The sequence below is a fragment of the Cupriavidus sp. 09_S30 genome (assembly GCF_056930435.1).
The window spans coordinates 1,193,378-1,251,048 of record NZ_JBXOWI010000002.1 but is presented as its reverse complement, the minus strand read 5'-3'; the positions used below and the strand labels follow the sequence as shown (position 1 = coordinate 1,251,048).

At 67.0% G+C, this 57,671-nt stretch carries 43 protein-coding genes and 1 pseudogene (2 of these 44 running past the window's edge); 30 read left to right on the top strand and 14 right to left on the bottom strand.

The features are described 5' to 3' along the window. Both AC1Z3O_RS25745 and AC1Z3O_RS25740 read left to right on the top strand, forming a co-directional pair. Positions 1-348, top strand: partial view of an endoglucanase gene (locus AC1Z3O_RS25745; protein WP_483518789.1) — the end only. The gene continues 930 nt to the left of window position 1, outside the view; 348 of the gene's 1,278 nt are visible here — the last part of the coding sequence; its start codon lies off the left edge, out of view; it ends in the stop codon at positions 346-348. Then, a complete protein-coding gene (locus tag AC1Z3O_RS25740; protein ID WP_483518787.1) occupies positions 324-4,670 on the top strand; it encodes a cellulose biosynthesis protein BcsC in 4,347 nt (1,448 codons plus the stop codon). The genes AC1Z3O_RS25745 and AC1Z3O_RS25740 overlap by 25 nt, the downstream gene beginning before the upstream one ends. Before the next feature lie 58 nt (positions 4,671-4,728). On the opposite strand, the gene AC1Z3O_RS25735 is transcribed toward AC1Z3O_RS25740, so the two are convergent. Next, positions 4,729-6,294, bottom strand: a complete 1,566-nt coding sequence (locus tag AC1Z3O_RS25735; RefSeq protein WP_483518785.1) for an ATP-binding protein — start codon at positions 6,292-6,294, stop codon at positions 4,729-4,731. A gap of 227 nt (positions 6,295-6,521) precedes the next feature. Here AC1Z3O_RS25735 and AC1Z3O_RS25730 point away from each other — a divergent pair, with 227 nt between their 5' ends. After that, a complete protein-coding gene (locus AC1Z3O_RS25730) occupies positions 6,522-7,127 on the top strand; it encodes a response regulator transcription factor (protein ID WP_483518783.1) in 606 nt (201 codons plus the stop codon). A gap of 85 nt (positions 7,128-7,212) precedes the next feature. Here the strand turns inward: AC1Z3O_RS25730 and AC1Z3O_RS25725 are convergent. Beyond that, a pseudogene (locus tag AC1Z3O_RS25725) lies at positions 7,213-10,387 on the bottom strand (efflux RND transporter permease subunit). Between the two features lie 62 nt (positions 10,388-10,449). Continuing rightward, complete coding sequence (locus tag AC1Z3O_RS25720) at positions 10,450-11,682, bottom strand: efflux RND transporter periplasmic adaptor subunit (RefSeq protein WP_483518781.1); 1,233 nt, start codon at positions 11,680-11,682, stop codon at positions 10,450-10,452. A 178-nt stretch (positions 11,683-11,860) separates the two neighbouring features. On the opposite strand from AC1Z3O_RS25720, the gene AC1Z3O_RS25715 reads away from it, so the two are divergent. The 4 genes from AC1Z3O_RS25715 (at position 11,861) to AC1Z3O_RS25700 (ending at position 16,497) form a co-directional block, all read left to right on the top strand. Then, positions 11,861-13,369, top strand: a complete 1,509-nt coding sequence (locus AC1Z3O_RS25715; RefSeq protein ID WP_483521996.1) for an efflux transporter outer membrane subunit — start codon at positions 11,861-11,863, stop codon at positions 13,367-13,369. An 8-nt stretch (positions 13,370-13,377) separates the two neighbouring features. Then, the gene (locus tag AC1Z3O_RS25710; protein WP_483518779.1) at positions 13,378-14,034 is read left to right on the top strand and encodes a DUF746 domain-containing protein; all 657 of its coding nucleotides are present in this window, start codon (positions 13,378-13,380) and stop codon (positions 14,032-14,034) included. Between the two features lie 158 nt (positions 14,035-14,192). Beyond that, positions 14,193-15,773, top strand: coding sequence for a fatty acid--CoA ligase (locus tag AC1Z3O_RS25705; RefSeq protein WP_483518777.1), 1,581 nt, complete (start codon positions 14,193-14,195; stop codon positions 15,771-15,773). A gap of 304 nt (positions 15,774-16,077) precedes the next feature. Next, positions 16,078-16,497 (top strand): hypothetical protein, encoded by a 420-nt coding sequence (locus AC1Z3O_RS25700; RefSeq protein WP_483518775.1) that lies wholly within the window; start codon positions 16,078-16,080, stop codon positions 16,495-16,497. A 59-nt stretch (positions 16,498-16,556) separates the two neighbouring features. Here AC1Z3O_RS25700 and AC1Z3O_RS25695 read toward each other — a convergent pair whose 3' ends face one another. The 3 genes from AC1Z3O_RS25695 to cls form a co-directional block, all read right to left on the bottom strand. Beyond that, positions 16,557-16,862 (bottom strand): hypothetical protein, encoded by a 306-nt coding sequence (locus AC1Z3O_RS25695; RefSeq protein ID WP_483518773.1) that lies wholly within the window; start codon positions 16,860-16,862, stop codon positions 16,557-16,559. A gap of 379 nt (positions 16,863-17,241) precedes the next feature. Continuing rightward, the gene (locus AC1Z3O_RS25690; protein ID WP_483518771.1) at positions 17,242-17,910 is read right to left on the bottom strand and encodes a TetR/AcrR family transcriptional regulator; all 669 of its coding nucleotides are present in this window, start codon (positions 17,908-17,910) and stop codon (positions 17,242-17,244) included. 146 nt (positions 17,911-18,056) lie between these two features. After that, the gene (gene cls / locus AC1Z3O_RS25685; protein ID WP_483518769.1) at positions 18,057-19,490 is read right to left on the bottom strand and encodes a cardiolipin synthase; all 1,434 of its coding nucleotides are present in this window, start codon (positions 19,488-19,490) and stop codon (positions 18,057-18,059) included. 240 nt (positions 19,491-19,730) lie between these two features. Between cls and AC1Z3O_RS25680 the strand changes: the two genes are divergently transcribed. Together AC1Z3O_RS25680 and AC1Z3O_RS25675 are read left to right on the top strand one after the other, a co-directional pair. Further along, positions 19,731-20,477, top strand: a complete 747-nt coding sequence (locus AC1Z3O_RS25680; protein ID WP_483521994.1) for a DUF169 domain-containing protein — start codon at positions 19,731-19,733, stop codon at positions 20,475-20,477. 346 nt (positions 20,478-20,823) lie between these two features. After that, a complete protein-coding gene (locus AC1Z3O_RS25675; protein WP_483518767.1) occupies positions 20,824-21,564 on the top strand; it encodes a response regulator transcription factor in 741 nt (246 codons plus the stop codon). Here AC1Z3O_RS25675 and AC1Z3O_RS25670 read toward each other — a convergent pair. Beyond that, entirely contained in the window at positions 21,561-23,384 is a 1,824-nt protein-coding gene (locus AC1Z3O_RS25670; RefSeq protein ID WP_483518765.1) for an EAL domain-containing protein, read from the bottom strand. The genes AC1Z3O_RS25675 and AC1Z3O_RS25670 overlap by 4 nt on opposite strands. Positions 23,385-23,645: 261 nt before the next feature. Between AC1Z3O_RS25670 and AC1Z3O_RS25665 the strand changes: the two genes are divergently transcribed. The 5 genes from AC1Z3O_RS25665 to AC1Z3O_RS25645 all read left to right on the top strand — a co-directional run bounded on the left by AC1Z3O_RS25665 (position 23,646) and on the right by AC1Z3O_RS25645 (position 29,430). Beyond that, the gene (locus AC1Z3O_RS25665; protein WP_483518763.1) at positions 23,646-25,250 is read left to right on the top strand and encodes a methyl-accepting chemotaxis protein; all 1,605 of its coding nucleotides are present in this window, start codon (positions 23,646-23,648) and stop codon (positions 25,248-25,250) included. A gap of 271 nt (positions 25,251-25,521) precedes the next feature. Then, complete coding sequence (locus AC1Z3O_RS25660) at positions 25,522-25,857, top strand: hypothetical protein (protein WP_483518761.1); 336 nt, start codon at positions 25,522-25,524, stop codon at positions 25,855-25,857. Positions 25,858-26,121: 264 nt separating this feature from the next. Beyond that, entirely contained in the window at positions 26,122-26,715 is a 594-nt protein-coding gene (locus AC1Z3O_RS25655) for an HAD domain-containing protein (RefSeq protein ID WP_483518759.1), read from the top strand. Between the two features lie 282 nt (positions 26,716-26,997). Beyond that, positions 26,998-28,563 (top strand): class I adenylate-forming enzyme family protein, encoded by a 1,566-nt coding sequence (locus tag AC1Z3O_RS25650; protein ID WP_483518757.1) that lies wholly within the window; start codon positions 26,998-27,000, stop codon positions 28,561-28,563. 24 nt (positions 28,564-28,587) lie between these two features. Next, positions 28,588-29,430, top strand: a complete 843-nt coding sequence (locus AC1Z3O_RS25645) for an IclR family transcriptional regulator (RefSeq protein ID WP_483518756.1) — start codon at positions 28,588-28,590, stop codon at positions 29,428-29,430. A 181-nt stretch (positions 29,431-29,611) separates the two neighbouring features. Here AC1Z3O_RS25645 and AC1Z3O_RS25640 read toward each other — a convergent pair whose 3' ends face one another. The 4 genes from AC1Z3O_RS25640 to AC1Z3O_RS25625 all read right to left on the bottom strand — a co-directional run bounded on the left by AC1Z3O_RS25640 (position 29,612) and on the right by AC1Z3O_RS25625 (position 35,061). Beyond that, positions 29,612-30,685, bottom strand: coding sequence for an Ldh family oxidoreductase (locus tag AC1Z3O_RS25640; RefSeq protein WP_483518755.1), 1,074 nt, complete (start codon positions 30,683-30,685; stop codon positions 29,612-29,614). A gap of 38 nt (positions 30,686-30,723) precedes the next feature. After that, entirely contained in the window at positions 30,724-31,722 is a 999-nt protein-coding gene (locus tag AC1Z3O_RS25635) for a Bug family tripartite tricarboxylate transporter substrate binding protein (RefSeq protein WP_483518753.1), read from the bottom strand. Positions 31,723-31,777: 55 nt separating this feature from the next. Next, positions 31,778-33,208, bottom strand: a complete 1,431-nt coding sequence (locus tag AC1Z3O_RS25630) for an FAD-binding oxidoreductase (protein WP_483518751.1) — start codon at positions 33,206-33,208, stop codon at positions 31,778-31,780. Positions 33,209-33,360: 152 nt separating this feature from the next. Continuing rightward, on the bottom strand, positions 33,361-35,061 hold the full coding sequence (locus AC1Z3O_RS25625) for a thiamine pyrophosphate-binding protein (RefSeq protein ID WP_483518749.1): 1,701 nt from the start codon (positions 35,059-35,061) through the stop codon (positions 33,361-33,363). Positions 35,062-35,326: 265 nt separating this feature from the next. Between AC1Z3O_RS25625 and AC1Z3O_RS25620 the strand changes: the two genes are divergently transcribed. The 7 genes from AC1Z3O_RS25620 to AC1Z3O_RS25590 all read left to right on the top strand — a co-directional run bounded on the left by AC1Z3O_RS25620 (position 35,327) and on the right by AC1Z3O_RS25590 (position 42,114). Further along, positions 35,327-36,316, top strand: a complete 990-nt coding sequence (locus AC1Z3O_RS25620) for a Bug family tripartite tricarboxylate transporter substrate binding protein (protein ID WP_483518748.1) — start codon at positions 35,327-35,329, stop codon at positions 36,314-36,316. Positions 36,317-36,476: 160 nt separating this feature from the next. Next, positions 36,477-37,568: a malate/lactate/ureidoglycolate dehydrogenase gene (locus AC1Z3O_RS25615; RefSeq protein ID WP_483518746.1), complete on the top strand. Its 1,092-nt coding sequence runs from the start codon at positions 36,477-36,479 to the stop codon at positions 37,566-37,568. A gap of 28 nt (positions 37,569-37,596) precedes the next feature. Continuing rightward, positions 37,597-37,971, top strand: coding sequence for a 5-carboxymethyl-2-hydroxymuconate Delta-isomerase (locus AC1Z3O_RS25610; protein WP_483518744.1), 375 nt, complete (start codon positions 37,597-37,599; stop codon positions 37,969-37,971). 74 nt (positions 37,972-38,045) lie between these two features. Beyond that, entirely contained in the window at positions 38,046-39,569 is a 1,524-nt protein-coding gene (locus tag AC1Z3O_RS25605) for a UxaA family hydrolase (RefSeq protein WP_483518742.1), read from the top strand. A 58-nt stretch (positions 39,570-39,627) separates the two neighbouring features. After that, positions 39,628-40,407 carry a 2-dehydro-3-deoxyglucarate aldolase gene (garL, locus tag AC1Z3O_RS25600; protein ID WP_483518741.1) on the top strand — a complete coding sequence of 260 codons (780 nt, stop codon included), beginning with the start codon at positions 39,628-39,630 and terminating at the stop codon, positions 40,405-40,407. 18 nt (positions 40,408-40,425) lie between these two features. After that, positions 40,426-41,373, top strand: a complete 948-nt coding sequence (locus tag AC1Z3O_RS25595) for a LysR family transcriptional regulator (protein WP_483518739.1) — start codon at positions 40,426-40,428, stop codon at positions 41,371-41,373. Positions 41,374-41,697: 324 nt separating this feature from the next. Beyond that, positions 41,698-42,114, top strand: coding sequence for a hypothetical protein (locus AC1Z3O_RS25590; protein ID WP_483518737.1), 417 nt, complete (start codon positions 41,698-41,700; stop codon positions 42,112-42,114). A gap of 29 nt (positions 42,115-42,143) precedes the next feature. On the opposite strand, the gene AC1Z3O_RS25585 is transcribed toward AC1Z3O_RS25590, so the two are convergent. Next, complete coding sequence (locus tag AC1Z3O_RS25585; RefSeq protein WP_483518735.1) at positions 42,144-43,001, bottom strand: IclR family transcriptional regulator; 858 nt, start codon at positions 42,999-43,001, stop codon at positions 42,144-42,146. 131 nt (positions 43,002-43,132) lie between these two features. Continuing rightward, positions 43,133-43,933 carry an enoyl-CoA hydratase/isomerase family protein gene (locus AC1Z3O_RS25580; RefSeq protein WP_483518733.1) on the bottom strand — a complete coding sequence of 267 codons (801 nt, stop codon included), beginning with the start codon at positions 43,931-43,933 and terminating at the stop codon, positions 43,133-43,135. Positions 43,934-44,380: 447 nt separating this feature from the next. On the opposite strand from AC1Z3O_RS25580, the gene AC1Z3O_RS25575 reads away from it, so the two are divergent. From AC1Z3O_RS25575 to AC1Z3O_RS25545, 7 genes are all read left to right on the top strand, one after another. Next, positions 44,381-45,448, top strand: a complete 1,068-nt coding sequence (locus AC1Z3O_RS25575) for an ABC transporter substrate-binding protein (protein ID WP_483518731.1) — start codon at positions 44,381-44,383, stop codon at positions 45,446-45,448. A 13-nt stretch (positions 45,449-45,461) separates the two neighbouring features. Next, positions 45,462-46,523, top strand: coding sequence for an ABC transporter ATP-binding protein (locus AC1Z3O_RS25570; RefSeq protein ID WP_483518729.1), 1,062 nt, complete (start codon positions 45,462-45,464; stop codon positions 46,521-46,523). A gap of 8 nt (positions 46,524-46,531) precedes the next feature. After that, positions 46,532-48,295 carry an ABC transporter permease subunit gene (locus AC1Z3O_RS25565; RefSeq protein WP_483518727.1) on the top strand — a complete coding sequence of 588 codons (1,764 nt, stop codon included), beginning with the start codon at positions 46,532-46,534 and terminating at the stop codon, positions 48,293-48,295. Then, positions 48,292-49,815 (top strand): class I adenylate-forming enzyme family protein, encoded by a 1,524-nt coding sequence (locus AC1Z3O_RS25560; protein ID WP_483518725.1) that lies wholly within the window; start codon positions 48,292-48,294, stop codon positions 49,813-49,815. The genes AC1Z3O_RS25565 and AC1Z3O_RS25560 overlap by 4 nt, the downstream gene beginning before the upstream one ends. A gap of 47 nt (positions 49,816-49,862) precedes the next feature. Continuing rightward, positions 49,863-51,488, top strand: coding sequence for an L-glutamate gamma-semialdehyde dehydrogenase (gene pruA, locus AC1Z3O_RS25555; protein ID WP_483518723.1), 1,626 nt, complete (start codon positions 49,863-49,865; stop codon positions 51,486-51,488). A gap of 77 nt (positions 51,489-51,565) precedes the next feature. Next, a complete protein-coding gene (locus AC1Z3O_RS25550; RefSeq protein WP_483518721.1) occupies positions 51,566-52,537 on the top strand; it encodes a Bug family tripartite tricarboxylate transporter substrate binding protein in 972 nt (323 codons plus the stop codon). A gap of 56 nt (positions 52,538-52,593) precedes the next feature. Then, positions 52,594-53,505 carry a hypothetical protein gene (locus tag AC1Z3O_RS25545; protein WP_483518719.1) on the top strand — a complete coding sequence of 304 codons (912 nt, stop codon included), beginning with the start codon at positions 52,594-52,596 and terminating at the stop codon, positions 53,503-53,505. Positions 53,506-53,856: 351 nt separating this feature from the next. On the opposite strand, the gene AC1Z3O_RS25540 is transcribed toward AC1Z3O_RS25545, so the two are convergent. Further along, the gene (locus AC1Z3O_RS25540) at positions 53,857-54,144 is read right to left on the bottom strand and encodes a hypothetical protein (RefSeq protein WP_483518718.1); all 288 of its coding nucleotides are present in this window, start codon (positions 54,142-54,144) and stop codon (positions 53,857-53,859) included. A 114-nt stretch (positions 54,145-54,258) separates the two neighbouring features. Between AC1Z3O_RS25540 and ligD the strand changes: the two genes are divergently transcribed. Both ligD and ku read left to right on the top strand, forming a co-directional pair. Then, complete coding sequence (gene ligD, locus AC1Z3O_RS25535) at positions 54,259-56,772, top strand: DNA ligase D (protein ID WP_483518716.1); 2,514 nt, start codon at positions 54,259-54,261, stop codon at positions 56,770-56,772. 67 nt (positions 56,773-56,839) lie between these two features. Beyond that, positions 56,840-57,671: the 5' portion of a non-homologous end joining protein Ku gene (gene ku / locus AC1Z3O_RS25530; protein WP_483518714.1), read on the top strand. It continues 83 nt past the right edge of the window; only the first 832 of its 915 coding nucleotides appear in the window; its start codon is at positions 56,840-56,842; its stop codon lies off the right edge, out of view.

Here is a 57,671-nt window from a genome sequence, read left to right as displayed (position 1 = left end):
ATTCAGCAGGCGCTGGCGCCGCACGCCCAGCGCATGGCTGCGCGCACCGTGCCCCCCGAGCGCATGCACGCCGACAGCGGCGCGCTCGAAGGCGAAGGCCCGCCCGGCTTCTCGGCCGCGCTGCTGCCCTTCCTGGGCGCAGCCGGCTCGCCCGGGCTCGCGGCGCAGCGCGCCCGAGCCCAGGCACTGAACGACCCGGCGGCCCAGCAGCGCTCGCCGGCAAGCTATTACGACACCGTACTCGGACTGTTCGGCCTCGGCTACGACGAAGGCCGCTACCGGTTCGCACCCTCGGGACAACTAGAACTGCAGTGGGAAAAAGCATGTCGAAGCGCAGCAGCGAAATGAGGCGTCAGAAGACCCGCCGGCACGATGGCGCGGCTATGGCAGGCGGCGCCCAGGCGCGGCCGGCCGCACGCTCGCTGCTGCTCGGCCTGATGGCCATGTGGGCGGTCGGTGCCGCCGCGCAAGAAGATCCGGTCAAGCTGCTGACCGACCAGGGCAAGTTCTGGCAGGCGCGCGGCCGCAGCGACCGCGCCATCGAAGCCTGGCAGAAGATCCTGCGCCTCGACCCGAACCAGCCCGACGCCCTCTACGGCATGGGCGTGGCGGAACTCGAAGCCGGCCGCGCCGACAGCGCGCGCGGCTATCTCGAGCGGCTGCGCAAGGCCAAGCCGGACTCTCCGCTGGTCGGCCGCCTGGACCAGGCCATCCGCGGCGGCGGCAGCGCGGGCACGCGCCAGCAAGTGGAGCAGGCGCGCCAGCTCGCCCGTGCCGGCCAGTCCGAGGAAGCCGTCAAGCGCTACCAGAAGGCTGCCGGGGATGGGGTCCCGCAAGGCGACCTGGCGCTGGAGTACTACCAGACGCTGGGCGGCACCGCCCAAGGCTGGGAGCAGGCTCGCAAGGGCCTGGAGCAACTGGTGCGCGACAACCCCGGCGACGTGCGCGCCCAGCTCGCGCTGGCGCAGCACCTGACCTACCGCGAGAACACGCGCCGCGATGGCATCCGCCAGCTCGAAGCCCTTTCCAAGCGCGCCGACGTCGGCAGCCAGGCCAGCGAGAGCTGGCGCCGCGCGCTTACCTGGCTCGGCGGCCGCCCGGCCGATGCGCCGCTGTTCCAGGCCTGGCTGGCCACCCACCCGGACGATGCCGCCGTGCGCGCCAAGCTCGACGCTATCGCGCGCGAGCAAAAGCAGCAGCAGGCCGCCCGTGCCGAAGGCCCTGTGGCCGATCCGGTGCGCAAGCAGGTGCAGGAAGGATTCCGCGCGCTGGATGCCGGCAATCTCGAAAGCGCCGACGCCAGCTTCCGCAATGCACTGGCCCAGCGCCCCGGCGATGCCGACGCGCTGGGTGGCATGGGCGTGCTGCGCCTGAAACAGGAGAAGTTCGCGGAAGCCTCCGACTTCTTCGAGCAGGCCGAGCGCCATGGTGCCGGCGCACGCTACCGTGGCGCGCGCAACAGCGCGAACTACTGGATGCTGATGGAGCAGGCGACCGCCGCGCGCGAAGCCGGCAACCGCGCGGAAGCGCGCAAGCTGCTCGAGCGCGCCACCAAGCTCGACGCCAACCAGCCGGCGGCCCAGGTGGCCCTGGCCGACGTGCTCGCCACCGACGGCCAATATGCCGCGGCCGAGGCGGGCTACCGCCGCGTGCTGCGCCAGCAGCCCGACAATCCGGATGCCACGCGCGGCCTGGTCGACGTGCTGGCAGCGCAGAACAAGAGCAAAGAAGCGCTGGCCGTGGTGGAACGGCTCACCCCGCAGCAACAGGACAAGGTGGGCTCGCTCGGCAAGCTGCGCGCCGAGCAGGCCCGCATCCAGGCCCGCGAGGCGCTCGCCCGCGGCGACACCGCGGCGGCGCGCCGCGCCATGGAAGACGCCATGGCGGCCGATCCGACCGATCCGTGGGTGCGGCTGGAGGTGGCGCGCGCCTATGTCGCCATGGGCCAGCCCGAGCAGGCGAGTGGCGTCATGGATGGCCTGCTGATGTCCAACCCCGACCAGCCCGATGTGCTGTTCGCCAGTGCGCTGCTGGCCGCCGAGACCGGACGCTGGCAGAGCGGCCTCGACGCGCTGGAACGCATCCCGCCGCAGAACCGCACGCGCGACATGGGCAACCTGCAGCGCCGCCTGTGGGTGCATGCCGAGGCCGACCGTGCCAGTGGCCTGGCCGCCTCCGGCCAGCAGGCGGCTGCCCTCAACGTACTGCAGCAGGCCGAGCGCTATGCCCAGCGCGATGCCGACCAGCTCGGCGCGCTGGCGCTGGCCTACGCCGATGCCGGCGACGAGACCCACGCGCTGTCGTTGATGCGCTCGGTGATCGGCCGCACGGCTAAGCCCGACGTCGGCGTGCAGCTTCAGTACGCCGCCATCCTGCTCAAGACCAAGCAGGACGTGGAACTCGCCGGGCTGCTGCGCCAGCTCGCCAACTCTCCGATGAACGCGGCGCAGCGGCGCGACTATGACTCGCTGCGCACGGCCTACATCGTGCGCCAGGCAGACCAGCTCACCGAGGCCAATGACCTGGTCGCCGCCTATGACACGCTGGCCCCGGCACTGTCGAGCCGCCCGGGCGATCCCGCCGTGCGCGCCAGCCTGGCGCGCATGTACTCCAAGGCCGGCGAGGACCAGAAGGCGCTGACGCTGTATGAAGGCCTGATCGAGAAGGACCCGCGTAACCTCGACCTGCTGCTTGCCGCCGTCGGCACGGCCGGCGCGGCCAAGGAGTTCAGCCGCGGCGAAGCCATCCTGCAGATGGCGCTGGCGCAAGCCCCCAAGTCGCCACGCGTGCTGACCGAAGCCGGCCGCTTCTACCGCGCCGAAGGCAAGCCGACCAAGGCGATGGACTACTTCCGCGCCGCGGTGGCTGCGGAAAACACCGCCGCCGCGCAAGCCAGCGCCACGACGCCCGGCCTGCCGGCCCGCCCCGGCTCCGGCTTCGACCGCGTGCCTGGCAACCCCTTTGTCGGCCTGCCCGGGCAGCGCACCACTTCGCAGCTGCCGGCCCCAGGCTCGAGCGCGCCCTATCCGCACATGCCCGCGCCGGTGGCCGCGGCCGCACAGCCGATGATGCTGCCCGCGTCGCTGCCGGCCGCGCCCCTCGCCCAACAGCCCTACGCGCAGCCCTATATCCCGGTGCCGCAGCAGCAGGCGGTGCAGCAGGCGGCGCCGGCACCGGCGGACTACTACCCGGCGCCAGGCGCCGCCGGCGCCCGTCCCGCCCCGGCCAGCCGGACCGCCAGCACGCGCGCGCCGGCTGCCGTGCCAATCGCCACCGGATACGCGGTACCAGCGGCGCCGGCCGCCGCCGCGCCGCTGCCCGCCTATGCCTCGCCGGCCCAGGCCTACGCGGCCGCCGCGGCCGCGCCCCAGCCGGTTACCGTGCCGGCGCGCCAGCCGGTCGGCGCCCAGTCGCGCCTGCCCTGGATGGCCGAGAGCGACTACGTGCCGGATACCAATACACCGCGCACCGCCCAGCAGGAACTGCAGGATCTCGAACAGCAACGCAGCCCGCTGCTGGCCGGCGGACCGATGCTGCGCGGACGCGGCGGCGACTCCGGCATGAGCCAGCTGATCGAGACGCAGGTGGTCGCGGAAGCCAAGATGGCTGCCGGCAACGGCAAGCTGGTCGCGCGCGTCACGCCGGTCTCGCTCGACGCCGGCTCGGTCGGCACCGACTACAACTCGGCCTTTCGCTTCGGCGCCGGCCCGCTGGTGGCCCTTTCCGGCGCCCCGGCCGGCTCGCAGAGCGCGTTCGGCGCGGCCGTGGGCGTCGCCTATGAGTCGGAGCGTGTCAATATCGACGTCGGCTCGACCCCGCTGGGCTTCCAGTACGCGGACATCAACGCCGGCGCCAAGGTGAGCCTGCCGGTCTCGCAGCGCACCTCGCTGTCCCTGTCCGCATCGCGGCGCCCCGTCACCGACAGCGTGCTGTCCTACGCCGGGGCGCAGGATGCGCGCGCGGGGCTGCGCTGGGGCGGCGTGATGAACAGCAGCGGCCGTGCCGACCTGGGCTGGGACGACGGTACGCTCGGCATCTACGGCTACGGCGGCTACGGCCTGCTGACCGGCCACAATGTGGAGCGCAACACCCGCTGGGAAGGTGGTGGCGGCTTCTACATCCGGCTGATCGACACGCCCGAGAAGCGCTGGATGGGCGGGATCAACTTCACCTCGATGGGCTACGACCAGAACCTGCGCTTTTTCACCTTCGGCCAGGGCGGCTACTTCAGTCCGCAGCGCTATTTCGCCGTCACCTTGCCGATGTCGCTGTCCGGCCGCAGCGGCAAGATCGCCTACCACGTCCGTGGCGCGCTCGGCGTCCAGTCGTTCACCGAAAACGACTCCAACTTCTTCCCGACCAACGCCGCGGCGCAATCCGCGGCAAACGCCGCGGTGGCCAGCGCGCACGCGGCCAACCTGACCAGCGCCACCAGCGCGGTGTATCCGGGCCAGTCCAAGACGGGCCTGGCCTACAACCTGGTGGGGTCGGTGGAGTACCAGGCCAGCCAGCAAATGGTCGTCGGCGGCCTGCTCGGCCTCGACAATGCGCGCGACTACCGGCAGTGGTACGCCGGCCTGTACCTGCGCTATGCGCTGCAGCGCCAGACGGGTCCGCTGCAGTTCCCGCCCACGCCGCCGCAATCCGCGGTCGCTCCGCTGCCTTTCTAGGCCCGGGCGTCAGCTTGCTCGGCTCGCAGTTCGGGCTGGCCGGCACCCTCGCCGGCGACTATTCTGCCGCGGGCGCCGGATGTTCCGCCCGCGGCAGCACCACCGTGAAGCGCGAGCCGCGCCCCTCCTTGCTGTCCACCGCGACCCTGCCCTGGTGCAGGTCGACCACCAGCTTGACCAGGTAGAGCCCGACGCCGGCCCCGACCGTGCCGGCCACGTTGGCGCCGCGCACATAGCGCTCGAACAGGTGGCCGACGTCGCTCTCGGGAATGCCGATGCCGCGGTCATCCACCGACACGGTGAAACCATCGGGCCCGCTGTCGATGCGCACGCGCACCGGCGACTGCGCGGGCGAGTACTTGATGGCATTGCCCACGAGATTGCTGAAGGCCTGGAACAGCAGGCGAGGATCGCCACGCACGTACTGTGGCGCGGCAGCGTCGAACCCCTCTTCGATGCGCGCGGCAGGCGAGCTGTCGCGATGCATCTCGCAGACCTCGTGCAACAGCTGCGGCAGGGAGAAGTCCTCGCTCTGCGGCACCGCCATCGCCACGCTATCCATCAACTGCGACGAATCGAGCAGCCTGTCGATCAAGCTGGTCATGCGCTGCACGGCGCTCCGTATCTTGCCGCAGCGCTCGGCCAGCATCTCGGCGGTCGGCGGCTCGCGCATGCGCATCAGCCGCTGCGCGTGGCCGTCGATCACATTGAGCGGCGTGCGGAATTCGTGCGAGGCCATCGAGACAAAGTTGCGCTGCAACTCCGCCATGCGGCGCTCGTTGGCCAGCGTTTCCTCCAGCCTGGCCGTCTGCGCCGCCAGCACGCCCTTGCTGCGCTCGAGTTCCTGCGTGTTGTCGCGGAAGCGGACCACCGCGCGCGCAATGTCGCCGATCTCGTCCTGGCGCTGGGCGCCGGGGATGTCCACGTCCGGATCATTGTCGGAGATCCGGTGCATGCGCTCCACCAGGCGGGCAATCGGCGTCGACACGGCGCTGACGAGGTAGGCGACCGCCGCCACCGCCAGGCACAGCGAGATCAGGATGGCACCGGCGATCAGCCGGCGCGCCTCGGCATAGGCCTGTGCCTCGCGTTCGGTCGCTTCCGCCGCGCCCGTCACGTTGCGCTCGGTCAGCACCGACAGGGTGCTGTTGGCGGCATCGAAGGCGCGACGCGAATCGCCGTGGTACAGCTGGATGGCGCCCGCGGCATCGCCTTTGTGCACCAGCTCGCTGACACGCAGCGCCATCTGCCGGTAGTTGGCCCACTCCTGCGTGAACTGCTGGAACAACGCCGTTTCCGTCTGATCGTGCTCGACGCTGCCGTAGCGGGCCTCGCCGCGCCCGACCACTTCGTCCAGCCGGGCAATCTCCTGTTCCGCGGCGCGCAGGTCCGCGTGCGTGGCGGCGATCAGCAGGTCGCCTTCGCTGCCGCGAAAATCCGAGATGTAGTTGTTCAGATCCCCTAGAATACGGTTGCTTTGCAGCCAATGCCCGCTGATTTGGGCGGATACGCTATGAAAGCTGGCCAGCCGGTCGATGCTGAACACGCCGACGCCTGCCACCAGCAGCAGGAAAAGCACGAACACCAGCGACAGCCGGACCCGGATCGGCCGCAGCAGCGGCATGCCGGCACGCCAACCGGCGCCGGCGTGCCGGCGAGCAGCGCGCCGCGGTGGGGTGACTGGCGCCCCGTCGGGTGCCGGACTGAGATGCTTCATAGGATACGCATGATGAAATCTGCCTGTCTGGGCCAAGGTGGCGTGCCAGCCGCGTCGCTTATGTTGCTTACGTCGCTTACGTCGCTTACGTCGCTTACGTCCGCTAGGCCGCACCGCCATCCGGGGAGCCAGCGTTGAGCGCCGCCCGCCGCAAGATCCTCTGCATCGAGGACGATCCCGAGACCGCCGGGCTGATTGCCGAGGAGCTGGTGGACCGCGGCTTCGCCGTCGATATCGCCCACGACGGCCAGCAGGGCCTTGCCGCCATCCTGCGCGACGCCCCGGACCTTGTGCTCTGCGATGTGAGTATGCCAGTGATGACCGGCTTCGAGTTGCTGGAACGGGTGACGGCGCTGGCGCCCCGCTTCGCCGACATGCCCTTTATCTTCCTGACGGCGCTGGCCCAGCGCGAAGCGGAGCTGAAGGGGCGCCGGCTGGGCGCCGACGACTACGTCACCAAGCCGGTCGATTTCGACATCCTGGCCAGCATCGTCGAGACCCGCCTCGCGCGCGTGGCGCGTACCCGCGCCACCCTGCCGGCCGTGCACCTGAGCGAGCGCGAGATCGAAACCCTGGTGTGGTCGGCACGCGGCAAGACCTCGGGCGAGATCGCCACCATCCTCGGCCTGTCCAAGCGCACCGTGGACTTCCACATCGACAACGCGCGCGAGAAGCTGGGCGTCGCCACGCGCATCGAAGCCGTCGTCAAGGCGGCCTCGGCGGGGATCATCAAGCCCTGAGTCCGGCACCCCGCCGACGACGGCCCCGGCGAGGCGGCACCCCTGCCGGGGCGCAGCGCCACCGCCGCTACCGCCGCCACGGCTGTTACACGCCGGCCTCCGCCGTCGGCCCACCATGACTGTCCCCACCGCGCGCGTCCTTGCCCAGGAAGACCATGCGCAGCGCCGGCACGATCACCAGCAGCATGATCGGCCCGACCAGCATGCCGCCCACCACCACCGTGGCCAGCGGCCGCTGCACCTGGCTGCCGATGCCGGTGGAGATCGCCGCCGGGAACAAGCCGATACAGGCCGACAGCGCGGTCATCAGCATCGGCCGCATCCGGTGCTGGGCGGCGTGGAACATAGCCTCGCCCGACTGCAGGCCCTGCCCCCGCAGATCGTTGTAGTAGGTGATCATCAGGATACCGTCCATCACCGACACCCCGAACAGCGAAACGAAGCCGATCGCCGCCGAGATGCTGAAGTCCAGCCCCGTCAGGAACAACGCAGCCACGCCACCGGCGATGGCGAAGGGAATGCCGGCCAGCGCCATCAGGCTGTCGCGCAGGGAATTGAACAGACCGTACAGCAGCACCAGGATCATCACGATGCTGATCGGCACGATCACCGCCAGCCGCTGCTTGGCCTGCTCCAGCTCCTCGAACTCGCCGGCCCAGTCGATGCGGTAGCCCTCGGGCAGCTTGACGTTGCGGGCGATGCGGGCCTGCGCCTCCTCCACCGTGCCGCCCAGGTCGCGCCCGCGCACGCTGAACTTGACCGGGATGAAGCGCTGGTTGCGTTCATGGAAGATGTAGGACGCGCCGGTGTCGAGCGTGATGTCCGCCAGTTCGCGCAGCGGGATGTAGGCATTGCCCCCGCTCGAGGTCTGGTAGGCCACCTTCAGGTTGCGGATGGCGTCGATATTGTTGCGGTACTCCGGCGCGAGCCGCACCGTCAGCGCGAACTGGCGGTCGCCTTCCAGGATCGTGCTGGCCTGGGTGCCGCCGAGCGCAGCCTGCACCACGGTATTGACGTCACCTGTGTTGAGGCCATAGCGCGCCGCCGCCTCTCGGTTGATGCGGATGTTCAGGTTGGGCTGGCCCAGTACACGGAACACGCCCAGGTCCGTCACGCCCTTGACCTGCGACATCTCATGCTCGACCTGGTCGGCCAGCCGCTCCAGGGTATCGAGGTCGCGCCCGACGATCTTGACTGAGTTGGCGCCCTTGACGCCGGACAGGCCTTCCTCGACGTTGTCCTGGATGTACTGCGAGAAGTTCAGCGAGATGCCGGCGAACTCATCATTGAATTCCTTCTGCACCTGCGCCACCAGCTTGTCCTTGGTCATGCCCGCGGGCCACTGGTCGAAGGGCTTCAAGGGCACGAAGAACTCGGCGTTGAAGAAGCCTGCGGCATCGCTGCCGTCATCCGGGCGGCCGTGCTGCGACACCACCGTCGCCACCTCAGGATGACGCAGCAGGATCTGGCGCATGCGGGCGACCGGTGGCACGCCGGCTTCCAGCGAGGCGGTCGGCGGCATCGTCGCGCGGATCCACAGGTTGCCTTCCTCCAGCGCCGGCAGGAACTCGGTGCCCAGGCGCGTCATCAGCAGGCCGGTCGCCACCAGCACGCCGGCGCCCACGATCACCGCGAAGCGCTTGTTCGACAGCGACCACTTCAGCGTGGGCGCGTAGATGCGATGCAATGACCGCACCAGCCAGGTCTCCTTCTCCTCGATATGCTTGGGCAACAGGTAGCTGCACAGCACCGGAGTGATCGTGAAGGTGGCGATCAGCGCGCCGAGCAAGGCGTAGCCGTAGGTACGCGCCATCGGTCCGAAGATCTGGCCTTCCACGCCCTGCATGGTGAACAGCGGGACGAAGGCCGCCACCGTGATGGCGGCCGAGAAGAAGACCGCCTTGTCCACCTGCAGCGCGCTGACGAAGATCATGCGCAAGCGCTCCGGCACCCGCATGCCGAGGATGCGCGCCTCTCGGCTGGCCAGCAGCCTGGCCTGCTCCGCCATCGGCATCTGCAGGTTGCGGAACACGTTTTCGACCAGGATCACCGATGAATCGACAATGATGCCGAAGTCCACCGCCCCCACCGAGAGCAGGTTGGCCGACTCCCCGACCAGCACCAGGATGATGATGCTGAAGAACAGCGCGAATGGAATGTTCACGCTGACGATGATCGCGCTGCGCAGGTCGCCGAGGAAGACCCACTGGATGAAGAACACCAGCAGGCAGCCGAACAGCAGGCTGTGCAGCACGGTGTGTGTGGTGACCTCGACCAGGGTGGAACGGTCATAGTACGGTGCGATCTTGACGCCGGCAGGCAGCGTGCCGTCGCTGTTGATCTTCTCGATCTCCGCTTTCACGCGTGCCACCACCTCGTTGGTCTGCAAGGTGCGGTTCATCACCACGATGGCGGTCACCACATCGTCTTCATTGTCCCGGCCCGACCGGCCCAGCCGGGGCGTGTAGCCGATCTTGACCTTGGCCACGTCCTTGACCTGCACCGGCACGCCATTGCTCTGCGTGAGGACGATCTGCTCGATGTCCTTGGTGTCCTGGACCAGGCCTACCCCGCGGATGTTGACCGACTGCTGCCCGAAGTTGATGGTGCGGCCGCCCACGTTGATGTTGGCGTTGCCCAGCGCGGTAACGATCTGCGGCAGCGTGACGTTATAGGCCTCGAGCTTGTGCAGGTCGGCCTCGACGTCGTACTCCTTGGTGGTGCCGCCCCAGACTGACCACCTGAGCCACGCCGGGCACGGTCTTCAGGCGGCGTTGCAGCACCCAGTCCTGGATCGTGCGCAGATTGGTCAGGCCGAAATGCGGCGGACCCTTGAGCTGGTAGCGGTAGATCTCGCCGACCAGGCTGGAGGCCTGGATCTGCGGCTGCACGTTGTTGGGCAGGCTGACGTTCTGCTGCAGCGCCAGCGCGGCCTGCGTGTAGGCGAAGTAGTAGTCGAGGCCGTAGCGGAAAGTCACGCGCACGAACGACAGCCCGTAGAAGGACGTCGAACGGATGCTCTCGACGCCGGGCGTGGCCGCAAGCCCGACCTCCATCGGCACGGTGTAGTAGCGCTCCATCTCCTCGGCGGACAGGCCGGGCGCCTGCGCCGTGATCTCCAGGATCACCGGCGCGGGATTGGGATAGGCCTCGATGTTCAGCTTCGAGAAGGCGAACAGGCCGGCGCCGGCGAACACCAGCAGGAACAGCATGATCAGCGGTCGGCGCGTCAGCGACAGCTTGAGAATGGCACTCAGCACGGTTTTACCTCGTGTTCAGCCCGGTGCTCGGGTGGCGTGGGGAGAGCGGGCGCATCATCGGTTCAGGTGCCGGACATGGCGGCGGCGTTGCTGATGAACAGCGCGCCCTCGGTCGCGGCCAGCTCGCCGGGCTTGACGCCGTCGACGATCTGGACCACGTCATCCTGGATCAGCCCGATCTTCACGACGCGGCGCGTGAAACGCTTGCGGTCGGAGGTGACCCAGGCGGTCATGGTGCCGTCGCCCTCGCGCACCACGCCGTCCACCGCCAGCGCTGCCGAGCGGATCGGGTCGCCGGTGCGGATCTCGAACGAGGTGAACATGCCGGGGCGCAGCTCGTGGTGCGGGTCCTCGATCTCGGAGCGCACCAGTACGCGGTGCGTGCCCGCATCGACCGTGGCACCGATCGAGCTGACTTTGCCCTTGAAGACGCGCCCCGGGAAGGCCATCACCTTGACCGTGACCGCCTGACCCTCGCGCAGCAGCGGGCTGTCCGCCTCGGTCACGAAGGCCTGCATCCACATCGTCGAGAGATCGGACACCGTAAACGGCGCCGTGCCGCTCCCTGGCTGCACCAGCAGGCCGGGCTGCGCGCTGCGCGCGGTGACTCGTCCATCCATGGGACTGGTCACGGTGAGCACCGGATCGATGTGGCGATCCTTGATGATGCGGTCCATGTCGGCCGCGCTCCTGCCGAAGATCGCGACCGCATCGCGGGCAGCCTTGTAGGCGGCCTCCGCGGCCTGCTGGTCGGAGGTGGCCTGGTCGAGGTCTTTCTGCGCGATGCCCTGGATCTCGAACAGTCCGCGCGCGCGCTCCAGCGCGCGCATGGTGAGGTTGCGCGTGCCGGCGGCGGAAATCAGCGTGGATTCGGCCTGCACAAGGTCGGGGCTGTCGATCTCGAACAGCGGCTGGCCCTTGCGCACGTCGTCGCCGATCTTGGCGAATGTCCGCCGGATCTTGCCCTGGTAGGAAGAGAACACCTGGACCGAGCGGTTCTCGTTGAAATTGATGTTGCCGATGGCCTCGCGGCGATTGGCGAAGTCACGTTCCTCGACGGGTGCCACCTTGACGTGGACCATCTGTCCCTGGTTGAGCGTGACATCCTGCGCCCCGCGCACCTTCGCCGCGGGAGCCGAGGCCCCACCGCCTGCCGGCGAACCGTACCCACTGCCTGCCGGCGGACCGTAAAGTGCGGTCGGCTGCGTGCGCCCGGACAGGCCAAAAACCAGCCCTCCCACCACGATCGCGGCGACCGACGCCCCAATGGCGGCGGATTTGACATCGATAGGCACGGCAGACCCCCAATATGCGCAATTTTGCCGGCATGATGCGTCCAGCCCCGCGGAGCGGTCTACTGTGATCAATCACAGTACGCGCCAAATGCGATCCCTCCTAGAATCGCCGCAACCCCGAAGCCGAACGCCCGCAGGCAGATCGATGTCTCTTCCCACCCGCTCGCCGGACCGCCGTATGTACTCTCGGCGCCGCACCGCCCTAGCAGCGGCGGCGGCCGGGTGCGCCCTTCTGTCGGCTTGCGCCTTCGGCCCCGATTTCAAGCAGCCGGCAGCACCTGTCACCAACGGCTATTCGCCCGCGCCGCTGCCGGCGCAGACCACCTCGGCGGCCACCGAGGGCGGCGAGGCGCAGCGCTTTATCGCCGGCATGGATATTCCGGGCCAGTGGTGGCACTTGTTCCAGTCGCCCAAGCTGGACCACCTGATCGAAGACGCCTTCAAGGCCAGCCCCACGGTGGCTGCCGCGCAGGCGGCACTGAAACAGGCGCATGAGAACGTCAAGGCGCAGCAGGGCGCCTTCTTCCCGACGCTGCAGGCCTCGTACTCGCCCAGCCGGCAACGCAATGCCGTGAACACCATTTCGCCGACCCTGACTTCGGGCGACGAATACTTCACCCTGCACACCGCGCAGCTGGCCATCAGCTATACGCCCGATGTGTTCGGCCTGAACCGGCGTCAGGTCGAATCGCTGCGCGCCAGCGAACAGGCACAGCAATTCCAGGTCGAGGCTACCTACCTGACGCTCGCTTCCAGCATCGTCGTGGCCGCCATCGCGGAAGCCGGGCTGCGCGCCCAGATCGATGCCCAGCAGCGCATCGTCGAGATCAATACCCACCTGCTCGCCAACCTGACGCGCCAGCAGGCACTGGGCTCCGTCAGCGGGCTCGACGTCGCCGCGGCGCAGACCCAGCTGGCCCAGGCCGAACAGGCCCTGCCCACGCTGCGCAAGCAGCTCGCGCTGCAGCGAGACCAGTTGACGGCGCTGGCCGGCAAGCTGCCCGCGGACGGTCCGGCCGACACCTTCACCTTCGCCGACTTCCAGTTGCCGCAGGAGCTGCCGGTGTCGCTGCCCTCGCAGCTGGTGCGCCAGCGCCCCGACGTGCGCGCCGCCGAAGCCAATCTGCATGCGGCCACCGCGCAGGTGGGCGTGGCGATCGCCAACATGCTGCCCCAGCTCACCATCACCGGCAACCTGGGCGGCACGGCAACTGTCTTCAGCCAGATGTTCAACGACGGCAACATCTTCTGGAGCCTGGCAGGCAGTGCCACCCAGACGCTGTTCGCGGGCGGCACCTTGCTCGCACGCAAGCGCGCGGCCGACGCGGCAATGACGCAGGCCGAAGCGCAGTACCGCGCCACCGTGATCACGGCCTTCCAGAACGTCGCCGACACGCTGCACGCGCTCGACGCCGATGCACTGATCCTGCAGGCCGCGCTGAAGTCCGAACAGGCGGCAACCAAGACGCTGGACATCACCGGCAAACAACTGCAGCTCGGCCAGGTCAACGTGCTGACGCTGCTCAATGCGGAGCAGGCCTACCAGACCACCGTGCAGGCCACCGTGCAGGCACGCGCCGGCCGCTACGCCGACACCGCCGCCCTCTTCCTCGCGCTGGGCGGCGGCTGGTGGAACAACCCCACATCCATCGCGGCCGGCGACACCGGCCCCAACCCGAAACCGTGAGCCAGAGCATGCGTCAGCAGTCCGCCCTCCACGCCCCCGCTAGCGCCAGTCCGCAGCGCCGGGCCACCAGCCTGATGCACGTCTGCACGGGCAACCGCGGCGGCGGCGATGCCGAACTGGCGGCCTACCTGCAAGAGGCCTGGCGCGCCCTGCACGCCGATGCGGCCGTCGCGCCCGACTGCCCCCACTGCGGCACCGACGGCGCGCACGCCTGCGCGGCGACGGCCGATGAGCTGCCTCACTTCCGCTGCCGCCAGTGCCGGCGGCGCTTCAACCGCCTGAGCGCCACGCCGCTGGCCCGCCTGCGCCACACCGATCGCTTCGTCCCGATCTTTGCGCTGCTTGCGCGCAGCATGTCGCTGGCCGAGGCCGCCCGGCAGCTCGACGTCAAGGCGGAGACGGTGGCGCACTGGTCGACCCAGATCCGCCAGTGGCTGCTGATGCTGGACCCGAGCGGGAAATGGGAACGCCGCGTCCAGTTGGGCGTGCACTACGCGGTGGTGCCTGCAGGCACGCCCCGCCGCATGGAGCCGCGCCCCGCGGGATGCCGCTGCATGCTGGCCGGCGCGGGCGGCGAGGCGCGGCCTGTGCCCGAGAATGGCGACCTGGGCATCGAGGGGCCGCTGCTGCTGCGCGTGTGCCCGCAGTGCGACAGCGCCCGCTAGCCTGCCGGCGGGCCACGGCACAAGCCGCACGATGTGCCCGATATGCGACTTTCAGGCATAAGCAAACTCCGATTTGTTCTTTCCCTTGCGGCTGACGCAACCGTATAGTTCCCCGCTTTGCCAGGCAGCAAGGCCTGCCACACGCTGGGAGCAACGACTTGAAGCACAGCCAGACCCTGGGCGACACGCTCGCCTGGCCCGCGCGCTATCTGCCGAACAAGACCGCGCTGGTACACGGACACGGCGCGCAGCGCCGCGCCTGGACCTTTGCCGAACTCGACGCCGAGGTCAACCGCCACGCCCACGGGCTGTTGTCGCTCGGCATCGGCAAGGGCGACGTGGTGGCGGCCTTCCTGTACAACACCCCATCCTTCGTCTTCAGCCTGCTCGCGTCGGCGCGCATCGGGGCGATCTTCAACCCCGTCAATTACCGCCTGGCCGCCCAGGAACTTGCCTTCATCCTGACCGACGGCGGCGCCCGCGCCTTGCTCTTCGAGGAAGAAGGCGCGGCCGTGGTGGAAAAGGCGGCCACGCTGACACCCGGCACCGCCCACTGGATCTACGCCGATGCGGGCCCCGCGCCGGCCTTCGCCACCGCGCGCCTGGACGCCGTCGCCTCCGGCCGGCCGGATACGCCGCCGCCCATCGCAGTGGATGAAGACGACGACTGCATCCTGATGTACACCAGCGGCACCACCGGCCGCCCCAAGGGTGTGCTGCACACCCACCGCAGCAAGCTGGCCCATAACGCGCTGATGCACCAGGCCATGCGCCTGTCCCGCGAAGACGTCGGCCTGTCAGTGGCCCCGCTGAACCACACCGCCGAGCTGCACACCAGCTTCCTGCCGCGGCTGCAGGTGGGCGCGACACAGGTGCTGCAACGCCGATTCGATGCGGGCGAAGCGTTGCGCCTGGTCGAAAGCGAACGCGTTACGCACTTCTTCGCTGCCCCCACGATGGTCGGCATGATGCTCAATCACCCCGAACTGCCGGCGCGCGACCTCTCGTCGCTGCGGCTGGTGGAATACGGCGGCGCGTCCATGGCCCCCCATCTGGTGCGCGAATGGGACCGCCACATCGGCGCGCAGCTGATCCAGGTCTACGGCACCACCGAGATGGGGCCGTGCATGTCCGTGCTCTATCCGCATGAACAACTGAGCCACCCTGGCTCCGCCGGCACGCCCGCACTCAACCACGACCTGGTCGTGGCGCGGCTGCGCGAAGATGGCGAACCCACCGACCCCGCCACGCCGTGCGCGCCGGGCGAAGTGGGCGAGATCCTGGTGCGCGGGCCGTGCATGATGCGCGGCTACCTGAACCGCCCGGACGCCAACGCACGGGCACTGGCCCACGGCTGGTACCACACCGGCGACCTGGGCGAGCTCGACGCCAACGGCTACCTCTGGGTCCGTGACCGCATCGACCACATGATCAATTCCGGCGCCGAGAACGTCTATCCGCGCGAGGTCGAAGACGCGCTGATCGAACATGAAGCCGTGCTCGAAGTGGCCGTCCGCGGCGAGTCGGACGATGTCTGGGGGCAGGTCGTCAGCGCCTACGTGGTATCGCGCGCGGGCAAGCACGTCGATGCCGAGGTGCTGGACCGCTTCCTGGTGCATGGCGACCGGCTGGCCGCCTACAAGCGTCCGCGCCGCTATCACTTCGTCGAGGCGCTGCCCAAGACCACCAGCGGCAAGATCCAGAAGCACCTGCTGCAAGCCGCAACGCGGCAGGCCTGAACACCCGAGGGCCGCGGCATGGCCGAGCGGCAGCCGCGGCCGCGACGCTGGCGCGCTGCCGTTGCATTGCAGTCGCGTATCCGATAGCCGACTTACCCCCGCCTCGCGGTCTCTGCGCGCCGCCCGGAGAGGGCTTTCCCCTCCGCCAATCAGGACAAACAGCATGCGGGAAACTCGCTAGGGCCAGCCGCTGGCCCGGCGCAGGGCGCCTGCCTATACTGGCAGGCGCGCCCCGGCATTGGCTGGAAGTGTCCTAGGCGTTCCACGGAAAAACCCTAGCAAGTTTGAGGAAAGGAGAGAGAGCATGCCCAGCGAACAGTTCCTCGCCATCCAGGAGAACCGCCGTTCAGGCCTGCGCGCGCTGCGTGCGGCCTTGCTCCAGGTGCACAAGGAAGTGATCGGGTATGACCGAGGCCAGTACGAACGCTTGTACGGGCCCATCCCCTCGGGCCAGTTCGTCCAGATCGTGACTGAGGAGACCTACTTCCGCTGGCTCGACCCGCTGTCCCGCCTGATCATCGAGATCGACGAAGAGCTCGACGGCAAGGAACACCACGACGAAACCTGCCGCGCCGTTGCCGCGGCCACCGAGAAGCTGTTCAGCCAGAAGGGAGACCCCGCCTTCTGCAAGCGCTACCAGGAAGCCCTGCAGGATGAGTCCGGCGTGATCGTCGCGCACGGGCAGTTGATGAACGTGATCGGCCAGCTCAGGCAACTGGCCTGAGCCGGCATGCCGCGCCGGCGCGGCCACCGTGCGCGGTCATTGCCCCGGATCCATGCCGGCTAGTGGCCATGCATGCCGCCATGGTTGGCGTGCCCGCCATGCCAGCCTGGCCGTCCTCCGTAGTAATAGTGGTGGTAGCCGCCGCCATAGTAGCCACCGTAATAGACACCGAAGTAAGGCCAACCCGGACCGTAGTAGTACGGCCATGCCGACGGGTAATAGCCGTATGGCACGCTGCCGTAGTAATAGGGCCCGCCGTCGTAGGCATAGGCGGCCGGGTATCCATAGCCGTCATAGGCGGGATAGGCAACGCAGCCGCCTAGCAGCAACACCAGGGCAGAAGCCAAGAGCCGTGCGCGGATCATCTCGGACACTCCAGGATAATGGTTAGACACCGCCTGGCGCACAAGCATTCCGCATTCCCCTGCTTTCCTGCCTATCGGTGAGGCACAGCGGGCGAGGCACAGCGGGCGAGGCACAGCGCCGCAGCGACACGCGAGACCGGCCCTCGGCTCCCCTCCTCCCGGCCAATGATTCGGAAAATTCCTGACTTACGTTCAGCCATTGCCCGGGCGTCGCGCGGCGCTTAACAAATAAAGTTATGCCGCACCCTATGCCCGATAGGGTGTCCCCGATCTGAGGCCGTTGCCCTCCCACCTGGGAGGCCCCGCGCCTCTTTAATGTGCCGCGATGCTTCTAGCATCGCGGCTCTTTTTTTCCCAATTGCGCGGACAGCCCCAGCGCCTACAGGCCCTGCTCCACCATGTCGAGCAGGCGCTGGCCAAGCGCCTCGGCCTGCCCCTTGCCGAGCCGGCGCAGCGGGCCGTCGATCGCCAGTAAAGCCATCCCATGCACGGCGGACCACGCCAGGTATTCGGCGCCCGCGCGGCGTTCGGCAGGAAGCACGCCGGCTTCCACCAAGCGGTCGAGAGCGGCTGCCAGCAACTGGAAGGGATTGAGCCCGCTGGCGCCGGCCATCGCCGGATCAGGGGCGCTATCGCCCGGTGCCATCGCCGCGCCGCCGGCTTCGTCCGGCGGACTGAAGGCGGTGCGGAACAGGCCGGTCTGCGCCCGCGCGAACTTCAGGTAGCCGGTGCCGACTGCCCGCAGGCTGCCCCGCGCGAACTCAGCGGCATCCGTGCCACGCCGCAAACGCGCCAGTTCCGCTTCCATCGCCACCGCCAGCGCCGACAGCGCGGCCGCGCGCACGGCACCCAGCAAGGCTTGGCGGCTGGCGAAATGCCGGTAGGCCGCGTTCGGCACCACGCCCGCACGCCGCGTGGCCTCGCGCAACACCACGGCGCCCGGGCCGCCGGCGCGTGCCAGCTCGATCCCTGCCTCGAGCAAGGCGCGCCGCAGATCGCCGTGGCGATAGGTCGTGCGGCGCGGGGGAAGCGTGGCCGCCTGCGTCATGCCCTCTCCATGTGGATGCTGTCCATTTTCCTGCCAACTCGTAGTAGACAGTGTACACAATTGGCAGTGGAACGCGGCCCGCCTGCGCGAGAGACGTCCGACGGGCGCAGTGGCGTCGGCAGCCTTGCCGCGCAACGATGGGGAAATCAGAGGATGGGGGCGAACAAGGAGGCCACATGCATGGCCACGCGCTGCAGCGCCGGGCTCTCCAGGTACTCTTCCTCGCCGATGCGCGTGGCCTGGGCGAAGTCCGCTTCCAGCATCGACTCGACGTCGGCGGCAAAGCGGCGGTCGGCAGTCATCAGCATCAGCTCGAAATTGAGCCGGAAGGAACGGTTGTCGAGGTTGGCGCTGCCGACGGCGGCAGCCACATCGTCGACCAGGATCACCTTCTGGTGCAGGAAGCCCGGCTGGTAGCGGTAGATCTTCACGCCGGCGCGAATGGCCTGGTACGCGTAGAGCTTGGAGGCGGCATACACGACCAGGTGGTCGGGGCGCGAGGGAATCAGGATGCGCACATCCACGCCGCGCAGCACCGCCAGGCGCAGCACGGCGAAGACCGCCTCGTCGGGTACGAAATACGGCGTGGTGATCCACAGTCGGCGCCGCGCCGACTGGATGGCCTCGACAAAGAAGAGCGAGCAGGTTTCCTGCGGATCGGCCGGCCCCGAGGGAACCAGCTGGCAGATCATCGAGCCGGCCGGTTCGGGCGGCGGCATCAACAAGCGCGGCACCTCGCGCGCGGCCCAGTACCAGTCCTCGGCGAAGGCCATCTGCAGGTCGAGCACCACGGCGCCGCGCACCGCGATATGGGTGTCGCGCCAGGGTGCCAGCGGCGGGTGCTTGCCCATGTATTCGTCGCCAACGTTCAAGCCCCCGGTGAACGCGTGCTCGCCGTCGACCACGACCAGCTTGCGGTGATTGCGGAAATTGATCTGGAAGCGGTTGACGAACCCCCGTCGCGTGGCGAATGCGCGCGCGCGCACGCCGGCCTCGGACAGCGCGCGTACGTAGTGCCTGGGCAGCGCATGGCAGCCGATGCTGTCGTAGAGGAAGTAGACCCGGACGCCGGCCGCGGCGCGCTCGCGCAGCAGTTGCAGCAATCGCTGGCCGAGATCGTCATCGTGCACGATGAAGAACTGCACCATGACCACCTCCCGCGCCTGCGCGATGGCTGCGAAGATGGCATCGAAGGTGGCCTGCCCGTTGATCAGCAGACGTACGTCATTGTTGGCCAGGCAGGGTACGCCGGTCAGGCTCGGCAGCGCGTGCATGCCGGCCAGGGGCGGCACCGGCACGACGCTGGCGCGCCGCGCCTCGCGCTCGTCCGACTTCATGTCATCGGTCAGCTCGCGAATCCGGTCGGCATTGAAACGCCGGGCACTGACATAGCCGGCGAAGCGGCTGCGCCCGAGTATCAGGTAGGGCACCAGCGCCACGTAGGGCATCATGACCAGGGAACCGGCCCAGGCGATGGCGCCGGGCGCCGTGCGGACCGTCATCACGGCATGCAGCGCGGCAAGCATGCCAACGGCGTGGAAGCACAGAACGACGATTGCAATCGTGCTGGGACTGAGCATTAGCGGCGTCTCGCGGCGCGCAAGGACGAGTGACGATGCCGCTATTCTGGCATAGCCTGCGCCCAACGCCGCCGCGCGGCCGGCGAAAGCGAACGGCGGCCCGGGTGTATCGTTGCCCCGGCGGCCGCGCGACGCGGGCTTGGCCCACCGCGCTAAGCCGCAAGACAACGACAAAGGAACCCGCCAATGCCAAGCAATAACGAGGAGACACGCCCCATCGCATCCGAGGACGGCGCCGCCATGGCCGAGGCCTTGTACCGCCTGTTGAGGCTGCGCACCACGCCTGTCTGCATGCAACTGTTCGAGGACGTGGCGGACATGGAAGCCATCCCGCGGATCCGCCGCCCTTCCGCCGTGCACACGACCGATCAGATCGTCGGACAGGCGGCCCGGCTCGGCTTCACTGTGGGCATCACGGCCGACGATCTGGTGGGGCAGCAATGCGGCGCCGTCATCGGGCTGATGCCGCAGGACGAGACGTGGCTGGCCGGCGAAGCCATGGCCGGCGTATGGTTCGCCACGCAGCAGGACTCCGCCGCACACCAGCGCGCCATGCACTGCGTACCCTTCGGCCGCTATCGCGCCATGGCCGTGTCACCGCTGGCATCGGGACGCCTGCCGGCTCCCGACATCTGCCTGGTCTACGCCAACCCTGCGCAGATGATCCTGCTGATCAACGGCCTGCAGTGGTCCGGCTACAGGAAGCTGGAATGGGGCGCCGTGGGGGAATCCGCCTGCGCCGACTCTTGGGGACGTGCGCTGGCAACCGGCGAGCCCAGCCTGGCGCTGCCTTGCTTCCCGGAACGGCGCTACGGCGGCGTGCCCGACGACGAACTGCTGATCGCACTCAAACCCGAGCAATTGGCCAAGGCCATCGACGGGCTCCGGCATCTGGCCGGCAACGGCCTGCGCTACCCCATCCCGCCCTATGGCGTGCAAGCGGATGTGCGGGCCGGCATGGCGGTCAGCTACGGCAAGAAGACCTAGTCCGAGGGCCCGCAGGGCCCGCTGCCGGGCGGATGCCTGTTTTTTGGGCACGCCGATGGAAATGCGCATCCAGTGGCGCATAGGCCGACGCAGGCGAAGGTTATCCACACAAATTGTGGATAAAACCTGTAACACGCGACCCAAATGTATTAAAACAAAGGCAACATTTGCCGCAACTGCCGCGGCTGACCGGAATCGGTGGTCTCCGACAAGCATTTCGGACCATTCCGATGCCCGTGGCGCACGCCCGCGCCTAAGCTAGATGGCTGTTCCGGGGCCGCGCGCCGCGCCCCGGCATTCCATCCATTGGCGATCCCGATCGCAGCCTCCTGCTCCGAATCCTTCCATGTCAGCTTCCCTGCCCATCGCCCTGCTGACGGGGAACGCGCTGCAAGCCGGCCCCCTGTCCAATATCCTGTCCGCCTCCGGCTTTGCGTGCCAGACGTTCCGCCACAGCGCCGACCTGCAGCGCGGTCTCGGCCATGCCTCCTTTTCGCTTCTGCTGATCGCGTTTGCGGCACCGGAGGCGCACGTCATCGACGTGATCCGCACCGTGCGCCGCGCCCATTCGCGCAATGTGCCCATTCTCGTGCTGTCCGAGACCGACGACGAGGATCACGTGGTCGAGGCGCTCCATGCGGGCGCCGATGACTTCGTCGCCACACCGCTGCGCGTGCGCGAACTGCAGGCTCGCGTGCTGGCCTTGAGCCGCCGCAAGCACCCCCGCGTGCGCCAGCCCGACGACCTTCACGCGGGCGCGTACACACTGCACTGCCACACGCAGCGGGCCACGCTGCACAACGGCCAATGCATCACGCTCACGCCTAAGGAATTCGAACTGGCCATGCTGATGTTCGACAATACCGGCCAGATCGTCTCGAACGCGCGCATCGAGAAGGCTGTCTGGGGCCAGGACTTGCCGCCGCTGTCGCGCGCCTTGTCCGGACTGGTGGCACGCCTGCGCCGGACGCTCCAGCTATACAAGGCCAACGGCGTCGTGGTGTCGGCCATCTACGGCCGGGGCTACCGTCTCGACGTGCTCCCGGGCGGAGCCGGCGATGCCCCCTGCCCGCCCGCGGTGGACTAGGACTGCGGCAACCGCGCCGTCATCGGCTGCGCGCCCGGCGCGCCCAGGTCGATCACCACGAAGCCGTTGGGCGAGCGCTTGGCCTCGCGCTTGGCGGTCGCGGCGGCGCTGCCGATCAGACTGCTGCCCTGGCGACGCAGGCTGGCCATGCCCGCCGTCCCCACACGCACCGCGCCGACGGCCATCGATACGGTCGGGAAGAAAGCCGGCCGCCCATGGCGGTCTTCCGCATGGATGCCGCCAGCCGCCTGGGCCGGCGGCGGATACATGGCGCGCGCGATGGCGTTGAAATGGTCGATGGCTGCACGCACCCGCCCGGCCCAGTCGGCGCTCTGGTACAGCACCAGGAAATCATCGCCCCCTACGTGGCCAAGGAAATCGCGCGCCGGATCACAGGCCTGCGCCAGGATTGCCGCGGCCCCCTTGAGCATTTCGTCCCCCTTCCAGTAGCCGTACTGGTCGTTGTAGGGCTTGAAGTGGTTCAGGTCCACGTAGCAGGCATGGAACTCGTTGCCGGCGGCGATCAGCCGGTCGATGTGCTGGTTCAGCGGGATATTGCCGGGCAGCAGCGTGAGCGGATTGGCGTGGCGCGCGGCCTGCATGCGGATATCGGTGATCGCGCGCACCAGGTCGTCGCCGGTGCCGAGCCCCAGGTAGCGGCCCTGCTCGGTCACGATGAAGCCGTCGGCCAGGGCGCGCTGGCTGGCGCGCGCCAGCGCCTGGGCCATCTCTTCGATGCTGGCATGCCGATCGAAGCAGATCGGCTCACGGTTGGCCTGCACCACGCAAGCCTTGCGTCCATAGAGTTCGCGATGGAACGGCGCCGCGTAGCGATCGATGAATTGCTGCCGGTTGATGATGGCGATGGGCTTGCTCGCTTCGTCCACCACCGCCACGGCCTGCAACAGCGGATGCGCGTGAAAGCAGCTCAGGACCTCGTCGTTGACCGTGCGCGGGCTCACCGTCGGCGCACCCTGCATCAGGGATCCGGCGCTCAGGCCCGACCAGCCCGAGCTGACCATCTGCGGAAATACCGCGATCTGGCGCGAGGCCAGCGCGCGCAGCGCATGCGGCGACACCTCGGCCGCGGGGCGCGCCTGCGGCCGCCCGAGATAATAGCCCTGGGCGCTGGGTACGCCGAGATCGCGGATTACGCTGAACTCGTCCTCTTCTTCCACGCCCTCAGCGATCACATGGCCGCCGAAGGCGCCCACCATGCGCAGCACGGCGCGCAGGATCTCGAGGCGCCGGGAGCAGGTGGCGATGCCGCGCACCAGTGATTTGTCGATCTTGACGTAGTGCGGCGAGAGCTGGGCCAGCAGGTCCAGGTTGGCGTGGCCGGTGCCGAAATCGTCGAGCGCGTACTGCATGCCCATGCCGCGCAGCACCTCCATGGCCTCTGCAAAGGCAACGACATCGCCGATCGGGGTCTGCTCCGTGACCTCGATCACGACGCGGTCCGCCGCCGCGCGCTGCCCCAGCAGCGCGGCCATGGCACGCCCGCGCTCGGCCAGCAGGTGGCGCAGCGACAAGGGGCTGAAATTGAGGAACAGCCGCCCCGGCAAGCCCTGTTCCTGCCATGCCGCCAGCGCGGCGCGCGCCGCGTGCAGTTCCAGTGCGATGGTGCCGACGCTGTCGCGCGCCAGTCCAAACAAGGCTTCGGGACTCTCATGCGCCGCCCCCGCCGGACCGCGGACCAGCGCCTCATAGCCGAGCAGTTCCCCTTCGCGCAACTGCACGATGGGTTGGAAAACGGCGTGCACGGACGGCAGGCCAGGCAGCGCGGACCGCAAGGCCGGCGCGGAATCGGCGGTAGGCATGATGTGTAGCGAACAAGCTGACGGTCTGCGGCGCAGACGCCGCAGGCATTTCATGACACAAACATGACAAAGACGTGACAAAAGAAGATCTCATGAATGATTAGTGAATGTCATGCTTACGTCACAAAGTTGCGGCACCATCGCCGCCAGCAAACCCATGCTGCCGTCGACCGCGCGGGACAGGCGCCCGAAAAGATGCCGGCGCGGCGCATGGCCAGGGTCAGCAGCAAGTCGGGCCTCGGCCCGCGGGGAGCTTCTTTCGTGATTCAAGCCATCAAACTAAGCCTGGCGCGCCGGCCGCATCTCGCCGCCCCCGCCTGGCTGGCGCGCATGCCGCTGGCCGCGCGCCTGTGCGCAGCCTTCGCGCTGGTCTATCTGTTCGGCGCTGCGGTCGGGCTGAGCGGCATCCTCAACCTGGTGTCGATCAAGCAGATGACCGACACCCTGTACCAGCGCGACATGACCGGCGCCATCGCTGCGGCCCACGCACAGACTGCGCTAGAGCAGATCGGCCGCGCCCAGCTAGCGCTGACCATGGCCACGAGCAGCAGCGAGCGCGACGACGCCGCAACCGAAATCGATGCCGCCCTGCGCCGGCTGGACACCGCCTTCGACAAGGTGAAACACGCCGCGCCGGACCGCATCGAGGCGCTGCAGAGCGAGCGCGCGGCCGCCGGCAAGCTGATCGCCGACTACGTGGCCCTGGTCAAGCGACAGCCGCTCGACACGCTGCAGTTCGACAGCGCCGTTTCGGTCGACGGCCATTTCGTCGGCGAGGCGCTGCAGAAGCTCAGCGGGCACATGGAGACCCTGCGCCAGCAGCAGGAACACCAGGCGGCCGAGACCGTCGACCATGTGGCAGGCAAGCAGGTCGCCGCCCAGACGGTGACGGCCGTGTTGCTGGTGGTCAGCCTGCTGGCAGCCATCGGCCTGGCCTGGCTCGCCGCGCGCAGCCTGACCGCCGAACTGGGCGGCGAGCCGCGCGCGGCGGCCCAGGTGGCCAACCGGATCGCCTCCGGCGATCTCACGGCGACGATCCCCCTGCGCGCCGGCGACCAGGGCAGCCTGCTGTACTTCCTCGGCGGCATGCGCGACCAGTTGGCCGGCGTGCTCGAGCGCATCCATGGCTCCGCGCAGGAAATCACCGCCGCCAGCCAGGGCGTGGCCGGCGACAACCAGCAGTTGTCCGCGCGCACCGGCGAGCAGGTGCAGGCCCTGGCCGATGCCGCGGCCAGCGTCAGCCGCCTGACCACGCTGGTACAGCAGGCCCACCAGCAGGCGCTGGAATCGAGTGAGATGGCACGGCGCGCGCGTGCCGCCACCGACGCCGGCATGGCCGTGGTGCGCGAGATGAGCGGCGCCATGGATGCTGTGCACGCCCACTCCCGCAGCATCTCGGAGATCGTCACGGTGATCGAGGGCATTGCCTTCCAGACCAACATCCTCGCGCTCAACGCCGCTGTCGAGGCGGCCCGCGCGGGTGAAGCCGGGCGCGGCTTCGCCGTGGTGGCGCAGGAGGTGCGCGCCCTGGCCCAGCGCAGCGCCACCTCGGCGCGCGAGATTGGCGCCCTGATCGGCGACGCCAGCCGCCAGATCGAGACCGGCGCGCGCCTGAGCGGCGATGTGGTGCAGGCCATGACGGGCATCGAGAGCGCGGTCGGCCACAGCCATCAGCTTGCCGACGGCCTGCGGGCGCTCGCCGAGGAGCAGGACCGCGGCATCCGCACGGTCGGTGCAGCGGTCGACCAGCTCGAACAGACGACGCAGCAGAATGCCGCCCTGGTCGACGCCCTGTCGGCCCAGGGAGCACGGCTCGACGAGCAGGCGGCCGGCCTGGCCGCCGACGTAGCCCGCTTCCGCTTCTAGCGTCGGGATCCCGCCGCATCGGCGGGGCGGCGCCGCCCGGCCGCCAGCGGCCCTGCCAAGGCCTCGCCTTCCCGCCTCCCGTTCAACCGCCGCTTGCCGGCGTCTTCTGCGGACGCACGGGTCACCCCCGTGCTCCGTGCCGGCCTATGTCCGACGGGCCGGACATGTCATTTGCGATGCACATGGATGGTCATCAAGCGCGGCGGGCACTACCCTATACGGGAAGGAGAACGCGCCACCCGTCTATGTTCACGACATGCGAGGAGAGGACATGCGAAATACCTGGCTGATCGCGATGGCATCCCTGGTGCTCGCCGCCTGCTCGCAGTTCCAGAGCACCCCGCCAGCGCCCACACCTCCACCTGCGGCCAAGCGGCCCGCGCTCCGCGCCGGCATGACCAAGCAGCAGGTGATCAACATCAAGGGCAAGCCCGACAGCCGGATCTCCGTCGCCGGTCTGGAGTGCTTCCAGTACACCTCGCCGTCGTCTGCGCCGCTGGGCACCGGGGCGCTCAGCGTGTATTTCGACTCGGCCGGCAGGGTGATCACCTTCGACGGCCGCCCTTGCAGCGAAGCGGAACTGCGCGGCTTTGCGGGCCTCGATTGAGCCCCTCACGGACGCAGGCGCCCGCCGTGGCGGCGCCGCTCAGGCTGCCATGCGCCAAGCGATGGATGGTGGCGATTGCCCGGGCGCGGCCAGTTGTGTCTGCCGGAAACAATTGATAGAAAGGCGCGATCTGTTTTTACGACTTCCGTCTAAAAGTTACACATATGTTGCAAATTATGACCCCGGGAGCACTCGGCATTCCGACTTGTGCAGCGTACGCTTGAGACACCTCAACCCGCAGCGTAAACGCACAGGAAACCAACCATGTCAGAACGCCTCATCCTGCTCGACATCCCAGGTGTCCTTTATTCGGCTAGCTCTGCTGCCCGCCTCGGCGGTACGCCGGACAGCGGTACGCTGAAGGATGTCCGCTTCTTCGACCCGCTCGCGCTGGGATTCATCCGCCGCCTGTTCGGCCTGGCCGGCGCGCGCGTGGTGGTTTCCGACGTCTGGCGCCGCGGTGTCCCCGCTGCGATCCTGCAGCAACTCGACCTCCAGATCGAAGGCATGATGCCGCCGGTGGCCGGCGGCCTCGGTGCCGAGATCGCGGCCTACTTCGCCAAACGCCCGGCGCCACAGTCCTACGTGATCCTGACCGCTTCGCCCGAGACGCTGCGCGCCGAACAGCTGCCTCACATGGTCCAGGTCGACCCCGAACAGGGACTGACGCCGGCCGGTTTCCGCAGCGCGCTCGACCTGCTCGGCGTCGGCTGCCCTTCGGGCATGTGCCTGGACGTGCAGCCCCAGCCGGAACTGGCGGCGCGGCTGCGCCAGTTGCAGCGCCTGGCCCGCATGGCGCCCCAGCGCTTCGGCATCGCCCAGGACACGGCCACCGCCACCGACCTGATCCCCTCTTGATCACCTCCTGATCGCTGCCCGGCAGCCCCTGCACGGCCCGCGCCCGGAACTTCCGGCGCGGGCCGTTTTGCTTGGCCGACCGCGCCGCCTGCCATGCCCCTGGCGAGTTTGCAGCGCTTCGCCGGTGCGGCGTGCGTGAGCGCCGCCGCCATCTTGGGATGATGTTCTGCAGTGCAGAATCATGATTCCGCATTGCAGTTGACGCACTGCAAAAGGGATGGGACCATACCGCGATCGAAAAAAGCCGGTGTCCACGCCGGATGCCCTACCGGAGACCGTCCCATGAGCAGCACCCAGCAGCCGTCCGCGGATGCCATCTCGTCCCCCAGCCAGTCCCGCCTTCAGCCTGCCCTCTCCCGCCTGCACCAGACCATCGACCCGTGGGTGGCCGAAGTGCCCGAGCGCGTGGCGCTGATGGATGCCGACCGGTCGATCCGCTATGGCGAATTGCCCGCGGCGCTGGCCGAGACCGCGCGCCGGCTGGCCGCGCTTGGCGTGCGTGGTGGCGACCGCGTGGTGCTGGTCACGGAAAACAGCGTCGGCTGCGCGGTGATCCTGCTCGCGCTCAGTGCGCTGGATGCCTGGGCCGTGCCGGTCAATGCACGCCTGTCGTCGCGCGAGATCGACAACATCGTCGAGCATGCCGGCGCGCGTGTGACGCTCTACCTCGACAATGCCTTCCCAGAAGCCCGCGAACACGGCCTGGCACGCGGCGCCGAGCGCGCCGAATGGCCGCATATCGGCCGCCTGCTGGTGGGTGCCACCAGCCAGGCCGCCGAGGCCGAACCCGTGTCCGCCGCGCCGGCCGAGCAGGTGGCGGCGCTGATCTACACCACGGGCACCACCGGTGCCTCGAAGGCGGTGATGCTGACGCACGCCAACCTGATGTTCATCGGCCGCTCGAACCGCCTGCAGGCGCGCGTGCAGCCGGGCGACCGCGTCTTCGGCGTGCTGCCGATCTCCCACGTCTATGGCCTGTCGGTGCTGCTGGTCGGCCCGCTGTCCAACGGCGCCACGGTCTACTACGAGGCGCGCTTCCGCCCGGACAAGCTGGCCCAGGCGCTGGTGGAGGAAGAACTCAGCGTGCTGCACGGCGTGCCAGCCATGTACGCCAAGCTGATCGAATGGGGCCGCGCGCAGGCCACGCCGTTGCAGGCACCCGCGCTGCGCATCGCCCAGTCCGGCGGCGCACCGCTGACGCCGGCGCTCAAGGCTGCCTTCGAGCAGAGCTTCGGCATGCCGCTGCACAATGGCTACGGCATGACCGAGACCTCGCCCACGATATGCCAGACGCGCGTGGATGCGCCACGCAGCGACTGTTCGGTCGGCCCCGCCGCGCCCGGCGTGGAGATCCGCCTGGGCGAGCCGCTACCCGACGGCAGCGGTGAACTGCAGGTGCGCGGCCCTAATGTGATGAAGGGCTACTATCGCCGCCCTGACCTGACCGCGCAGGCAATCGACGCCGACGGCTGGCTGCACACCGGCGACCTGGCCCGCATCGACGCCGACGGCGCTGTTTCCATCGTGGGCCGCGCGAAGGAAATCATCATCCACTCGGGCTTCAACGTGTACCCTGAGGAGGTGGAGCAGTCGATCAATGCCTATCCGGCCGTGCTGCAATCGGCCGTGGTGGGCCGCGCCGTCGAGGGCAACGAGGAAGTGGTGGCCTTCGTCGAGGTGCGTGCCGGCGTGGACTTCGAGACCCAGGCCCTGCGCAGCTTCCTGCGCGACCGCCTGTCGCCGTACAAGGTCCCGGCCGAGGTCCAAGTGATTGCCCAGCTGCCCGCCGCACCTTCGGGCAAGATCCTGAAGGCCAGGCTGCGCGAACTGCTGGCCGCGGCCGGCTGACCCCGGCAACCTGCGGAGAACATCATGCGCGATCAACAAGCTGGGCAAGCAGCGGCAGACAGCGAGGCGGAGGACGCCGCACCGGCCGCGCCCGAGAAAGAAGACCGCCATTTCGTCACGGCGCTGGCACGCGGGCTGGACGTGCTCGCCTGCTTCCGTTCCTTCGACACCGTGCTGGGCAATGCCGAGATCGCGCAGCGCTGCCGGCTCCCCAAGTCGACGGTGTCCCGCCTCACCCATACGCTGACCGAACTCGGCTACCTGCAACCGCTGTACGAGCCCGCGCGCTACCGCCTGGGCAGCTCGGCGCTGGCGCTGGCGCCCGCCGCGCAGCAAGGTGCCGAGGTGCTGGCCGTGGTCCGCCCGCACATGCAGCAACTGGCCGACCTGTCGCAGGGCGTGACCTCCCTGATCGTGCGCGACCGCGCGCACATGATGATCTTCGAAAACTGCCAGTCGGAGTCCTACCTGACGCTGCGCGTGGCGGTGGGCACCCGCATTTCGGGCCTGACCACGGCGGCCGGGCGTGCCTACCTGGGCGCGCTCGCCGGCAGCGACCAGCGCCGTGCCCTGGCCGCCTTCCGCGGCCGCGATGGCTTGGACGCGGCACGCGCCGACGCCATCCTCGCCACCAGCAGCGACGAGGTGAAACGGCTGGGCTGCACCACCTCCTTCGGCGAATGGCTGCCGGACGTCAACTCAATCGCCGCGGCCTTCCGCCCCGGCCCCGCGCTGCCGCCGATGACCCTCAGCTGCAGCGGCCCCACCGCCATCGTGCCGGTGGCGCATCTGCTCGACACCGTGCGTCCGCAACTGCTGGCCAGCATCCGCAAGATCGAAACGGCGCTGGGGGTGGTGGCAGGCTGAGGCAATGCCCAGGCCACGCGGTGCGCTGGGCAATCGGAACGGCCTCCATATCGCCGATCGAGATCGCCAATTCGCTTTCCAGCAAGGCTTGAACCTGCGGGGAGAACCTGATCGGGTCGAATTGTGAGGCCAGCTTGCGCGTCGCATCGGCGGCCGGCCGTGGCGGACGCGCCGCGAAATCCTACCCCGCCACCGGCGCCGGCATCGCCACGCCGTACTTCTCCAGCCACGGCAAGAGCTGCGGCGCGATGGCCGGATTGAGCGCCACGCCCTCGCGCAGTTGCCGTGCCTTGCGCGCGAGCGCGCCCTGACCTGGCAGGCGCACGGCATCGACGCCGGGGCGCGGCGGGTTGCCGGCGCAGGCTTCGGCGATCCAGCCCATCTGGTGCGCAAAGGCCTCCCCACCGGCGAAGGCCTCGGGATCGAGCACCTGAAGGAAGACCGTATTGCCCCAGCGCTTGCCCGGGTCGTCGCGGCCGTGGCCGGACAAGCCCGCGGTCAGCGCCTCCACCATCAGCGACAAGGCGAAGCCCTTGTGGCCGGCATCGAGCCCGCCCAGCGGCAGGATCGAGCCTGCGTGCGGCGGGAACAGGACGGCCGGATCGTCGCTGGGGTTGCCGTGCTCGTCGATCAGCCAGGGATGTGGCAGCCGCCGCCCTTCGCGATACAGGCGCCCGGTCAGCCCGTTGGTGGTGATGGAGGTGGACACGTCGATCAGCACCGGACCTTGCGGCGTGGGAAAGCCGACCGCAAGCGGGCTTGGCGAGAAGACCGGCCGCGTGCCGCCGAATGGCGCTACAGTCGCGGCCGCCGGCGCGGACGAGAACAGCAGCATCACGTAGCCGGCACGCGTGGCCCGTTCCAGGTAGGCGGCCAGGCACGCGATATGGTGGCTGCGCCGGATCGTCACTGTGCCCGTGCCGTAGTCGCGTGCGCGCGCCATGGCATCGTCGAGCGCGCGCAGCGTCAGCCAGGGACCGGGCAGGCGCTTGCCGTCCCAGGTAGCCACCGCAGCGCGCTCGCTGAGTACGGCGTAGTCGCCCTGCACCGCCATGCTGCCGCTCTCGATCTCGGCAAGGTAGGTCGGCAGCAGCTGCAGGCCGTGGGTGTCGTGGCCCATCAGGTCGGCCTCGACCAGGATGCCGGCCACCGCATCCGCGCGCTCGTCGGGCATGCCGGCGCGCCGCAGCAGCTTGCCGGCCATGGCGATCAGCGCGGCGCTGTCATGGCGCGGGCTCTGCGTTTCATCCTTCATGTCGCTCTCCTTGGCGGGCAGTACACCACACCGCTCGCTCAATCGGCCTCGGCCGCTACACCAGCCGACTTGATCACCTTTTCCCAGCGCTCCTTCTCCGCCAGCGCGAACGCCTGGAACTCGGCCGCCGGCTTGGGATCGGGCTCGGCGCCCGCATTGACGAGCAGCTCGCGCAGTTCCGGCTTGCGCATGACCGCCATGACCGTGTCGCTCAGGCGCGTGACGACCTCGCGCGGCGTGGCCGCCGGCGCGAACAGGCCGAACCACGAACCGGTGACGAAACCGCGCAGCCCCGCCTCCTCCATGGTCGGCACATTGGGCAGCGCATGCATGCGCTTGGCGCCCGTCACCGCCAGCGCCCTGAGCTTGCCGGCCTTGACGAAGGGCAGCGCAGTGGGCGCATTGTCGAACATCAGTTGCACCTGGCCGGCCATCAGGTCCGTATCGGCCAGCGCGCTGCCCTTGTAGGGGACGTGGATCATCGAGGTGCCGGTCATGACCTTGTACAGCTCGCCCGACAGGTGGATGGAGGTGCCCGTGCCCGACGAGGCGAAGGTGACCTTGCCGTTGGCCTGCTTCACGTAGCGCGTCAGTTCGGCCACATTGGAAGCCGGCAGTTGCGGATTCACCACCAGGATGTTCGGTACCGAGGCCACCAGCGCGACGGCGCTGAAATCCTTGACGGTATCGTAGGGCATCTTGCGGTAGAAGCTGGCATTGATGGCATTGGTGCCCACCGTGCCCATCAGCAGCGTATAGCCGTCAGGCGCCGACTTGGCGACGTAGTCCGCACCGATATTGCCGGAGGCGCCCGGACGGTTTTCCACCACCACCGGCTGGCCCAGCGCCTTCTGCAGTTCCTTGCCGATCACGCGCGCGACGATATCGGTGTTACCGCCCGGCGAAAAAGGCACGACCAGCTTGATCGGCCGTGCGGGATAGGTGTCGGCGTGCGCCGGCAGCCAGGGCGCGGCGAACAGCGCGGCAATGCCAAACAGGGCGAACAGGGCCTGGCGGCGGGGTCGGGCGGATTGCATGGGTGTCTCCTCCTTGGAATAGCGCCGGCGATAGGGCCGGCGCAGCGGCATGCCGCTACGAGGCGGTCGGGCGGTCCGGCAGCAGCCGGCCGGGATTCATCAGGCCGAGCGGATCGAGCGCGGCCTTGATCTTGTGCATCAGCGCCATTTCCACCGGCGCCTTGTAGTGGACGTTCTTGTCGATCTTGAGCTGGCCGATGCCGTGCTCGGCCGAGATCGAGCCGTTCGCCGCATGGACGGCGTCGTAGACCAGGGCCGCCACCGAGGCCGCGCAGGCGCGCGCGAACTCGGCCGGTGCCACCCCCGGCGGTGCGCTGACGTTGTAGTGCAGGTTGCCGTCGCCGAGGTGGCCGAAGGCCAGCACGCGCGCACCCGGATGGGCGGCCACGATGGCGGCACCGGTGCGCGCGATGAACGCCCCGGTGGCGGAAATGGGCACCGAGATATCGTGCTTCAGGTTGTCGCCCTCGATCGACTGCGCCTCGGGCAGGTGATGGCGCAGCCGCCACAGTGCTTCCGACTGGGCGATCGACGTCGCCACCGCCGCATCGCTCACCACGCCGGCTTCGAGCGCTGCTTCCATCAGTTCGCCGAACGCCTCGGCAGCGCGGCCCTCGCTGTGGGGATCGCTGCTTTCGAGCAGCACGTACCAGGGGCTCGGCTCCGCCAGTGGCGGCCGGCAGGCGGGGAAATGCCGCGTCACCAGCGCCATGCAGTCGCCGCTCATCAGCTCGAAGGCGGTCAGCGTGGCCGACAGCCGCTGCTGCGCCAGGGCCAGCAGCCGCAGCGCGGCCTCGGGGTCGGCCACAGCCGCGAGCGCCGTCATGCGCGCCGCCGGCAACGGATGCAGCTTGAGTGTGGCAGCGGTGATCACGCCCAGCGTGCCTTCCGCACCGATGAAGAGCTGCTTCAGGTCATAGCCTGTGTTGTCCTTGCGCAAGCCGCGCAGCCCGTCCCAGATCTCGCCGTCCGGCAGCACCACTTCCAGCCCCAGGCACAGCTCGCGTGCATTGCCATAACGCAGCACCTGCACGCCGCCGGCGTTGCTGGCCAGGTTGCCGCCGATGGTGCAGCTGCCCTCGGCACCGAGCGACAGCGGGAAGAGCCGCCCGGCATCGCGGGCGGCCTGCTGGACGTTGGCCAGGATGCAGCCGGCCTCGGCGGTCAGCGTGTTGTTGAGCGGGTCGAGCGCACGGATGCGGTTGAGGCGCGCCGTGGACAGTACCAGCGCCTCGCCACCCCGCGAGGGAATGGCGCCGCCGACCATGCCGGTATTGCCGCCCTGCGGCACCACTGGCACCCGCCGCGCCGCGCACCAGCGCACCACGCGCGCCACGTCTTCGGTGCTGTCCGGTTGCGCCACCGCCAGCGCGGCGCCCTGCCAGCGCTTGCGCCAGTCGGAAAGAAAAGGCGCGACGTCTTCCGGCGCGCTCAGCAGGCGGCCGGCGAAACTGGCGCGCAGCTCCGCCAGCAGGGCTTGGCTCATCGTTGTCTCCTTGCTTGCTTCGAGATGGCCTGGTGGCCGGGCTTTCTTCCGGCGCGTCGAGGTGCGCGCCTTTTTCTTACACGCTTCTTGCACGCTTGTCGGCGCGTGCGGCCGGTCCGTCTATTGCCTTATCGGCGGCCAGCCTGCCCGGCTCAACCCGCGATGCGCATCGCCGGCGTGATCTGGCGCGGATCGGTGACCAGCTCCAGCACTGCCGGCCGTCCCGCGGCCAGGGCACGCGCGAAGGCCGGGGCGAAGTCCTCGGTGCGATCGATGCGCTCGGCCCAGGCGCCGCAGGACTGCGCCATCTGCACGAAGTCGGGCGTGGCGATGCCGGTGCCGCTGACACGGCCCGGATAGCGCTTCTCCTGGTGCATGCGGATGGTGCCGTACATGCCGTTGTTGACCACGACCACGATGACGTTGGCGCCGGCCTGCGCAGCGGTGGCCAGTTCCTGCGGATACATCAGGAAGCAGCCGTCGCCCGCGAAGCAGACCACGGTGCGGTCCGGCGCGCGCAGCTTGGCGGCGATGGCTGCCGGCAGGCCGTAGCCCATCGCGCCGCAGGTCGGGGCCAGCTCGGTGCGGGGCCGGCGGTAGGCATAGAAACGGTGCAGCCATACCGTGTAGTTGCCGGCGCCGTTGCTGAGGATGGCGTCATCCGGCAGCACGCGGCCCAGGTGGGCGACCGCCGCACCCAGGTCGACACCGCTGAGTTCCGGGTGCGGCGCCGGCCGCGCGGCAAAGGCAAGATGGTCGGCGCGCGCCGCGGCGGTCCACTCGGCCCAGGGCGCGGCGACCGGCGCCTGCAGGCCGGCCAGCATCGCTGCGCCCGCCTCGATGCCGCTCTGGATGGCAATCTCCGGCTGGTAGACGCGGCCCAGTTCGGCGCTGTCGGCATGCACGTGGATCAGGCGCTGGCGCGGCCGCGGCGCGTCCAGCAGGGTGTAGCCATCGGTGGAGATATCGCCGAGCCGGGTACCGAAGGCCAGGATCACGTCGGCATCGCGCACGCGCTCGGCCAGGCGGGGGTTCACGCCCAGGCTCAGGTGCCCGGCGTAGTGCGCGTCGCGGTTGTCGAACACATCCTGGCGGCGGAAGGCGCAGGCCACCGGCAGGTTCCATGCGTGCACGAAACGGGAGAAGGCCGCCGCCGCCGCGTCGCTCCAGTTGGCGCCGCCGGCGATCACCAGCGGGCGCTGCGCGCCGCGCAGCGCTTCACCCAGCGCGGCGGCCTCGGCCGCCCCTGGGGACGCACTGACCGGCCGATAGGGTGCGGTGTCCGCGCAGGCGCACTCGCCATCGAGCACGTCCTCCGGCAGGGCCAGCACGACCGGGCCGGGCCGGCCCGAAGTGGCGCACTGGAAGGCGCGCGCCACCATCTCGGGAATGCGCTCGGCATCGTCGATCTCCGCGGCCCACTTGGCCATGCCGCCGAACATGGCGGCGTAGTCCACCTCCTGGAAGGCTTCGCGCCCCTTGTGTCCACGCGCAATCTGGCCGACGAACAGGATCATCGGCGTGGAGTCCTGGGCGGCGATGTGCACACCGATGCTGGCGTGGGTGGCACCGGGCCCCCGCGTGACGAAGCAGATGCCGGGCCGGCCGGTCAGCTTGCCGTCGGCCTCGGCCATATTGGCGGCGGCGCCTTCATGCTTGCACACGATCAGGTCGATGGCGGGCTGGTCGTGCAGGGCGTCGAGCACGTCGAGGAAGCTCTCGCCGGGCACACAGAAGATGCGCTCGGCGCCGTGGATGCGCAGCGCATCGACCAGGGCGCGGCCGCCGGTGCGGCGGGTGGCGGGAGCCGGCGTCAGGCTGCCGGAAGCGGGAACAGGAGGCGTGCGGGTCATATCGGAACGGTGGATCTGAGCGTTGGCGTCCCGCCCGGCGGGCGGCCCGGACGGGTTGCCGCGCTGGCGGGGAAACGGAATGCCAGCCAGTTTGCAGCCGTACCCGTGTGCGCCACCCGGCGCAAACCGCATTTCTGCTATGCATCCAGCGCAAGGCTCGCGGCTGGCGGGGCGTGTAGATTGGCGGCAGGCTGGCCTGGCCCGTGACGGCCCACGTCACCGGGCGCGCGCCGCCACCGACAAGAAAAAACAGGAGACTACCGCCATGCCCATCTCGCCCTCCCGCTACCGGGCGGCATTCGCTGCGCTTTGCCTGTCCTGCATGACTGCCGCCCTTCCCGCCCTGGCGCAGGAGAAGTGGCCGAGCAAGCCGATCAGCTATGTCGTGCCCTTCGCCGCAGGCGGCACCACCGATGTGCTGGGCCGCCTGATCGGCCAGCGCCTGTCGACGGCCCTGGGCCAGCCCGTGGTGATCGAGAACCGCGCCGGCGCGGGCGGCAATATCGGCTCGGACTACGTCGCCAAGGCCGCGCCGGACGGCTATACCCTGGTGGGCGGCACCATCAGCTCGCACGCCATCAATGTCAGCCTCTACCCGAAGATGCCCTATGACCCGGTCAAGCAATTCCAGCCGGTGGCGCTGATCGGCACCTTGCCCAATGTGCTGGTGGTCAACGCCGACAGCCCCTGGAAGAACGTACAGGACGTGATCGCCGCCGCGCGGGTGCCCGGCACCCAGGTCAGCTTCGGCTCGTCGGGCAATGGCACCTCGCAGCACCTGGCCGGCGAGCTGTTCGCCAAGCTGGCGAACGTGAAGCTGCTGCACGTGCCGTACAAGGGCAGCAGCCCGGCCATGCAGGCCCTGCTGGGCAAGCAGGTGGACCTGGTGTTCGAGAACAGCGTGGCGGCGATGCCTCTGATCCAGTCTGGCAAGCTGCGCGCGCTGGCCACCACCGGCGGCAAGCGCGCGGCCGAGCTGCCCGACGTGCCCACGCTGGCCGAAGCGGGCCTGAAGGGCTATGAGATCGTGTCCTGGCAGGCCATCTTCGCGCCGGCCGGCACGCCGATGCCGATCGTGGACCGGCTGGCCACCGAGATCGGCAAGATCATCGCGGACCCGGCGGTGCGCACGCGGCTGGCACAGATGGGCATCGAGCCCTCGGGCGCCGGCCCCGCCGAACTAAGTGCCTTCCAGAGGAGCGAGGTGGCCAAGTGGGCCCAGCTGGTCAAGAGCGCCGATATCCGCCTGGAATAGAGCGTCCTCCCCGCGCGCCGCGTGGCAGCGCAGCCCGCGGGCGCTATCATGAGGCCTCGCCGTGCTGCGCGCGTCCCGGCGCCGCGCGGCCTCCCGGCTTGAGACCAAGAGATTTCGCCAACCCGGCAAGCTCCGCTTGCGCTACGCCTTTGCCCTTCAGATGAGCGAACACCGCATTCCCACCGATGCCCTCCACCAATGGGTGACCGAGCTCTGGCTCGCCGCCGGTTCCGACGCCCGCGAGGCACGGCTGACCGCCGACCATCTGGTCGGCGCCAACCTGGCCGGCCACGACTCACACGGCGTCGGCATGATCCCCAAGTACGTGCTGTCCTGGCTGGGCGACCAGCTCCAACTCAACCAGCATGTCAGCGTGGTGCACGAGGCTGGCTCAATCCTGAGCCTGGACGGCAACCGCGGCATGGGACAGGCGGTGACCGAGGAAGCCATGGCGCTGGGCATCGAACGCGCACGCGAGCACGGCGTCTGCGTGCTGGGGCTGCGCCGCTCGCACCATCTTGGCCGGGTCGGCCACTGGGCCGAGCAGGCCAGCGCCGCCGGCATGATCTCCATCCACTTTGTCAACGTGTTGTCCAAGCCCATCGTGGCACCGCACGGCGGTTACGAGGCACGCTACGGCACCAACCCCTTCACCATCGGCGTGCCGGTGCCGGGCAAGCCACCGCTGGTGCTGGACTTCGCCACCAGCGCGATTGCGCTGGGGAAGGTGCGCGTGGCCCACAACAAGGAGGTCCCGGTGCCACCGGGCTGCCTGCTCGATGCCGCCGGGCAGCCGAGCGAAGACCCCGCCGTGATGTTCCCGCCGGCGGGCACGCCGCAAGGCGCGCTACGCAGCTTCGGCGAGCACAAAGGTTACGTGCTGGCGGTCATGTGCGAGTTGCTGGGCGCTGCCGTCACCGGCGGCCACACCATCCGCCCGGAAACGCTGACCCACGAGCATGCCGTCTGGAACAATATGCTGGCGCTGGTGTTCGACCCAGCTCGGCTGGGCAGCAGCACCAGCTTCGGCCACGAAGTGCAGGCCTTCGTCGACTGGATCCAGTCCTCGGCGCTGCAGCCCGGCTGCGACGGCATCCTGCTGCCGGGCGACCCCGAACGCGCCTGGCGCCGCGCGCGCGCCGAGTGGATGCCGGTGGATGCCGGCACCCTCGCGCAGCTCGACGACGCCGCCGCGCGCGTGCAGGCTGCGCGCGGCAAGTCGCCCGGCCCGCTGTCGCGCCTGGCCGCATGACCCTCTCCTCAAACACAACAGACGTACCATGCCTCACCTCACCATCGAACTGACCGAGAACACCCGCCTGAACTGCTCGCAGGAAGAGCTGCTCGACGAAGTCAACGCCGCGCTGCTGGCCAGCGGCCAGTTCCAGGAAGCCGACATCAAGTCGCGCTGCATCACCCTGCCCGTGTACCGCCAGGGCACGGAGGCGCGCGAGCGCGCCTTCGTCCATGCGCGCCTGTGCATCCTCGACGGACGCGAGCTGGCGGTGCGCCGCGCGCTCGGCCAGGCCGTTTGCGACGTCATCGCCGAGGCCGTGCGCCCGCTCGCCGACGGCGGCGAGGTGCAGGTCAGCGTGGAAGTGGCCGAGATGGAGCGCGCCAGCTACGCCAAGCAGGTCATTGCCGGCGCGAGCTGAGCACGAGTTGAGCACGCCCTGATGCCGGCCGGCGGCGCCCCGCCTCGCCGCCAACTAAAACAAGGAGACCCCGCATGCCCACCCCCGTGATCCGCCTGCACGCCGGCGACAATGTGCTGATCGCCCGCACCGACCTGGCCATCGGCACGCCCGTGCCCGGTGCCGATTTCCACGTGCGCAGCCAGGTGCCGGCCGGCTACAAGATCGCGGCACGGCCGATACGCAAAGGCGAGCCGATCCTGAAGTACAACACCACGATCGGCTTCGCCAGCGCCGACATCACGCCCGGCAGCCTGGTCTCGGGGCACAACATCGCCTTCGAGGAATTCGAGCGCGACTATGCGCATGCGCGCGACTACGTCCCGGTGCCGCTGCTGCCGGCGCACGAGCGCGCCACCTTCGACGGCTATGTGCGCGACGACGGCCGCGTCGCCACGCGCAACTTCATCGGCGTGGTGGCCACGGTCAACTGCTCGGCCACGGTGGTGCACAAGATCGCCGAGTGGTTCACGCCCGAGCGGCTAGCCGGCTATCCGAACGTGGACGGGGTGGTGGCCTTCGCCCACAGCACCGGCTGCGGCATGGAGATGAGCGGCGAGCCGATGGCGCTGTTGCGCCGCACGCTGGCCGGCTATATGCGCCACCCCAACCTGGCGGCCGTGCTGGTGGTGGGACTGGGCTGCGAGCGCAACCAGGTAGCCGGCCTGCTCGAGGCCGAGGGCCTGCAGGCGGGGCCGCGCCTGGTGCCCTTCACCATGCAGGAGACCGGCGGCACGCGCAAGACCATCGAGGCCGGCGTGGCCGCCGTCAAGGCGCTGCTGCCCGAAGCCGACCGCGCCCGCCGCCAGCCGGTAAGCGCCGAGCACATCAGCGTGGGCCTGCAGTGCGGCGGCTCGGACAGTTTTTCCTCCATCACCGCCAATCCCGCGCTGGGCGCGGCGATGGACATCCTGGTGCGGCATGGCGGCACCGCCATCCTGTCCGAGACGCCGGAGATCTACGGGGTCGAGCACACGCTGACGCGCCGCGCCGCCAGCCGCGAGATCGGCGAGAAGCTGATCGAGCGCATCCGCTGGTGGAAGGAGATCTACGCCGCCGGGCGCGACGTGCAGATCAACGGCCGCGTGAGCCCCGGCAACCAGGCCGGCGGCCTGGCCAATATCTTCGAGAAGTCGCTGGGCTCGTCGATGAAGGGCGGCACCGGGCCGCTGATGGGCGTCTACCGCTACGCCGAGCCGATCACGCAGAAAGGCTTCGTCTTCATGGACTCCCCGGGCTTCGACCCGGTCTCGGCCACCGGCCAGATCGCCAGCGGCGCCAACCTCATTTGCTTCACTACCGGCCGCGGCTCCATGTTCGGTGCCAAACCCGTGCCCTCGCTCAAGCTCGCCACCAATTCGCCGATGTACCGGCGACTGGAGGAAGACATGGACATCAACTGCGGCGAGATCCTCGACGGCACCGCCACCATCGAGAGCATGGGCGAACGCATCTTTGCCGACATCCTGGCGACGGCATCGGGGCGGCGCAGCAAGAGCGAACTGCTGGGCCTGGGCGACCATGAGTTCGCACCCTGGCAGATCGGCATCACCGGCTAGGCTTCGGTTTCAGGCTTTCGGTGCCAGCACCCGCACGTTTTCAAGCACAGTAATTCTCATGCCTTCTACCCCCCCCTCCCCGCTGCCCAACCGCTTCCGCTCGGCCATCCTCGCGCGCCAGCGCCTGATCGGCTGCTGGTGCTCGCTGGCCAACCCCACCACCACCGAGATCCTCGGCCTGGCCGGCTTCGACTGGCTGCTGCTGGACGGCGAGCATGCGCCCAACGACGTGCTCAGCTTCGTGCCGCAACTGATGGCGCTGAAGGACAGCGTCAGCGCCCCCGTGGTGCGTCCGCCCGCCAACGATCCCATCCTGCTCAAACGCCTGCTCGATATCGGCTTCTATAACTTCCTGATCCCGATGGTGGAGAGCGCCGAGGAAGCCAGCCGCGCGGTGTCCGCCACGCGCTACCCGCCGCAGGGCACCCGCGGCGTCTCGATGGTCCAGCGCGGCAACCGCTACGGCACCGTCGCGGACTACTTCAAGCAGATCAACGACAACATCTGCGTGCTGGTCCAGATCGAAAGCCGCAAGGGCGTGGATGCGGCCGACGCGATCTGCGCGGTGGAAGGCGTGGACGGCATCTTCATCGGGCCTTCCGACCTCGCTGCCGCCTGCGGCCATCTGGGCGAGCCCAACCACCCCGACGTGCAGGCCGAGATGGCGCGCATCTTCGCAGCGGCAGACCGGGCGGGCAAGGCCGTGGGCATCCTCACGCCGGTCGAGGCAGAGGCGCGCCGCTACCTGGACATGGGCGCAGCCTTCGTCGCGGTCGGGCTGGACCAGAACCTCTTCCGCGATGCCACGCGGGCCCTGCGCGAGCGCTTCGCGTCGTAATGCGGGCCTGATACGCGCATGGGCACCCCTCCCTCCGCGCTGAACTCGGACGATCTCGCCTGCTTCGTCTGCGTCGCCAGCACCCAGAGCATCTCGCGGGCCGCGCTGGAGCTCGGCGCCGACCAGTCCACCATCAGCCGGCAGATCGCCCGGCTGGAGGCTGCGCTGGACACGCGCCTGTTCCATCGCAGCGGCCGCGGCGTCGTGCTGACCGAAGCCGGGCAGACCTTGCTCGGCTATGCGCGGCAAGTCGCCACCACGCTGGCCGAGGCGCGCGAGGCCATCCGCGCTTCCTCGGCCAAGGGGCCCGCCCAGCTCGTGATCGCCGCGCAACCGACCATCGCCAACACCGCATTCGCCGCCATCGGCACCGCGCTGAAACTGCGCTTCCCCGCCACCAAGGTGCGCTTCGTCGAAGGACTGGCCAGCCCGCTGCTGGCCTGGCTGGCGGCCGGCGAGATCGACGTGGCGCTGCTCTACCTTCCCGAACAGCAGGGCGCGCTCAAGGTGGACATCCTTCTTGAAGAAGACCTGACCCTGGTCACGCCCACGTCCTGGAGCCACCTGGGCCCCACCTTCCCCGTGCGCCGCCTGGCCGAAGTGCCCCTGATCCTGCCCAGCACCGGCCACGGCCTGCGCGTGCTAGCCGAAGGGCTGGCTGCGCGCCATGGCAGCACGCTGCAGCTGGCGATGGAATGCGATGCCTCCAACACCGTATCGATGCGGCTGGTGGAAGACGGCTGCGGCGCCACGCTGCTGCCATTCGCCGCCGTGGCAGACCGCGTGGCCCAAGGCCGCCTGCACTCGGCACGGCTGGTCGACCCGGTGGTCACGCGCCAGGTAGCGCTGGCCACCGCGCGCAATCGGCCGCCGGTGCCCGAGCTATGGGACATCACGCAGACGGTTCGGCAGTCGGTGCGCAATACCGTGATGTCGGGCGCCTGGCCCGGCGCGCGGCTGGTCTAGCGAGGGAAAAAGGAGCTGCCGGGCGGTTATTCTGAAGGCAGCGAGCGATGCAGCCTGCCGCCGATGCGGCACACCCTGCCAGCCAGATCTCGCTTTCCCCCCGCAGCCTTCAGGCTGACGCCTGGCCGCGGCGAAGCCGCGTTTGAGGAGGGGGCGCGCAGCTTGGCCGTTAATTGAGAAATTTCCTCTGGACAAGCGCCGTGCTGGAGGCAGTTCATTTGCGCGCCCGCCGGGATAATCCTGACGCCCTCGAGTATCGACTTTTCGAGTCCGGCTTCCGACGCAAAATCTTCGTCGACGAGAATGGGCGTTGCATATCGCCCCTTGACACTCGACACAACCGCGGCCGAGCAACTGCGCGACGTGCCACCGGTACGCTACGAAGACACGATCACACAATATGCGATTGGTTGGCGACGCAATGCGGCAAAGACTGGCGCTGCCGCTTTCCCGCATTTCTGGCCTATCCAGTGGCACTTTTCGATTACGCCGCCAAGGATCGCTTCTTGGCATAGTGCGGTGGCGCCGGGGCGCTTTTGCTCTTGGGCTTTGAAACCGGGCGCGGCCACCGCCGCACTCGGTTTTTTTGACTACCGGCCGCAGGGCGGAACGGTTTGCATCAACGGACCGGACATATGCGTGCTGCCTTTACCTGGCGACCAACCTGCCAAACGGCTGGCAATTCGGGAACCGTCCGCATGGGGCTTCCTAGTTTCCGCGCGACAGGTTGACTCGAAATGATGTGAACGGCGAAGAATGTCCCCCGCTACTCATCCACGACTGGAGATGGCTCGCCCGGCCGCAATGAGCAGAGAGGAGATACGCCGTTCGTCCTCCGCACCGGTCCAGCGGGCCCGGGATACCGCCACGTTGATGGCGCCACGCGGGCGACCGTCTGCGCCGACGATCGGCACGGCCGTGGCAATGTCGCCGATGTACATTTCGTCCTCGGTATGCGCGTAGCCCTGCTGGCGAAAGACCTCCAGCCGTGCCAGGATGGCCTCCGGATCCGTCACGGTGTACTTCGTAAATCGAGCGAGGCTGGATCTGGCGAGAATGTCGCGCACTTCGTCATCGGGAAGGGCGCTGAGGATGGCCAGCCCCGACGATGTGCAGTAAGCGGGCAGTCGCGATCCCACGATAACTTCCGGCGTCAGCACGTGCCGGCTCACAAAGCGCTGCACGAAGACGACCTCGGTGCCGTCCAGCAGCGTCAGGTTGACCGTCTCCTCCGTTTCCACCGAGAGCTGCTGCAGAAAGGGCGTGGCCAGTCCGACCAGTTCGTTGGCACCAATGAACTGGTAGGCAAAATCCAGCATGCGCGGGGAGAGTTCGTACAGCTTCGTGGCCGGATCGCGGCGCAGCAGATTCAGTTGCGTGAGCGTGAAGGTGAAACGCTGCGCCGCGCTCATGTCGAGATCCGCGAGCGTTGCGATCTGCGTCATCGATAGTTCGCGTCGCTTGGCGTTGAACACATTCAGGACGCGCAGCGCCTTTTCCACCGAGTTGACGAAAAGCGTGGACTCCTCCGGATTGGCGCTCTCCCCTCCCCGTTTTTCCGCGGGTGCGTCGCGCGAGTCAACTGCCGGCCGGCCGCGTGTTCTCTTGACTGGGGTAACGGTACTCATGGCGTTTGCGGGATGATCCAACGGGACAACGCGCTAGTTTAATACGATCGCCTCGTTCACTGTCGGACAGGGCGACCAGCCAGGGGCCGCCGGCGCACGCATCCAGCCATGCGTGCCGGCGGCATCCAAGGTCAGGCTCGCGCGGCGTCTTGCGGCGCGGCATGGCCTCGGGCGCGGAAGAATGCCTCCATCATCCGTGCCGGTTCGCCGCTCGCGTACGATTCCTTGTGAAGGCGGATCGCTGCGTCGATCGTCTCCTCGAACGAGGCCTGGGACATCTCCCGGAAGCGCTGCTTGTCGAGCCGCAGCGCGACCGGCGGCTTGGCCGCGAGCTCGCGCGCAATCTCCATGGCACGCGGCAACACCTGCGGCGCCTCCACCAGATGGTGGATCAGGCCAAGGCGACCGGCCTCCTCCGCATCCATCAGGCGGCCGGTCAGCGTCAGTTCGATGGTCCGCGACATGCCCAGCATCGCGTGCATGATCCAAGGACCGGTCACGCTGGCAATACCGGAGTTGATTTCCGGCTGCCCCATGCGTACGCCGGGATGCCCCACCCGGATGTCGCCCAGCAGCGTCACCTGGAACGCCGACCCAGCAGCCGTTCCATTCAGTGCCATCACCAGCGGCTTCGTCAGGGCGCGCAAGACCCCGTAGAAGTACTCCCACGAGCGGATCCATGTCTCGGCGGAGGAGACATCGAAGCCATGCGCCTCTTCCAGGTCCTGGCCTGCCGAGAAGGCCCGGTCGCCCGCACCGGTCATGACCATCGCCCGGATGGCCGGATCCGCGTCGAATGCCTGCAGGGTTTCAATGATCTCGAGGCGCATGGCGCCATGCCAGGCGTTCAGCTTCTCCGGGCGATTCAGCCGGATCAGGCCCACGCCGCCTTCGTGCCGCTCAACTTCAATGAACTTCGGTGTCTTGACCATCTCTTTATCTCCATTCGATATTTGTTTGGTGCCATTCAATATACGGCCAGCGCGACCTATTGACAAGAAGATTCTGCTCGATCGGAACCTGCCTGGCGCTGATGCGCAATGATCATGGCATCGTCAGGTACGCATCACCAGCACACGAATACCGCGCTCATATCAAAAATTTATCCTTATAAAACAACTACTTTATTGCCTACTCGCGGGCCTACTCATCGCTGAACCGCAAGGTGGCTGGAGCCCACGCAGCGGCCTCGTCCCGGGAAGTCTCCGTCGGCTTTCACCTAGTGTTTTCCCTAGAACTCTTGCAAACCGCCAGATCATAGATCTATATTTCACTTCACTATACTTTTATTTCATTGCAATTGCAGACCGGCGAAGAGATACGATCTCTGCGCCAGGCTGCTGCGATTCCAATCCCTCACTTATTCTGGAGAGCGCATCTTGAAACAACCTGCCTACCCAAGCCGCCGCCGGTTCCTCTCATCAGCGGGCTCAGTCGGCGCAGCGACCCTCGGCGCCTGCCTGCTGCCTGCGTTCGCGCAGACCCGGCAGATCGTCGTCGCGGATCCTGGCGGTCCCTACACGGCTGCCTATCGCAAGGCCTTCTACGACCCGTTCGAGAAGGCAACGGGCATCAAGGTGATCAACGTTGCGCGCGAGGCGCAGCCCGTGGCCCAGTTGACCGCGCTGGTGCAGACCCGCAACTACGTCTGGGACGTCACCACGCTGACGCTGTCGGCCGACATTCCATACCTCGAATCCAAAGGCTTGCTGGAGCCCATCGGGTTCAAGCCGGCGGACGTGCCTGGCCTGATGCCGCAGGCAATCACCGCAAACTGGCTCGGGGTCGATATCTACGCCGCCGTGCTGGCCTATCGCACCGACAAGCTGGGAGAACCCGGCCCGGCCTCGTGGGCCGACTTCTGGGACGTCAAGAAATTCCCGGGACGCCGCTCCCTGCGTCGCAGTCCGATCGAGACGCTGGAGCAGGCCCTGCTCGCCGACGGCGTTCCGCTGGCGCAGTTGTATCCGCTCGATGTCGACCGGGCATTCCGCAGCCTCGACCGCATCAAGAAACACGTCAGCCTCTGGTGGACCTCCGGCGCGCAGGCGATGCAGGCCATCCAGAACGGCGACGTCGACATGATCGCGACCTGGAACGGCCGCGCGCAGGCCGCCATCGACAACGGCGCACCTGTGAAGATCGTCTGGAACCAGGGCCTCTACTCCATCGAAGGCTGGGGCATTCCGAAGGGCACGCCACGTGCGGACCTGGCGCGGCAGTTCGTCCGCTTCTGCGCGGATGCCGCACGGCAATCCGGCTTCACCGACACGCTGGCCTACGGGCCAACCAACCTCAAGGCGTTCGAAGCGATCGACCCGAATCGCGCCTCCATCCTGCCCAGCGCGCCGCAGAACCTGCGCGCCATGGCCCTGCCGAGTCCTGACTGGTGGAGCAAGAACCGCCAGGCCGTGACCGAGCGCTTCAATGCCTGGATCGTGTCCTGAAGTGGAGAGCGTCATGAGCTACAAACTCGAAACCATCGGGATAAGCAAGCGCTACGGCAACACCACCGCGCTGGCGCCCACCAACCTGCAGGTCAAGGCGGGCGAATTCCTGACGCTGCTGGGCCCCTCTGGCTCCGGCAAGACCACGCTGCTGCAGATGATTTCCGGCCTCGTGCCGCCCAGCGGCGGCAAGCTTCTGATCGACGGCGCCGATGCCACCGCCGCTCCTCCCGGCAAGCGTGGCATCGGCATGGTGTTCCAGAACTACGCGCTGTTCCCGCATATGACCGTGTGGGAAAACGTCGCCTACGGCCTGCGCATGCGCCGCACGTCGCCCGACGAACTGAAGCGCGCCGTGGCCGCGGCGCTGGCGATGGTCAGGATGGACGACTACGCGCACCGCTATCCGCGCGAACTGTCGGGCGGACAGCAACAGCGGATCGCGCTGGCCCGCTGCTTCGCCTATCGCCCGTCGGTGATCCTGCTCGACGAGCCGCTTGGCGCGCTCGACAAGAAGCTGCGCGAGCACATGCAGCTCGAGATCCGCCATCTGCACGCGGAACTGAAGGCCACCTTCATCTACGTGACGCACGACCAGGATGAAGCTCTGACCATGTCCGACCGCATCTGCCTGATGAACCAGGCCCGCGTCGAACAGATCGGCACGCCATCCGATCTCTACGATCGGCCGGCGACCTGCTTCGCCGCCGGCTTCATCGGCCATTCAAACCTGCTTGACGGGCAGATCGAGACCGGCCTCGACGGCCTGCGCGCCTTCCGCACGTCTAAGCAAAGGCTCCCGCTCTCCGGCGACGGGCAGCACGACGCCGCGCCGGACGGCAAGGCGTGGCTGCTGGTGCGCCCGGAAGCCGTCGAGCTGACGCCACGAGGCCAGGGCCTGCTCGACGGAACCATTGCCGAACTCATCTTCCTCGGGGCAGAGACCCGCGCCATTGTCGCGCTGGAACACGACCGGCGTGTCAGCGTGCGCTGCAGCCGGCGCCTGAGCCCCCGCGTCGGCGACCAGGTCGGCCTGCATTGGGACATGCAGGGCGCGACCCTGCTGCAACGATGAGGCACGCCATGATGCAAGATCAAACCATGCGGGCTCGCCGCCCGACCGACGCATTGCCACGGCTGCCATGGCCGTCCCGGAACTGGCTGCCGGCGCTGCCGGCCCTTGTGTTCCTGCTGGCGTTTTTTCTCCTCCCGGTGGCGGAGATCCTGCGGGGCGGCTTCACCTCGGCGGAAGGCGAGTGGACGACCGCGCAGCTTTCGCGGATCGCAGCGTCGCCGGTTTACGCGAAGGTGTTGTGGTCGACGTTCTGGATCTCCGGCCTGACAGCCGTGCTTTGCGTGGTCGCCGGCTACCCCATCGCCTACCTGCTCAGCCGGCTCGGTGCCAAGTCGCGTGACCGCTGGCTGCTGTGGATCATGCTGCCGTTCTGGACGAGCTATCTCGTCAAGACGTATGCCTGGATGCTCCTGCTGTCCAAGAGCGGTACGCTGACGCTGGTGGCCGGGGCCCTCGGGCTGGTCGCGGACGGCTCCAGCATCGTGCCATCCCTGGCGGGCGTGCTGGTGGGCATGGTGCACGCGCTGCTGCCGCTGGCCGTGCTGACGATGCTGCCGATCATGCAGGGGATTCAGAGCCAGCTGGGCCAGGCCGCCGAGACCCTCGGCGCGGGGCGCGCAACGGGCTTTTTCACGGTGTTCCTGCCGCTGTCCGCACCCGGCATCGCTGCCGCCGGCCTGCTGGTGTTCATCACGACGCTGGGCTTCTTCATCGTGCCGTCCCTGCTGGGCTCCCCCCGCGAAACCATGATCGCCCAGCTCGTGATCTCCTCGGTGCTGGAGTTGTTCGACCTGCGCCTCGCCGGCGCGCTGTCGACGGTACTGTTGCTGTGCTCGATCGTCGTGTTCTACGTCTACGATCGCCTGGCCGGCCTGACTTCCCTAGCAGGCGAAGCGCCGCGCCGCCGCGGTTCGGCCTCGGTTGGCCGGCTGATGGGCCTGCTGATCATGCTGGGCCTGCTGGCAGACCCGCTGGCCGGCACGACAGCGCGCACCAGGGCGGCAGCGCCGCTGCGACTCTACGCGCTCGCCGTGGTCGCGCTGCTGGTCCTGCCGGTGGCCGTCGTCATCCCGATCGCGTTCTCGCGCACCGCCTTTGTCACACTGCCGCCCCAGCTATTCAGCCTGCAATGGTTCGAGGCCTTCGTGTCGTCGCCGGTCTGGCAGGCCGCCCTTGCGCGCTCCCTGGCGGTCGGATTCAGCACGGCCTTGCTGGCGCTGACGCTCGGCTTCGGTGCGACCTATGCCCTGACGCGGCTCCCGTCGCGGTGGACTAAACCGCTGTTCGCCATGTTCATCGCCCCGCTGATCGTGCCGCGGATCGTGGTGGCGATCGGGCTGCTCTACTTGTTCGCACGGTTCGGCTTGACCGGCACGGACCTCGGCCTGGTGATCGGCCATACGGTCCTGGCGGTGCCGTACGTGGTCGTCACGCTGTCGGCGGGCTTCAAGCGTTTCGACTGGCGACTCGCCGACGCCGCGCAGATCCTCGGCGCCTCGCCGTGGGCGCGGCTGCGCACCGTGGTGCTGCCGCTCATGACGCCCAGCCTAGTGTCCGCGTTCCTGTTTGCATTCGTGGTGTCGTTCGACGACCTGACTGTAGCGATCTTCGTCAGCGGCGGCATCAACACCACCCTGCCTAAGCAAATGTGGGACGACATCCAGCTTGCCGTCACGCCGACATTGGCGGCGGTCTCCACGGCGCTGATCGTGATCGTGGCGCTCGTGATCACAGCTTCTTCGTACCTAAAATCCAGAATCGACCAACCATGAATCCGCTTCACAAGTACTTCCCGCAGCGCGTCACCGACGACGCGACCGATATCGTGCCGATCCTCCGGGAGGGCCTGCGCCACGAACCTGAACGTATCGTCTTCGCGTTCGAAGGCGACGCTGTCACCCGGGGCATGCTATGCGAGCGCGTCGGCGCGCTGCAGCATTGGCTGGCCGGCCGCGGACTGCGCCAGGGCGACCACGTGGCGGTCATGTTGTCGAACTCGGCGGACCACGTTGCTCTGATCTATGCGCTCATCTTGTCTGGCCTGGTCTGGATCCCCATCAACACCAGGCTGCGTGCCGCCGGCCTGCAGTACATGCTGCACCACGCCGCGCCGAGCCTTCTCATAACCGAGGCGGCATTCAGCGAGGCCATTGCCGAAGCTGCACGGGAAGGGGTGCCATGCGTGCCGTTGGCACAGATCGGCGGCGCCGCGCAGCCGACGCCGCTTGTCGATGTACCCGTCGCCCACGGGGACCCGCTTTGCATCATCTATACATCCGGCACGACCGGCGCGCCCAAGGGCGTCGTGTTCACGCACCGGATGATGCGGATCGCCAGCGAAGCTGTCCTTCGGGTAGCGAACGTCCGCGCGGGCGACCGCCTCCTCGTGTGGGAACCGCTGTGCCACATCGGTGGTGCGCAGATGCTGATGGTCCCATTCCTCGAACGGGCGGAACTGCACCTGGTAGCGCGCTTCTCCGCATCCCGCTTCTGGCCGCAATGGGAGGCTGCCAAGGCCACCCACCTGCATTACCTGGGGGGCATCCTCGACATCCTGATGCAGAACACGCTGCCAGCCGATGCCCGCATTCCTGTGGCATGGGGCGCCGGCGTGGCCGGCGGCCATTGGGAGGCAATCCGCGCGCGCCTGCGGTGCGAAATCCGCGAGTGCTACGGCATGACAGAGTGTTCGAGCTTCGCGACGCTCAACGAATTGGGAAAGCCCGGCTCGATCGGACGCCCCCTGCCATGGCTGCGTGTCGACCTGCTTGGGGAGGACGGCCAGCCGGTCGCGCCGGGCAAGATCGGCGAGATCGTCCTGTCCAGCGACATCGAGGGGGCATTCCTGCCGCGCTACCTGGACAACCCCGAAGCGACGCATGGTGCGTTGCGCGACGGCCGCCTGCATACGGGCGACACCGCGCGGCAGGATGCAGACGGCGACCTCTTCTTCGTCGGCCGCCGTACCGACAGCATGCGCGTGCGCGGCGAGAACGTCTCGGCGTGGGAGGTCGAGCGGGTATTCGCCGACCATCCGGCCATCCATTCCTCGGCCGCCGTGGGCGTGGCTACCGATGTCGGCGAGCAAGAGATCCTGCTCTACGTGAAGTTCAACGACGGGCACAACGTCGACTGGGGCGACCTGGTCGCCTGGGCCCGCCCCCGCCTGGCGAGCTACCAGTTGCCCCGCTATTTCCAGCACACCGATCGCTTCGAGCTGACCCCGAGCGAGCGCATCCGTAAGCACCTTCTTTCCCGTGACGTCAGCACCGCGTGGAAACGCACGCACTGAAGCCTTACCGTCTGCGCAGACCCCATTTCCAACAGGAACGAACAACCATGTCGGCAATCCATCCTCTTCCCAACGCCACCAATGAAGCCTTGCTCTCTTACGCGCCTGCCAGCCCGGAGCGGGTCGCACTGGCCGCCGAACTGAAGGTCCAGCAGGGCCGTGTCCTCGACATTCCCGCGGTCGCCGGCGGCGAGCGCATCGCCAGCGGCAACACCAGCGACGTGCTCGCGCCGCACGCACACGCGAACCTGCTCGGCCGGGTCCACAACGCGGACACCGCCACGATCCAGGCGGCCATCGACAGCGCCATCGCGGCCCAGCGCGACTGGAGCCGCGCCACGCTGGCCGAACGCTCTGCCGTGTTCCTCAAGGCCGCCGATCTGCTCTCCGGCCCCTGGCGCGCAAGGCTGAACGCGGCGACGATGCTCGGCCAGAGCAAGACGGCGTACCAGGCGGAGATCGACTCGGCCTGCGAGCTCATCGACTTCCTGCGCTTCAACGTTCAGTTCGCGCACGAGCTGGCCAACGGCCAGCCGATCTCGTCGCCGGGCATGCGCAACCACCTCGAATACCGCCCGCTGGAAGGCTTCGTCTACGCCGTGACACCGTTCAATTTCACGGCCATCGGCGGCAATCTCGCCATCGCGCCCGCGCTGATGGGCAACACGGTGGTATGGAAGCCGGCGGCCACGGCATCGCTGTCGAACTACCTGTTCATGGAACTGCTCGAAGCCGCCGGCCTGCCCAGGGGCGTGATCAACTTCTTGCCGGGCGATCCGGTGGCGGTCAGCAGCGCCGTGCTCGCGCGGCCGGAACTGGCCGGCATCCACTTCACCGGTTCGACGGCGGTATTCGACAAGCTCTGGACCGAAGTCGGCCGCAACGTGTCGCGTTACCGCAGCTATCCCCGCCTTGTCGGCGAAACCGGTGGCAAGGACTTTGTGCTGGCGCATCCCTCGGCAGACGTCGAGGCGCTGGCCGTGGCGCTGCTGCGCGGTGCATTCGAGTATCAAGGGCAGAAATGCAGCGCCGCGTCGCGGGCATATGTGCCGGCCAGCCTGTGGCCGAGGCTGCGCGAGAGGCTGGTGGCGCTGGTTGAGACGATCCGAATGGGGGACGTGACCGACTTCACGAACTTCATGGGGGCAGTGATCGACCGCCGGTCCTTCGACCGCCTCCACGCTCACCTGCAGCGTGCCGCCAAGGACAGCGCCGTCCGGATCCTTGCCGGCGGCAGCGCGGACGACAGCGTCGGCTACTTCATCGAGCCGACCGTGCTTGAGGTCGACAACCCGCGACATGTGCTGATGGAAACCGAACTGTTCGGCCCTGTGCTCAGCGTCTATGTCTATGCGGACAAGCAATGGCCGGACGTCCTGAAGCTCGTCGATAGTACGAGCCCCTACGCGCTGACCGGCGCCGTCTTCGCCGCGGATCGTACGGCGATTGCGCAGGCTTCCGACGGGCTCCGTTTTGCAGCCGGCAACTTCTATATCAACGACAAGCCCACTGGTGCCGTGGTCGGCCAGCAGCCCTTCGGTGGCGCGCGCCGCAGTGGTACCAACGACAAGGCTGGCTCCCCGTTGAACCTGCTGCGCTGGGTTTCACCGCGCACGGTCAAGGAAACGTTCGTGCCGCCGAAGGATTACAAGTATGCCCATATGGCGGCCTGAAGAAGCTATCAGAGATATGGTGGCGGAAGAATGGAAATTTGCGATCCCATCCATCCAATCCTCAATACTTAATTACCATGAAAACTATTAGGTTGCTCACGGCATTCTCTGTTGCCGCTCTTCTTTCCACATCAGTTTTAGCGGGAAGCACTCAATACCCGGGACATGTCATCCGCTTGATTGTTCCATTTCCTGCGGGTGGCGGCACGGACACAGCGGCCCGCCAGATGGCAGAACTCTTGACGAATAGATTGAAGACAGACGTGATCGTAGATAACCGCCCGGGCGCGGGTGGAAGCATTGGCGCCCTCAGTGCAGCCAAGGCTGCGCCAGATGGTTATACGCTACTGGTAGGCACAGTCGGCACACAGATCGTGAACAAGATAATGTTCCCGACCACTGGCTTAGATCCAGAGAAGGACTTTGTTCCCATTGGCTGGTTCTCAAGCGTACCGAACGTCCTGGTTGTCTCTTCCGCATCGCAATATCGCAGCGTGCAGGATCTAATTGCCGCTGCAAAAGCAAAACCCAATGGCCTCATTTATGGGTCAGGTGGCACTGGGTCCACGCCGCATCTTGCCGTCGAACTACTGAAGGATCTAACCGGGATTCGTCTGACCCACGTGCCATACAAGGGAAGCGCGCCTGCGTTGGTTGATCTGATTGGAGGACAGGTCGACTTCGCGATTGATAATCTATCAGCGGCAAAACCCATGATTGAAGGCGGAAAACTGCGCGCCCTTGCCGTAACAACAAAGACCCGCCTCAAGTCATATCCTAATATTCCAACGCTTTCCGAGATGCCGGGGCTTTCCTCTTATGAGGCAGTAGGCTGGACCGGGCTTTTTGCCCCGAAGGGTACTGACCAAAAGATTGTAGAAATTCTTTCGCGAGCGATGTCCTCTTCCGCCAATGCGGACGAGTGGAAACGACGTGTCGAAAACACAGGCGCGTCCTTCGTCGGAGCCGGATCAGAAAAATTTTCCGAGTTCTTGAAGGTTGAAAGATCGCGTTGGCTCCCAATTGCAGAAAGATCCGCCCAACCATAGACTACTTTTTCTCGTGGGGCGCATTGGCGCGCCCCCACGAATCGACGGCCTCAATCATGAATATTAGAAACGTACTTCACAAGATTATCGTCGAGCGAGCGAATGGCGGCATTGTCATGCCGCCGAAACAATCTATCTATATCAGCCAAGGCCACTTCTTCCAATCGCTGATTGCCTCTTCAAAATCGTACGGCATTGCAATCTGCAAATGGATTGGGCTAGCACCATCTTCTGATACCAACGGCAGCCAACAAACGCATTCAACCATACTCGTATCCGAACTATCCTCGGGTCGACCACTAGAGGTACTGAATGGCGATGAAATAACAATCGAGCGAACAGTTGCACTATCGCTTGCAGCATTTGAGCTCAGTAGGCGCCCCCCTCCGGAGATAATCGGATTCGTAGGAGGCGGCCGTCAGGCTGTCGCGCATTTGCGCGCTCTTCTTGATCTCTATCCAACGATCCAGATGGTTTGTCTATACGAGCCACGCCCCCGCGGAAGAGACTACTTCATCGATCTCTGCGCCGCCAAGAATATTGAATGCCATGCAAACTCCACTCCAGAATTTATATTAAAATATAGCCAGTTAATCATTAGCAGTGTATCCGGCACATCCGAAAATCTAAATTTCTTGGATGCTCGCTTGACCAGGGAAGACGTTTTCGTTTCCGCAGTAGATCTTGGGCGCTCATGGGATTCTCGCGCCATTGTGTCGGCGAAATTTAATATGATAACGGACGACCTGCCTCAGACTCAGGCGCTGATCGAACGTAATGCATTTCCTCTGCCATTAGGGTTCAATTTCGACCTTCCATCGCTGGCAGTAGGTGCCTCGACACCCAAAACCGGTCGGGTTATGTTCGCTTTTGCGGGCGCGGCGTATGCGGATCTCGCGGGTGTCATCGCACGTAGAAATTACAATGACAGATACACCGCTTTGCCTCCATTGCATACACGGTTCTGATCGTCAGCACGCCGAACCTTGAAGCTGTCCGGCCCCAGCGACGCCCGGCTGCTGGCTGTCCTGGCGGGCCATCCCAAGGTGCAAAGGCACGCGACCGAACCCAAAGGTGGTCTGAATTATGAGAACCCAGGCGACCACCCTTGGCACACCCGCACAAAACCCCTTTCAATTCAGTAATTTATAAAAAACAAGAGTTCGACCACTTACTATTGAATATGTGTAAATTCGGACACCATTTGGTTCAATGCCCCCACAAAAACGCGCCACACCTCAAATTGGCTCTTCCTCAATTTGAATGACCGCGACTTCGGAGTACCTTTTACTTCGACAGCAAATAGTGAATATTGAAAGTCATACAATCAGGTTTACAAATTGATATGGCATAGACCCGCTTCGACTGATCGTTAATGTAAAAGGCAGGTTTAGCGATTTGACCGTGCAAATTGCGCCCAGAGCGGAGCCAGGCACCTCATATATTTCATAGGTCTTTCCGTCGCTCGCCACGCCCAGGCTGCCATTGCCGTCTGCCGTAACGAAGACCCGAACCCTATTGATGTCCTGCCCCTTCACAGTAACGCTGAAGGTGTCGATGGGCGAAGTGGGTGTAGTGGAACCGGTAAGTTGCGCGGGACTTGGCATGGAAGCTCTCCAAATAAGTGGCGTGCCGCTCCGTTCCGGGGACGGGACCGCGCCGCGCCCTTCGGTGAGCATCGGCCCATTAGCGCCGCTCCTGGACTCGCCATAGACTAGGTCATGGTCGCCCGCTCCGACAAGACTCGCCCCCCGCTTGCTCACTATCAAGAGAGGCGTGACTTCCGTGTCACAACCGAGCCTGCACCCCAGCTTTCCGGCCTTTCGACACCAGACAAATGTCTCGCTTTCGTCATCCAGAAGCACTGGGCAGGCCGGCTGCACTATGACTTTCGCCTTGAGCTGGATGGAGTCCTCCTGTCCTGGGCCGTGCCCAAGGGGCCGAGCTATGACCCCCAGGAAAAACGGATGGCCATCCACGTCGAAGACCATCCAATCGAGTATGCGAATTTTGAAGGCACCATTCCACCCAAACAGTATGGCGCTGGCACGGTGCTCGTATGGGACCGTGGCACGTGGGAGCCGGCAGGCGACCCACGCGCGGGAGTCAGAGATGGAAAGCTGGTTTTCAAGCTTCACGGCGAAAAGCTCGCCGGCGCATGGGAGCTGGTGCGCATCTCGAAGTCCGAAGACAAGCAAGACCAGTGGCTGCTTTTCAAGAAGCGCGATGAGTGGGCCCAATCCCTTGCCGAATATGACGTCATCAAAGCACTGCCGGACAGTGTGATCGAGAAGCCCCTTGGCTTGATCGAGGAACGCGAACCCAAATCCGGCCCTCGGCCTTCGCTTGAGGCACGCCCGGAAATCGACCTCACCCTTGCAGTGGCCGCCGAGCTGCCGACAAAGCTCGAGCCGCAACTCGCAACTCTCGCGGCGTCCCTGCCAAAGGGGGACGATTGGATAGTCGAGACGAAGTTCGATGGCTACCGCCTGCTGACACGGCTAGACAACGGCCGTGTCACGCTCTTCACTCGCGGCGGCCACGATTGGACCAGCAAGCTGAAGGGCCTGGCAGCCGAATTGAAAAGCCTGAGCGTCTCGAGCGCTTGGCTCGACGGTGAAATAGTTGTGCTCAAGGATGGCCTGCCAGACTTCAGTGCTTTGCAAAATGCCATCGACTCGGCGCGCCATGAGAGCATCATTTACTTCCTCTTCGATGTCGTCTACCTGGATGGGAAGGACTTGCGCAGAGTGCCCCTGAACTCCCGGCGGGCGCTTCTGGAGATGCTCATTGGCGAGTCCACCGCGCGGATTCGAATCAGCCAGCATTTCGACGCGCCACCGGCGCAGGTCTTTCAGGCTGCATCCCAACTTGGGATGGAAGGCTTGATTTTTAAACGCCGCGACGCCCCTTACGTCTCCACAAGGACTCAGACATGGCTGAAGGCGAAATGCAGACTTCGGCAAGAGTTCGTCATCTGCGGCTTCATTGACCGAAGCGCATCGCCCCAGGAAGTTGGCAGCTTGCTGCTGGGCTATCACGTTGGGGGCAAGCTCCGCTATGCCGGTAATGTCGGCACAGGTTGGGATGCAAAGACCGGCTGCGACCTGTGGACCCGCTTGACCGCGCTTGAGGTTCCTTCCGCACCGTTTGACGCAAGAACCGTCAAGCCCGGGCGCTGGTCGAAGCGCGCGGCGGGCAGCGAACATTGGGTCCAGCCAACGCTGGTGGCAGAGGTTGCCTTCGCCGAGTGGACTCCCGACGGTCATGTGCGACAAGCGTCTTTCAAAGGATTGCGCTCTGACAAGCCGGCAAGCGACATCCACCGCGAAGCCATCGAGACATTAGCTTCAAAACCTGCGGCACACTCCGTCAAGGTCAGCAATCCCGACCGGGTCATCGACCCGTCAACCGGGCTCACTAAACTCGACCTGGTCCGCTACTACGAAAGCGTTGCTGAGTGGATGCTGCCCCACCTCGCAGGCCGGCCACTCTCCTTAGTGAGGGCGCCCGACGGCATCGCGGGAGAATTGTTCTATCAGAAGCACCCGGAGACCAGGATGCCAGGGCTCAAGGAACATGACCAGAGCCTGTGGCCTGGGCACCCGGCCTTGCTGTCAGTCGACACCCTTGATGCACTTGTGTCGGCGGCACAGATGAATGTTGTGGAATTCCACACCTGGAACTCGACGGTCAAGCGCCTCGACAAGCCCGACAGGGTCATCTTCGACCTTGACCCGGGCGAAGATTTGAAGTGGCAACACATGCAGGAGGCGGCGCTCCTTGTCCATACGCTGCTGACCGAGCTTGGCCTCAAGGCATGGCTGAAGACCAGCGGCGGCAAGGGGCTGCACATTGTGGTGCCACTGACGCCAAGGCTCGATTACGACACCGTGAAAGGTTTCTCTCGAGCCTTCGTCCAGCACATCGCCAAAACCATCCCCCAGCGGTTTTCGGCAACGGCGGGGCCGGCGCACCGCAAGGGAAAAGTGTTTGTCGACTATCTTCGCAACGGCCTTGGCCAGACAACCGTCGCGGCGTTCTCTGCCCGCGCAAGGCCTGGCATGGCGGTGTCAATGCCCGTGTCGTGGGAGCAACTGATGTCGCTCAAAAGTGGCGCGCAGTGGACAGTCGTGACGGCACGCGAGTACCTCAGCTTCCAGACAGGGGACCCCTGGCATGAGTATTGGTCGACGCGACAGACTTTGACGACTGCATCGAAACGGCTAAGCTGACTCCAAGGCACTGTGATGAGTGGCTGCCCAGTTTCCCGCCTCGCCGACCTCCTGTATGGAGGATTTCATGCCCGCACGTTCCATCGCATCGTTGTCCCTTTCCTTCGGCCTGGTCTCCATTCCGGTCAAGCTATACACCGCCACTGAGAGCGAGAGCGCCGTCAAGTTCAACTACATGTGCAAGGACGGCTCCCGCGCCAAGCAACAGTACATTTCGGAGAAGACCGGTCAAGTGGTTGAGCGTGCTGACCTGCAGAAGGGCTACGAGTTTGATAAGGACCGCTATGTCCTGTTCTCGCCGGATGAGCTGAAAGCGCTGGAGGAAAGCGCAAGCCATGTGGTCGAAATCGTGGCGTTCATTCCGGAGAAGACGGTCGACCCACTGTTCTACGACAAGGCGTACTTCGTCGCGCCCGACAAGCGGGGCGGCAAGCCCTACAACTTGCTCAAAGAAGCCATGCAGAAGAGTGGCCGCTGCGCGCTGGCAAAGTGGGCGTCAAAGGGCAAGACGCATATGGTGCAGATTCGTCCGGAAGAGGACGGCTTGGTGTTTCAGCAGTTGCTGTTCTCTGACGAAGTTCGGTCGATCAAAGACTTGCACATCGAACAGGTTGATGTCTCTGACGCCGAGTTGAAACTGGCGCTGCAAATCATCGACCAGGCGGCAGAGGACAGCTACGACCCAGCGCAATACGAAGACGAAGAGAAGAAGCGCATCCTTCAGGCCATCGACGCGAAGATTGCGGGCAAACAGATTGTCTCGCCCGAGCAGGTCGAGGTATCGACAAGTGGCCAAGTGATCGACCTGATGGAAGCGTTGCGGGCAAGCTTGACCAAGGGTGGCAGCAAAGCCAAGCCACCAGCGGCCAAGGCCAAAGCGCCTGTCGAAGAAGTCGCAG

Excerpts from the sequence above, each read along its gene's own strand:
- AC1Z3O_RS25740 (WP_483518787.1), top strand. The coding sequence starts at position 324 with ATGTCGAAGCGCAGCAGCGAAATGAGGCGTCAGAAGACCCGCCGGCAC.
- AC1Z3O_RS25735 (WP_483518785.1), bottom strand. The coding sequence starts at position 6,294 with ATGCCGCTGCTGCGGCCGATCCGGGTCCGGCTGTCGCTGGTGTTCGTG.
- AC1Z3O_RS25715 (WP_483521996.1), top strand. The coding sequence starts at position 11,861 with ATGTACTCTCGGCGCCGCACCGCCCTAGCAGCGGCGGCGGCCGGGTGC.
- AC1Z3O_RS25710 (WP_483518779.1), top strand. The coding sequence starts at position 13,378 with ATGCGTCAGCAGTCCGCCCTCCACGCCCCCGCTAGCGCCAGTCCGCAG.
- AC1Z3O_RS25700 (WP_483518775.1), top strand. The coding sequence starts at position 16,078 with ATGCCCAGCGAACAGTTCCTCGCCATCCAGGAGAACCGCCGTTCAGGC.
- AC1Z3O_RS25695 (WP_483518773.1), bottom strand. The coding sequence starts at position 16,862 with ATGATCCGCGCACGGCTCTTGGCTTCTGCCCTGGTGTTGCTGCTAGGC.
- AC1Z3O_RS25690 (WP_483518771.1), bottom strand. The coding sequence starts at position 17,910 with ATGACGCAGGCGGCCACGCTTCCCCCGCGCCGCACGACCTATCGCCAC.
- cls (WP_483518769.1), bottom strand. The coding sequence starts at position 19,490 with ATGCTCAGTCCCAGCACGATTGCAATCGTCGTTCTGTGCTTCCACGCC.
- AC1Z3O_RS25680 (WP_483521994.1), top strand. The coding sequence starts at position 19,731 with ATGGCCGAGGCCTTGTACCGCCTGTTGAGGCTGCGCACCACGCCTGTC.
- AC1Z3O_RS25675 (WP_483518767.1), top strand. The coding sequence starts at position 20,824 with ATGTCAGCTTCCCTGCCCATCGCCCTGCTGACGGGGAACGCGCTGCAA.
- AC1Z3O_RS25670 (WP_483518765.1), bottom strand. The coding sequence starts at position 23,384 with ATGCCTACCGCCGATTCCGCGCCGGCCTTGCGGTCCGCGCTGCCTGGC.
- AC1Z3O_RS25660 (WP_483518761.1), top strand. The coding sequence starts at position 25,522 with ATGCGAAATACCTGGCTGATCGCGATGGCATCCCTGGTGCTCGCCGCC.
- AC1Z3O_RS25655 (WP_483518759.1), top strand. The coding sequence starts at position 26,122 with ATGTCAGAACGCCTCATCCTGCTCGACATCCCAGGTGTCCTTTATTCG.
- AC1Z3O_RS25650 (WP_483518757.1), top strand. The coding sequence starts at position 26,998 with ATGAGCAGCACCCAGCAGCCGTCCGCGGATGCCATCTCGTCCCCCAGC.
- AC1Z3O_RS25645 (WP_483518756.1), top strand. The coding sequence starts at position 28,588 with ATGCGCGATCAACAAGCTGGGCAAGCAGCGGCAGACAGCGAGGCGGAG.
- AC1Z3O_RS25640 (WP_483518755.1), bottom strand. The coding sequence starts at position 30,685 with ATGAAGGATGAAACGCAGAGCCCGCGCCATGACAGCGCCGCGCTGATC.
- AC1Z3O_RS25635 (WP_483518753.1), bottom strand. The coding sequence starts at position 31,722 with ATGCAATCCGCCCGACCCCGCCGCCAGGCCCTGTTCGCCCTGTTTGGC.
- AC1Z3O_RS25630 (WP_483518751.1), bottom strand. The coding sequence starts at position 33,208 with ATGAGCCAAGCCCTGCTGGCGGAGCTGCGCGCCAGTTTCGCCGGCCGC.
- AC1Z3O_RS25625 (WP_483518749.1), bottom strand. The coding sequence starts at position 35,061 with ATGACCCGCACGCCTCCTGTTCCCGCTTCCGGCAGCCTGACGCCGGCT.
- AC1Z3O_RS25620 (WP_483518748.1), top strand. The coding sequence starts at position 35,327 with ATGCCCATCTCGCCCTCCCGCTACCGGGCGGCATTCGCTGCGCTTTGC.
- AC1Z3O_RS25615 (WP_483518746.1), top strand. The coding sequence starts at position 36,477 with ATGAGCGAACACCGCATTCCCACCGATGCCCTCCACCAATGGGTGACC.
- AC1Z3O_RS25610 (WP_483518744.1), top strand. The coding sequence starts at position 37,597 with ATGCCTCACCTCACCATCGAACTGACCGAGAACACCCGCCTGAACTGC.
- AC1Z3O_RS25605 (WP_483518742.1), top strand. The coding sequence starts at position 38,046 with ATGCCCACCCCCGTGATCCGCCTGCACGCCGGCGACAATGTGCTGATC.
- garL (WP_483518741.1), top strand. The coding sequence starts at position 39,628 with ATGCCTTCTACCCCCCCCTCCCCGCTGCCCAACCGCTTCCGCTCGGCC.
- AC1Z3O_RS25595 (WP_483518739.1), top strand. The coding sequence starts at position 40,426 with ATGGGCACCCCTCCCTCCGCGCTGAACTCGGACGATCTCGCCTGCTTC.
- AC1Z3O_RS25585 (WP_483518735.1), bottom strand. The coding sequence starts at position 43,001 with ATGAGTACCGTTACCCCAGTCAAGAGAACACGCGGCCGGCCGGCAGTT.
- AC1Z3O_RS25580 (WP_483518733.1), bottom strand. The coding sequence starts at position 43,933 with ATGGTCAAGACACCGAAGTTCATTGAAGTTGAGCGGCACGAAGGCGGC.
- AC1Z3O_RS25570 (WP_483518729.1), top strand. The coding sequence starts at position 45,462 with ATGAGCTACAAACTCGAAACCATCGGGATAAGCAAGCGCTACGGCAAC.
- AC1Z3O_RS25565 (WP_483518727.1), top strand. The coding sequence starts at position 46,532 with ATGATGCAAGATCAAACCATGCGGGCTCGCCGCCCGACCGACGCATTG.
- AC1Z3O_RS25560 (WP_483518725.1), top strand. The coding sequence starts at position 48,292 with ATGAATCCGCTTCACAAGTACTTCCCGCAGCGCGTCACCGACGACGCG.
- pruA (WP_483518723.1), top strand. The coding sequence starts at position 49,863 with ATGTCGGCAATCCATCCTCTTCCCAACGCCACCAATGAAGCCTTGCTC.
- AC1Z3O_RS25550 (WP_483518721.1), top strand. The coding sequence starts at position 51,566 with ATGAAAACTATTAGGTTGCTCACGGCATTCTCTGTTGCCGCTCTTCTT.
- AC1Z3O_RS25545 (WP_483518719.1), top strand. The coding sequence starts at position 52,594 with ATGAATATTAGAAACGTACTTCACAAGATTATCGTCGAGCGAGCGAAT.
- AC1Z3O_RS25540 (WP_483518718.1), bottom strand. The coding sequence starts at position 54,144 with ATGCCAAGTCCCGCGCAACTTACCGGTTCCACTACACCCACTTCGCCC.
- ligD (WP_483518716.1), top strand. The coding sequence starts at position 54,259 with ATGGTCGCCCGCTCCGACAAGACTCGCCCCCCGCTTGCTCACTATCAA.